This is a genomic window from Burkholderia lata (genome assembly GCF_000012945.1).
Lineage (GTDB): Bacteria > Pseudomonadota > Gammaproteobacteria > Burkholderiales > Burkholderiaceae > Burkholderia > Burkholderia lata.
The window spans coordinates 2,380,896-2,437,490 of the sequence record NC_007510.1; the positions used below are offsets into that span (position 1 = coordinate 2,380,896).

Annotated in this window: 48 protein-coding genes and 7 tRNA genes (2 of these 55 running past the window's edge); 19 read left to right on the forward strand and 36 right to left on the reverse strand. The window is 66.7% G+C overall.

Features of this window, described 5'->3' with window-relative positions:
- On the reverse strand, positions 1-323 hold the start of the coding sequence (gene tsf / locus BCEP18194_RS16710; protein WP_011352460.1) for a translation elongation factor Ts. The gene continues 559 nt to the left of window position 1, outside the view; the window shows 323 of its 882 coding nt (coding positions 1-323); the start codon lies at positions 321-323; its stop codon lies off the left edge, out of view.
- A gap of 162 nt (positions 324-485) precedes the next feature.
- Complete coding sequence (gene rpsB, locus BCEP18194_RS16715) at positions 486-1,226, reverse strand: 30S ribosomal protein S2 (protein WP_011352461.1); 741 nt, start codon at positions 1,224-1,226, stop codon at positions 486-488.
- Positions 1,227-1,605: 379 nt separating this feature from the next.
- Here rpsB and map point away from each other — a divergent pair, with 379 nt between their 5' ends.
- The 3 genes from map to BCEP18194_RS39775 are packed head-to-tail and all read left to right on the forward strand — an operon-like array spanning position 1,606 to position 6,931.
- Positions 1,606-2,421: a type I methionyl aminopeptidase gene (gene map / locus BCEP18194_RS16720; protein WP_011352462.1), complete on the forward strand. Its 816-nt coding sequence runs from the start codon at positions 1,606-1,608 to the stop codon at positions 2,419-2,421.
- A gap of 45 nt (positions 2,422-2,466) precedes the next feature.
- Positions 2,467-5,043, forward strand: a complete 2,577-nt coding sequence (locus BCEP18194_RS16725) for a [protein-PII] uridylyltransferase (RefSeq protein WP_011352463.1) — start codon at positions 2,467-2,469, stop codon at positions 5,041-5,043.
- Positions 5,044-5,059: 16 nt separating this feature from the next.
- Entirely contained in the window at positions 5,060-6,931 is a 1,872-nt protein-coding gene (locus tag BCEP18194_RS39775; protein WP_011352464.1) for a pseudouridine synthase, read from the forward strand.
- 90 nt (positions 6,932-7,021) lie between these two features.
- On the opposite strand, the gene def is transcribed toward BCEP18194_RS39775, so the two are convergent.
- The 5 genes from def to BCEP18194_RS16755 all read right to left on the reverse strand — a co-directional run bounded on the left by def (position 7,022) and on the right by BCEP18194_RS16755 (position 15,757).
- Complete coding sequence (gene def, locus BCEP18194_RS16735) at positions 7,022-7,555, reverse strand: peptide deformylase (RefSeq protein ID WP_011352465.1); 534 nt, start codon at positions 7,553-7,555, stop codon at positions 7,022-7,024.
- Complete coding sequence (gene ligA / locus BCEP18194_RS16740) at positions 7,552-9,627, reverse strand: NAD-dependent DNA ligase LigA (RefSeq protein ID WP_011352466.1); 2,076 nt, start codon at positions 9,625-9,627, stop codon at positions 7,552-7,554. Before ligA ends, def begins: the two co-directional genes overlap by 4 nt.
- A 167-nt stretch (positions 9,628-9,794) precedes the next feature.
- Positions 9,795-11,078, reverse strand: coding sequence for a cell division protein ZipA C-terminal FtsZ-binding domain-containing protein (locus BCEP18194_RS16745; RefSeq protein WP_011352467.1), 1,284 nt, complete (start codon positions 11,076-11,078; stop codon positions 9,795-9,797).
- Between the two features lie 85 nt (positions 11,079-11,163).
- Positions 11,164-14,676, reverse strand: coding sequence for a chromosome segregation protein SMC (gene smc / locus BCEP18194_RS16750; protein ID WP_011352468.1), 3,513 nt, complete (start codon positions 14,674-14,676; stop codon positions 11,164-11,166).
- 139 nt (positions 14,677-14,815) lie between these two features.
- Positions 14,816-15,757: a DMT family transporter gene (locus BCEP18194_RS16755; RefSeq protein ID WP_011352469.1), complete on the reverse strand. Its 942-nt coding sequence runs from the start codon at positions 15,755-15,757 to the stop codon at positions 14,816-14,818.
- Between the two features lie 159 nt (positions 15,758-15,916).
- Between BCEP18194_RS16755 and dapC the strand changes: the two genes are divergently transcribed.
- The 6 genes from dapC (at position 15,917) to cls (ending at position 22,086) form a co-directional block, all read left to right on the forward strand.
- Positions 15,917-17,149, forward strand: a complete 1,233-nt coding sequence (dapC, locus tag BCEP18194_RS16760; protein WP_011352470.1) for a succinyldiaminopimelate transaminase — start codon at positions 15,917-15,919, stop codon at positions 17,147-17,149.
- Between the two features lie 43 nt (positions 17,150-17,192).
- Positions 17,193-18,020: a 2,3,4,5-tetrahydropyridine-2,6-dicarboxylate N-succinyltransferase gene (gene dapD / locus BCEP18194_RS16765; protein WP_006478479.1), complete on the forward strand. Its 828-nt coding sequence runs from the start codon at positions 17,193-17,195 to the stop codon at positions 18,018-18,020.
- Entirely contained in the window at positions 18,020-18,388 is a 369-nt protein-coding gene (locus tag BCEP18194_RS16770; RefSeq protein WP_011352471.1) for an ArsC family reductase, read from the forward strand. Before dapD ends, BCEP18194_RS16770 begins: the two co-directional genes overlap by 1 nt.
- A gap of 90 nt (positions 18,389-18,478) precedes the next feature.
- Positions 18,479-19,618 carry a succinyl-diaminopimelate desuccinylase gene (gene dapE, locus BCEP18194_RS16775; protein ID WP_011352472.1) on the forward strand — a complete coding sequence of 380 codons (1,140 nt, stop codon included), beginning with the start codon at positions 18,479-18,481 and terminating at the stop codon, positions 19,616-19,618.
- A gap of 11 nt (positions 19,619-19,629) precedes the next feature.
- Positions 19,630-20,538, forward strand: coding sequence for a 50S ribosomal protein L3 N(5)-glutamine methyltransferase (gene prmB / locus BCEP18194_RS16780; RefSeq protein ID WP_011352473.1), 909 nt, complete (start codon positions 19,630-19,632; stop codon positions 20,536-20,538).
- A gap of 108 nt (positions 20,539-20,646) precedes the next feature.
- Complete coding sequence (gene cls / locus BCEP18194_RS16785) at positions 20,647-22,086, forward strand: cardiolipin synthase (RefSeq protein WP_011352474.1); 1,440 nt, start codon at positions 20,647-20,649, stop codon at positions 22,084-22,086.
- Positions 22,087-22,149: 63 nt separating this feature from the next.
- Here the strand turns inward: cls and BCEP18194_RS16790 are convergent, their stop codons facing one another.
- Positions 22,150-22,629: a glutathione peroxidase gene (locus BCEP18194_RS16790; protein ID WP_011352475.1), complete on the reverse strand. Its 480-nt coding sequence runs from the start codon at positions 22,627-22,629 to the stop codon at positions 22,150-22,152.
- Between the two features lie 136 nt (positions 22,630-22,765).
- Here BCEP18194_RS16790 and BCEP18194_RS16795 point away from each other — a divergent pair, with 136 nt between their 5' ends.
- Positions 22,766-24,697, forward strand: a complete 1,932-nt coding sequence (locus tag BCEP18194_RS16795) for an ATP-binding cassette domain-containing protein (protein WP_011352476.1) — start codon at positions 22,766-22,768, stop codon at positions 24,695-24,697.
- 211 nt (positions 24,698-24,908) lie between these two features.
- Here the strand turns inward: BCEP18194_RS16795 and BCEP18194_RS16800 are convergent, their stop codons facing one another.
- The 3 genes from BCEP18194_RS16800 to alr all read right to left on the reverse strand — a co-directional run bounded on the left by BCEP18194_RS16800 (position 24,909) and on the right by alr (position 27,780).
- Positions 24,909-25,175, reverse strand: coding sequence for a DUF2866 domain-containing protein (locus tag BCEP18194_RS16800; protein WP_011352477.1), 267 nt, complete (start codon positions 25,173-25,175; stop codon positions 24,909-24,911).
- A gap of 146 nt (positions 25,176-25,321) precedes the next feature.
- Positions 25,322-26,698 (reverse strand): DNA repair protein RadA, encoded by a 1,377-nt coding sequence (gene radA, locus BCEP18194_RS16805; RefSeq protein WP_011352478.1) that lies wholly within the window; start codon positions 26,696-26,698, stop codon positions 25,322-25,324.
- An 11-nt stretch (positions 26,699-26,709) separates the two neighbouring features.
- Positions 26,710-27,780 (reverse strand): alanine racemase, encoded by a 1,071-nt coding sequence (gene alr, locus BCEP18194_RS16810; protein ID WP_011352479.1) that lies wholly within the window; start codon positions 27,778-27,780, stop codon positions 26,710-26,712.
- Positions 27,781-27,998: 218 nt separating this feature from the next.
- On the opposite strand from alr, the gene lplT reads away from it, so the two are divergent.
- Both lplT and thiD read left to right on the forward strand, forming a co-directional pair.
- Positions 27,999-29,306, forward strand: coding sequence for a lysophospholipid transporter LplT (lplT, locus tag BCEP18194_RS16815; RefSeq protein ID WP_011352480.1), 1,308 nt, complete (start codon positions 27,999-28,001; stop codon positions 29,304-29,306).
- 58 nt (positions 29,307-29,364) lie between these two features.
- Positions 29,365-30,174, forward strand: a complete 810-nt coding sequence (gene thiD / locus BCEP18194_RS16820; protein WP_011352481.1) for a bifunctional hydroxymethylpyrimidine kinase/phosphomethylpyrimidine kinase — start codon at positions 29,365-29,367, stop codon at positions 30,172-30,174.
- Between the two features lie 18 nt (positions 30,175-30,192).
- On the opposite strand, the gene BCEP18194_RS16825 is transcribed toward thiD, so the two are convergent.
- From BCEP18194_RS16825 to tsaB, 4 genes are read right to left on the reverse strand one after another with little or no spacing between them, the layout of a single operon-like run.
- A complete protein-coding gene (locus tag BCEP18194_RS16825; RefSeq protein ID WP_011352482.1) occupies positions 30,193-31,158 on the reverse strand; it encodes a DUF1853 family protein in 966 nt (321 codons plus the stop codon).
- On the reverse strand, positions 31,155-32,165 hold the full coding sequence (locus tag BCEP18194_RS16830; RefSeq protein WP_011352483.1) for a uracil-DNA glycosylase: 1,011 nt from the start codon (positions 32,163-32,165) through the stop codon (positions 31,155-31,157). Before BCEP18194_RS16830 ends, BCEP18194_RS16825 begins: the two co-directional genes overlap by 4 nt.
- The gene (rimI, locus tag BCEP18194_RS16835; protein WP_011352484.1) at positions 32,152-32,652 is read right to left on the reverse strand and encodes a ribosomal protein S18-alanine N-acetyltransferase; all 501 of its coding nucleotides are present in this window, start codon (positions 32,650-32,652) and stop codon (positions 32,152-32,154) included. The genes BCEP18194_RS16830 and rimI overlap by 14 nt, the downstream gene beginning before the upstream one ends.
- Entirely contained in the window at positions 32,649-33,416 is a 768-nt protein-coding gene (tsaB, locus tag BCEP18194_RS16840) for a tRNA (adenosine(37)-N6)-threonylcarbamoyltransferase complex dimerization subunit type 1 TsaB (protein ID WP_011352485.1), read from the reverse strand. Before tsaB ends, rimI begins: the two co-directional genes overlap by 4 nt.
- A 148-nt stretch (positions 33,417-33,564) precedes the next feature.
- Between tsaB and BCEP18194_RS16845 the strand changes: the two genes are divergently transcribed.
- The 3 genes from BCEP18194_RS16845 to aceA all read left to right on the forward strand — a co-directional run bounded on the left by BCEP18194_RS16845 (position 33,565) and on the right by aceA (position 37,468).
- Entirely contained in the window at positions 33,565-33,834 is a 270-nt protein-coding gene (locus BCEP18194_RS16845) for an acyl-CoA-binding protein (protein ID WP_011352486.1), read from the forward strand.
- Positions 33,835-34,196: 362 nt separating this feature from the next.
- The gene (locus BCEP18194_RS16850; protein ID WP_011352487.1) at positions 34,197-35,747 is read left to right on the forward strand and encodes a DEAD/DEAH box helicase; all 1,551 of its coding nucleotides are present in this window, start codon (positions 34,197-34,199) and stop codon (positions 35,745-35,747) included.
- A gap of 413 nt (positions 35,748-36,160) precedes the next feature.
- Entirely contained in the window at positions 36,161-37,468 is a 1,308-nt protein-coding gene (aceA, locus tag BCEP18194_RS16855; RefSeq protein ID WP_011352488.1) for an isocitrate lyase, read from the forward strand.
- Between the two features lie 199 nt (positions 37,469-37,667).
- On the opposite strand, the gene BCEP18194_RS16860 is transcribed toward aceA, so the two are convergent.
- Both BCEP18194_RS16860 and BCEP18194_RS16865 read right to left on the reverse strand, forming a co-directional pair.
- Positions 37,668-38,102: a universal stress protein gene (locus tag BCEP18194_RS16860; protein WP_011352489.1), complete on the reverse strand. Its 435-nt coding sequence runs from the start codon at positions 38,100-38,102 to the stop codon at positions 37,668-37,670.
- A 159-nt stretch (positions 38,103-38,261) separates the two neighbouring features.
- On the reverse strand, positions 38,262-39,167 hold the full coding sequence (locus tag BCEP18194_RS16865; RefSeq protein ID WP_041492883.1) for a LysR family transcriptional regulator: 906 nt from the start codon (positions 39,165-39,167) through the stop codon (positions 38,262-38,264).
- Between the two features lie 154 nt (positions 39,168-39,321).
- Here BCEP18194_RS16865 and BCEP18194_RS16870 point away from each other — a divergent pair, with 154 nt between their 5' ends.
- A complete protein-coding gene (locus BCEP18194_RS16870) occupies positions 39,322-40,083 on the forward strand; it encodes a haloacid dehalogenase type II (RefSeq protein WP_011352491.1) in 762 nt (253 codons plus the stop codon).
- Between the two features lie 67 nt (positions 40,084-40,150).
- The gene (aceB, locus tag BCEP18194_RS16875; RefSeq protein WP_011352492.1) at positions 40,151-41,743 is read left to right on the forward strand and encodes a malate synthase A; all 1,593 of its coding nucleotides are present in this window, start codon (positions 40,151-40,153) and stop codon (positions 41,741-41,743) included.
- A 135-nt stretch (positions 41,744-41,878) separates the two neighbouring features.
- Here aceB and BCEP18194_RS16880 read toward each other — a convergent pair whose 3' ends face one another.
- On the reverse strand, positions 41,879-42,292 hold the full coding sequence (locus tag BCEP18194_RS16880) for a gamma-glutamylcyclotransferase family protein (RefSeq protein WP_011352493.1): 414 nt from the start codon (positions 42,290-42,292) through the stop codon (positions 41,879-41,881).
- A gap of 258 nt (positions 42,293-42,550) precedes the next feature.
- On the opposite strand from BCEP18194_RS16880, the gene BCEP18194_RS16885 reads away from it, so the two are divergent.
- Complete coding sequence (locus BCEP18194_RS16885; RefSeq protein ID WP_041493097.1) at positions 42,551-43,426, forward strand: AraC family transcriptional regulator; 876 nt, start codon at positions 42,551-42,553, stop codon at positions 43,424-43,426.
- A gap of 26 nt (positions 43,427-43,452) precedes the next feature.
- On the opposite strand, the gene BCEP18194_RS16890 is transcribed toward BCEP18194_RS16885, so the two are convergent.
- The 9 genes from BCEP18194_RS16890 to gltX form a co-directional block, all read right to left on the reverse strand.
- Positions 43,453-43,917: a GNAT family N-acetyltransferase gene (locus tag BCEP18194_RS16890; protein ID WP_011352495.1), complete on the reverse strand. Its 465-nt coding sequence runs from the start codon at positions 43,915-43,917 to the stop codon at positions 43,453-43,455.
- A gap of 354 nt (positions 43,918-44,271) precedes the next feature.
- A tRNA-Asp gene (locus BCEP18194_RS16895) sits at positions 44,272-44,348 on the reverse strand.
- 73 nt (positions 44,349-44,421) lie between these two features.
- Positions 44,422-44,497 (reverse strand) — tRNA-Glu (locus BCEP18194_RS16900).
- Between the two features lie 66 nt (positions 44,498-44,563).
- A tRNA-Asp gene (locus tag BCEP18194_RS16905) sits at positions 44,564-44,640 on the reverse strand.
- Between the two features lie 78 nt (positions 44,641-44,718).
- Positions 44,719-44,794: transfer RNA gene (locus tag BCEP18194_RS16910), tRNA-Glu, on the reverse strand.
- A gap of 63 nt (positions 44,795-44,857) precedes the next feature.
- A tRNA-Asp gene (locus tag BCEP18194_RS16915) sits at positions 44,858-44,934 on the reverse strand.
- A gap of 79 nt (positions 44,935-45,013) precedes the next feature.
- Positions 45,014-45,089, reverse strand: a tRNA-Glu gene (locus BCEP18194_RS16920).
- 138 nt (positions 45,090-45,227) lie between these two features.
- Positions 45,228-45,303: transfer RNA gene (locus BCEP18194_RS16925), tRNA-Ala, on the reverse strand.
- 128 nt (positions 45,304-45,431) lie between these two features.
- Positions 45,432-46,841 carry a glutamate--tRNA ligase gene (gltX, locus tag BCEP18194_RS16930; protein ID WP_041492884.1) on the reverse strand — a complete coding sequence of 470 codons (1,410 nt, stop codon included), beginning with the start codon at positions 46,839-46,841 and terminating at the stop codon, positions 45,432-45,434.
- 280 nt (positions 46,842-47,121) lie between these two features.
- Between gltX and BCEP18194_RS16935 the strand changes: the two genes are divergently transcribed.
- Positions 47,122-48,048 carry a patatin-like phospholipase family protein gene (locus tag BCEP18194_RS16935; protein ID WP_011352497.1) on the forward strand — a complete coding sequence of 309 codons (927 nt, stop codon included), beginning with the start codon at positions 47,122-47,124 and terminating at the stop codon, positions 48,046-48,048.
- Between the two features lie 148 nt (positions 48,049-48,196).
- Here BCEP18194_RS16935 and BCEP18194_RS16940 read toward each other — a convergent pair whose 3' ends face one another.
- From BCEP18194_RS16940 to cyoB, 9 genes are all read right to left on the reverse strand, one after another.
- Complete coding sequence (locus BCEP18194_RS16940; protein ID WP_011352498.1) at positions 48,197-48,871, reverse strand: C40 family peptidase; 675 nt, start codon at positions 48,869-48,871, stop codon at positions 48,197-48,199.
- Between the two features lie 128 nt (positions 48,872-48,999).
- Entirely contained in the window at positions 49,000-50,622 is a 1,623-nt protein-coding gene (locus BCEP18194_RS16945) for an ABC transporter ATP-binding protein (RefSeq protein WP_011352499.1), read from the reverse strand.
- Entirely contained in the window at positions 50,619-51,716 is a 1,098-nt protein-coding gene (locus tag BCEP18194_RS16950) for an ABC transporter permease (RefSeq protein ID WP_011352500.1), read from the reverse strand. Before BCEP18194_RS16950 ends, BCEP18194_RS16945 begins: the two co-directional genes overlap by 4 nt.
- A 48-nt stretch (positions 51,717-51,764) precedes the next feature.
- Positions 51,765-52,808 (reverse strand): microcin C ABC transporter permease YejB, encoded by a 1,044-nt coding sequence (locus BCEP18194_RS16955; RefSeq protein ID WP_011352501.1) that lies wholly within the window; start codon positions 52,806-52,808, stop codon positions 51,765-51,767.
- A 52-nt stretch (positions 52,809-52,860) separates the two neighbouring features.
- Positions 52,861-54,732, reverse strand: a complete 1,872-nt coding sequence (locus BCEP18194_RS16960; protein ID WP_011352502.1) for an extracellular solute-binding protein — start codon at positions 54,730-54,732, stop codon at positions 52,861-52,863.
- A 139-nt stretch (positions 54,733-54,871) separates the two neighbouring features.
- Positions 54,872-55,240: a hypothetical protein gene (locus BCEP18194_RS16965; RefSeq protein ID WP_011352503.1), complete on the reverse strand. Its 369-nt coding sequence runs from the start codon at positions 55,238-55,240 to the stop codon at positions 54,872-54,874.
- Positions 55,241-55,625: 385 nt separating this feature from the next.
- Entirely contained in the window at positions 55,626-55,958 is a 333-nt protein-coding gene (gene cyoD, locus BCEP18194_RS16970; RefSeq protein ID WP_011352504.1) for a cytochrome o ubiquinol oxidase subunit IV, read from the reverse strand.
- A complete protein-coding gene (gene cyoC, locus BCEP18194_RS16975) occupies positions 55,959-56,567 on the reverse strand; it encodes a cytochrome o ubiquinol oxidase subunit III (protein WP_011352505.1) in 609 nt (202 codons plus the stop codon).
- Positions 56,567-56,595 carry the final stretch of a cytochrome o ubiquinol oxidase subunit I gene (cyoB, locus tag BCEP18194_RS16980; RefSeq protein ID WP_011352506.1) on the reverse strand. 1,978 nt of this gene lie beyond the right edge of the window, so only the last 29 of its 2,007 coding nucleotides appear in the window; its start codon lies beyond the right edge, outside the window — the gene reads right to left on this strand; the stop codon is at positions 56,567-56,569. Before cyoB ends, cyoC begins: the two co-directional genes overlap by 1 nt.

Consider the following 56,595-nt stretch of genomic DNA (forward strand, 5'->3'; position numbering starts at 1 on the left):
ACGTCAGCCGGGTTTTGCGTCGCGACGAGTTCTGCAACCGTCTTCGAGAATGCGAGGAAATCGTCGTTCTTCGCGACGAAGTCGGTTTCGCAGTTCAGTTCGACGAGCGAACCTGCGTTGCCGCCGACGAACGATGCGACGACGCCTTCTGCCGTCACGCGCGATGCCGCCTTGCTCGCCTTGTTGCCGAGCTTGACGCGCAGCAGCTCTTCAGCCTTGGCCAGATCGCCGTCGGCTTCCGTCAGCGCCTTCTTGCACTCCATCATCGGTGCGTCGGTCTTTGCGCGCAGTTCTGCCACCATGCTTGCGGTAATTGCCGCCATCATTCGCTCCTTGAGTCTGTATTCACAACGCCGCCCGCTTGGACGCGAACGGCCGAGATTCGGTTCCGGACCCGCGCCGATTCGGCGCGATCAGGTCCGGCGCACAAGCTTAAAAAAAGGGGGCCTGTTGAGAGCCCCCTTTTTGCGCCGGCTCGGGGCCAGTTACGCGTTTTCCTCGACGTACTCGTCGTCGCCGCGTGCGGCCTGGACCACTTCGTTGACCGCGTTCGCACGGCCTTCGAGGATTGCGTCGGCCACGCCTTCAGCGTACAGCGCGACTGCCTTGCTCGAGTCGTCGTTACCCGGGATCACGTAATCCACACCTTCCGGCGAGTGGTTCGTATCGACCACGGCGATGACCGGCACGCCCAGCTTGTTCGCTTCGGTCACGGCGATCTTGTGGTAGCCGACGTCGACGACGAAGATTGCGTCCGGAATGCCGCCCATGTCCTTCACGCCACCGATCGACTTCTGCAGCTTGGCGATTTCGCGTTCGAACAGCAGCGCTTCCTTCTTGCTCATCTTCTCGGTTTCACCCGATTCGACGGCCGCTTCCATGTCCTTCAGGCGCTTGATCGAAACCTTCAGCGTCTTGAAGTTGGTCATCATGCCGCCGAGCCAGCGTGCGTTGACGTACGGCATGCCTGCGCGCTGCGCTTCCTGGGCGATCGTGTCACGCGATTGACGCTTCGTGCCGACGAACAGGATCGTGCCGCGGTTTGCTGCCAGCTGGCGCACGTACTTCTGTGCGTCCGTGAACATCGGCAGCGTCTTTTCGAGGTTGATGATGTGAATCTTGTTGCGGTGACCGAAAATGAACGGAGCCATCTTCGGGTTCCAGAAGCGCGTCTGGTGACCGAAGTGGACACCCGCTTCCAGCATTTGGCGCATCGTAACTGCCATGTAAATTCTCCACGAGGGTTGGGTCTTAAGCCGGCCGCCGTACCGCCGCGCGATCCCACCCCGAAGGGCGCGAATTCCGCGCGGCCGGCACCCTGGTTGCGCCGGCTTGCGATTCGACACGTGCAAAACGCCCGTGCCGTAAGCCTTCTATCCGCCACACCGCCCCAACATGGGGCAAGTTCGGCAATTGGATATCGACTTAGCCAAAGAGTATAGCACGCCGATTTGTCCGCTCTCAAGTCGCGCACCACTTTCGCTTGCCGCGCGGCAGCCGGCCGGACAATCCGCGAAAACCCGCATTCGCGCCGCCGGCAGGGGCTGCGACGCCTGCCAGAAGGTGCGATAATCCATCAATTCACCGCATTCCAGGCATACCTCGATGGCTATTACGCTCAAAAACGAACACGATATCGCCGAGATGCGCGTCGCCTGCCGTCTCGCGAGCGAAGTGCTCGACTTCATCACGCCGCACGTCGTCGCGGGCGTCACGACCGCCGAACTCGACCGCCTCTGCCACGAGTTCATGCTCAACGAGCAGGGCACGATCCCCGCGCCGCTGAACTACCAGCCGCCCGGCTACCCGCCGTACCCGAAGGCCACCTGCATTTCGGTCAACGACGTGATCTGCCACGGCATTCCCGGCGAGAAGGTGATCAAGAACGGCGATGCGCTGAACATCGACGTCACCGTGATCAAGAACGGTTACTTCGGCGACACGAGCCGCATGTTCATCGTCGGCGAAGGTTCGATCCTCGCGAAGCGCCTCGTGCAGACCACCTACGAATGCATGTGGCTCGGCATCGACCAGGTCAAGCCCGGCGCGCACCTCGGCGACATCGGCTACGCGATCCAGAAGCACGCGGAAGCGCAGGGCTACAGCGTCGTGCGCGAATACTGCGGCCACGGTATCGGCACGGTGTTCCACGAAGATCCGCAGGTCGTCCACTACGGCCGCCCGGGCACCGGCATCGAACTGAAGGCCGGGATGATCTTCACGATCGAGCCGATGATCAACGCCGGCAAGCGCGACATCCGCACGATGCCCGACCAGTGGACGGTCAAGACGCGCGACCGCAGCCTGTCGGCGCAGTGGGAGCACACGGTGCTCGTCACCGAAACCGGCTACGACGTGCTGACCGTGTCCGCCGGCACGCCGGCGCGCCCCGTGTTCGCGCAACCGGCAGCCGCCGTCTGAGCGCCGTCGCGCCAGCCCGCCCCACCCGCACCTGAACGGCCGCCCATGAGCGCTCACGCTGCCCCCTCGCCCGAAGCGCTGTCGCGGCGCGCCGAATTCAAGGCCGCCAAGACGGAGATGCTCGAGCGCTTTCGCCGCGCGGCGAACGTCGCGTCGCTGATGCACGCGCTGTCGAAACTCACCGACGAAGCGCTGAAGCGCGTGTGGGACGACTGCGGGCTGCCCGCGACGCTCGCGCTCGTCGCCGTCGGCGGCTATGGGCGCGGCGAGCTCGCGCCCTATTCCGACGTCGACATCCTCGTGCTGCTGCCCGATGCGCACGACCCGGCGCTCGACGCGCGCATCGAGCGCTTCATCGGCATGGCATGGGATCTCGGCCTCGAGATCGGCAGCAGCGTGCGCACGGTCGCGCAATGCATCGAGGAAGCATCGCAGGACGTCACGGTGCAGACCTCGCTGCTGGAAGCGCGCCGCATCGTCGGCAGCACCGCGCTGTTCGAGCGCTTCACGGTGCACTACCACGAGGCGCTCGACGCCCGCGCGTTCTTCACCGCGAAGGTGCTCGAGATGCGCCAGCGCCACGCGAAATTCCAGGACACGCCGTACAGCCTCGAACCGAACGTGAAGGAAAGCCCGGGCGGGCTGCGCGACCTGCAGACGATCCTCTGGATCGCGCGCGCGGCCGGTTTCGGCAGCAGCTGGCGCGAACTCGACACGCGCGGGCTCATCACCGACCGCGAGGCGCGCGAGCTGCGCCGCAACGAAGGTTTCCTGAAGACGCTGCGCGCGCGGCTGCACGTGATCGCCGGCCGCCGCCAGGACATGCTCGTGTTCGACCTGCAGACGCAAGCGGCCGAGAGCTTCGGTTACGAGCCGACGCAGGCCAAGCGCGCGAGCGAGCAGTTGATGCGCCGCTATTACTGGGCCGCGAAAGCCGTCACGCAGCTCGCGACGATCCTGATCCAGAACATCGAGGCGCAGCTGTTCCCCGCGACGAGCGGCATCACGCGCGTGCTGTCGCCCGACCGCTTCGTCGAGAAGCAGGGCATGCTCGAGATCGTCGACGACGGCGTGTTCGAACGCCACCCCGACGCGATCCTCGAAGCGTTCCTGTTGTACGAGACGACCCGCGGCGTGAAGGGCCTGTCCGCCCGCACGTTGCGCGCGCTGTACAACTCGCGCGAGATCATGAACAACACGTGGCGCCGCGATCCGCAGAACCGCGACACGTTCATGCGGATCCTTCAGCAACCCGAAGGAATCACGCACGCGTTCCGGCTGATGAACCAGACGAGCGTGCTCGGCCGCTACCTGCTGAATTTCCGCCGCATCGTCGGCCAGATGCAGCACGACCTGTACCACGTGTACACGGTCGACCAGCACATCCTGATGGTGTTGCGCAACATCCGCCGCTTCGCGGTGGCCGAGCATGCGCACGAATATCCGTTCTGCAGCCAGTTGATCGGCAACTTCGAGCGCCCTTGGGTGCTGTATGTCGCGGCACTGTTCCACGACATCGCGAAGGGCCGCGGCGGCGATCACTCGACGCTCGGGATGGCCGACGCACGGCGCTTCTGCCGCGAGCACGGTATCGCCAGCGACGACGCGGCGCTGATCGTGTGGCTCGTCCAGCATCACCTGACGATGAGCCAGGTCGCGCAGAAGCAGGACACGAGCGACCCCGAAGTCATCAAGCGCTTTGCCGAAGTCGTCGGCAACGAACGGTACCTCACCGCGCTGTACCTGCTGACCGTCGCCGATATCCGCGGCACGAGCCCGAAGGTGTGGAACACGTGGAAGGGCAAGCTGCTCGAGGACCTGTACCGCATCACGCTCGCGGTGCTCGGCGGGGCCAACCCCGACGCGCATTCGGAGCTGAAGTCGCGGCAGGAGCAGGCGCTCGCGCTGCTGCGCCTCGAGACCGTGCCCGACGACGCGCATCGCACGCTGTGGGATCAGCTCGACGTCGGCTTTTTCCTGCGTCACGACGCGGCCGACATCGCGTGGCAGACACGCGTGCTGTACCGGCATGTGAATGCCGAAACCGCGATCGTCCGCGCGCGGCCGTCGCCGATCGGCGATGCGCTGCAGGTGCTCGTGTACGTGAAGGACCGCCCCGACCTGTTCGCAGGCATCTGTGCGTATTTCGACCGCAACGGGCTGTCGGTGCTCGACGCGCGCGTCAGCACGACGCGGCACGGCTATGCACTCGACAACTTCATCGTCACGCAGACCGAGCGTGACGTGCGGTATCGCGACATCGCGAATCTCGTCGAGCAGCAACTCGCGTCGAGGCTCACCGAAACCGCGCCGCTGCCGGAGCCGTCCAAGGGCCGCCTGTCGAGGCTGTCCCGGACGTTTCCGATCACGCCGCGCGTCGACCTGCGGGCCGACGAGCGCGGCCAGTACTACATCCTGTCCGTGTCGGCCAACGACCGGCCGGGCCTTCTCTATTCGATCGCGCGCGTACTCGCCGAGCATCGGATCGGCGTCCACGCGGCGCGGATCAATACGCTCGGCGAACGCGTCGAGGACATCTTCCTGCTTGCGGGTGCCGGCCTGTCCGACAACCGCCTGCAGATCCAGCTCGAAACCGAATTGCTGCGTGCGATCGCAGTCTGAATGAATTCCAGCGTTTATGCGCACCAAATTAACCGTCAAGAATCCGAAGCCGGCGTCGCCGACCCGCGCCCCTGTCCGCTCCGGCAGCCTCGTCGCACGCAAGGCGGTACGCCCCGCTGCCCCGCCCGCGGGGGACAAGCCGGCCCGCCCGAAGAAGGCGTCCCCGGCCGCCGCCGGCGACCGCCCGTTCAAGCCGCGCGCCGCCGCGGGCGCCGAACGCCCGGGCGCGGATCGCGCCCCGGCCAAGCGTGCGCCGCGTGACGGCGGTGCCGAACGCGGCACGCGTGCCCCTTATCGCGACAACGCGGCCGGTGAAGGCGCGAAGCGCAGCTTCGGCGATCGTCGCACGTCGTCCGATCGCCCGCCGCGTCGCGATGACGATGCACGTCCGCGTCGTGCGGGCTCCAGTGAAGGCGGCGCACGCGCACCTTATCGTGACAACGCATCCGGCGAAGGCGCAAAGCGCAGCTTCGGCGACCGCCGTACGTCGTCCGATCGCCCGCCGCGTCGTGATGACGATGCACGTCCGCGTCGCGCAGGTTCCAGTGAAGGCGGCGCACGCGCACCTTATCGCGACAACGCCGGTGGCGAAGGCGCAAAGCGCAGCTTCGGTGACCGTCGCCCGTCGTCCGATCGCCCGCCGCGTCGCGATGACGACTCACGGCCGCGTCGCGCGGGCAGCGAAGGCGGTGCACGTGCACCGTATCGCGACAACGCAGGCGGTGAAGGTGCAAAACGCAGCTTCGGCGACCGCCGCACGTCGTCGGATCGTCCGCCGCGTCGCGATGACGACTCACGGCCGCGTCGCGCAGGTTCCAGTGAAGGCGGCGCACGCGCACCTTATCGCGACAACGCAGCCGGCGAAGGCGCAAAACGCAGCTTCGGCGACCGCCGCACGTCGTCCGATCGCCCGCCGCGCCGCAACGACGATGACCGACCGCGCCGCGCAGGCGCCGACGACGGCAAGCGCCCGTCGTATCGCGACAAGCCTGCCGGCGAAGGTGCGAAGCGCAGCTTCGGCGACCGCCCGGCCCGCCCCGCACGCGACGGCGAGCGTCGCTCGTTCGGTGCGGTCAAGACCGCGCAACCGGTCAAGCGCGCCTCGGCCGACGTCGACTACGGCGACGAAACGGGCCTGATGCGCCTGTCGAAGCGGATGTCCGAGCTCGGCATGTGCTCGCGCCGCGAAGCTGACGAATGGATCGAAAAGGGCTGGGTGCTTGTCGACGGCGAACGCATCGACACGCTCGGCACCAAGGTCCGCGCCGACCAGAAAATCGAGATCGACGAACGGGCCAGCGCCGCGCAGGCCGCGCAAGTGACGATCCTGCTGCACAAGCCGGTCGGTTACGTGTCGGGCCAGGCGGAAGACGGCTACGAGCCCGCCGCCGTGCTGATCACGCGCGCGAACCGCTGGAGCGGCGACCATTCGCCGGTGCGCTTCTCGCCGCAGCACCTGCACGCACTCGCACCGGCCGGCCGCCTGGACATCGATTCGACCGGCCTGCTCGTGCTGACGCAGAACGGCGTGGTCGCGAAACAGCTGATCGGCGAGCAGTCGGACATCGACAAGGAGTACCTGGTGCGCGTGCGCTTCGGCGAACGGCTGATCGACATCGACCAGCACTTCCCCGCGGAATCGCTCGCGAAGCTGCGTCACGGCCTCGAGCTCGACGGCGTCGCGCTGAAGCCCGCGATGGTGAGCTGGCAGAACGGCGAGCAGTTGCGCTTCGTGCTGCGCGAAGGCAAGAAACGCCAGATCCGCCGCATGTGCGAACTGGTGGGCCTCGACGTGATCGGCCTGAAGCGCGTGCGGATGGGCCGCGTGATGCTCGGCGCGCTGCCGCAGGGACAATGGCGCTATCTGTCGGCCGACGAGACGTTCTGACCGCGAGCGCACACACGTGCGCCACGCAATGAAAAAGCCCGCGCAAGCGGGCTTTTTTGTTTCCTGCGAGAGACCTGGAACGCCGGGCGATCAGTCGTCGGACGCCGGATCGAGCCCCGGGAACAGCACTTCCGTGAAACCGAAGCGCGTGAAGTCGGTGATCCGCATCGGATACAGCTTGCCGATCAGGTGATCGTATTCGTGCTGGACGACGCGCGCGTGAAAACCGTCGGCGACGCGATCGATCTTCTCGCCGTACTGGTCGAAGCCGCTGTAACGCACCTTCGCGTAGCGGCTGACGACGCCGCGCATGCCCGGCACCGACAGGCAGCCCTCCCAGCCCTCTTCCATGTCCGGCGGCATGTACTCGACCTTCGGGTTGATCAGCACGGTCTCCGGTACCGGCGGCGCATCCGGGTAGCGGTTGTTGTTGCCGAAGCCGAAGATGATGAGCTGCAGCCCGATGCCGATCTGCGGCGCGGCCAGCCCGGCGCCGTTCGCATGGTGCATCGTCTCGAACATGTCCGCGACGATCTCGTGCAGTTCGGGGGTATCGAACCGCTCGACCGGCTTGGCGACTTCGAGCAGGCGCGGATCGCCCATCTTCAGGATCTCGCGAATCATGGCGTATTGCCCTCCAGGAGTTGGTGCAGACCGTCTTCGTCCAGCACGGGGATGCCGAGTTCCTCGGCCTTCACGAGCTTGCTGCCGGCTTCGGCGCCCGCGACCACGTAATCCGTCTTCTTCGATACCGAACCGGCGACCTTCGCGCCCGCCGCTTCGAGCATTTCCTTCGCGGCATCGCGCGTGAGCGTCGGCAGCGTGCCCGTCAGCACGACCGTCTTGCCGGCCAGCACGCCCTGCGGCGCCTTCGGCGCAGGCGGCCCTTCCGGCCACGTGACCTTGCCCGGTGCGCGCAACTGCTCGATCACGGTCCGGTTGTGCTCTTCCGCGAAGAACTGATGGAGCGACTCGGCGACAATCGGCCCGACGTCGTTGACTTCGAGCAGTTCTTCGATCGATGCGTCCATGATCGGCGTCAGCGAGCCGAAATGCTTCGCGAGATCCTTCGCGGTCGATTCGCCCACATGACGGATACCCAGCCCGTAGATGAAGCGCGCGAGCGTCGTATGCTTCGCCTTCTCGAGCGAGTCGAGCAGATTCTGTGCCGACTTCTCGGCGAACCGGTCGAGCTCGGCGAGCGTCGCAAAGCCGAGATTGAACAGGTCGGCCGGCGTGCGCACGAGATTCAGCTCGACGAGCTGGTCGATGATCTTCTCGCCGAGCCCGTCGATGTCGAGCGCGCGGCGCTGCGCGAAGTGCCACAGCGCCTGCTTGCGCTGTGCCGGGCAGAACAGGCCGCCCGTGCAGCGCGCGATCGCCTCGTCCGGCAGGCGCTCGATCTTCGAACCGCACACCGGACATTCGGTCGGCATCACGAATTCGGCCGCATCGGCCGGGCGCCGGTCGAGCAGCGCGCCGACCACCTCGGGGATCACGTCGCCCGCGCGGCGCACGATCACGGTATCGCCGATCCGGATGTCCTTGCGTCGTACTTCGTCCTCGTTATGCAGCGTCGCGTTTGTCACGGTCGCACCGCCGACGAACACGGGCTCGAGGCGCGCGACCGGCGTGATCGCGCCCGTGCGGCCGACCTGCACGTCGATCGCGACGAGCTTGGTCAGCGCTTCCTGCGCGGGGAACTTGTGCGCGAGCGCAAAGCGCGGCGCGCGCGACACGAAGCCGAGGCGCTCCTGCTCGTCACGCCGGTTGACCTTGTAGACGACACCGTCGATGTCGTACGGCAGCGATTCGCGCTTCTCGCCAATCTTGCGGAAGAAACCGAGCAAGCCTTCGGCGCCTTGCACGACCTCGCGCTCGCGGTTCACGGGCAGGCCGAGCGACTCGTACCAGTCGAGCAGCGCGCTGTGCGTATCGAGCATCGGCATCCCGTCGAGCACGCCGATCCCGTACGCGAAGAACGACAGCGGACGCTGCGCGGTGATCTTCGAGTCGAGCTGGCGCAAGCTACCGGCCGCCGCGTTGCGCGGGTTCGCGAATTCGCGCTGCTCGGCCGCGCGCTGGCGTTCGTTCAGGCGCGCGAAATCGCGCTTGAACATCAGCACCTCGCCGCGCACGTCGAGTACGGCCGGCACATGCTTACCCTTCAGCTTCAGCGGAATCGAGCGGATCGTGCGCACGTTCTCGGTCACGTCCTCGCCCGTCGTCCCGTCACCGCGCGTCGACGCCTGCACGAATACGCCCTGCTCGTAGCGCAGCGAGATCGCGAGGCCGTCGAACTTCAGCTCGCACGCGTATTCGACAGGCTCCGTCACCGAGCCGGCGAGATCGGTCGTCTTGTCGAGCGCGTCGGCGACACGCTTGTCGAATGCGGCGATGTCCTCGTCGGCGAAGCCGTTGTTCAGCGACAGCATCGGCGCGTCATGGACGACCGGCGTGAAGCCGCCGGCCGCCTCGCCACCGACGCGTTGCGTCGGTGAATCGGGCGTCACGAGTTCGGGATGGTCGGTTTCGAGCTGCTGCAGTTCGCGGAACAACCGGTCGTATTCGGCGTCGGGCAGATCCGGCTGGTCGAGCACGTAGTAGGCGTAGTTCGCCCGCTCGAGTTGATCGCGCAGCCACGCGGCGCGCGCGTCGGGCTGGCTGGCTGGCGGTTCGGCTTGGGTTCGGGCCATGCTGGCGGCAGAGTCGTTCTGAGAAAATCGGATGCCCGATTATCTCAGTTTGCCGCCGCGGCGGGGCGTGCAATGCGCGCCCGATGCGCGTGCTGCAGCGCAAACAGCAACGTGTGCGCTGCAGCGACGAACGGCGGGCGTCGACGCCCGCCGTCCGCGCGTTCGCGTTACTGGCTGAAGAGGCGGCGCGTGACCGGCGAACCGGCCGGGATACCTGCTTCCTCGAGCTTCGCGTACAGCTTCATCAGTTGCTGATCGATCGCGACCAGCGTCGATTCCGGCAGCGGCCGGCGCGAATCGTCGACCACGCGTGCGCCGATCCGTTCGGACAGCGATTTCGCGTAGTCGCACATCAGCCGGAACGGCAGGATGTCCTCTTCGGCGACCGGCACGTCGAGCACCAGCGTGATCATGTTGCCGCCCTTGTACGTGAGATCGTCACGCAGGAAGTTCGTGTCGCCGAACTGCAGCATGAACACCGGGTTCTGCTTCGCGTCGAGCTTCACGAAACGCGTGCCGTCGCGCGACAGCAGCAGCCCGTCCTGCGACGCGACCGCCTGCACGTAGTTCGCCGACCACGGCGCGCCGTCCGACATCACGTTGATCGACAGTTGCGCGTCGCATTGCGCGGCGAACGCGTCGAGCTCGCGCGCCATCGCGACCGTTTCCATCATGTCCGGGAATTCCGGCGCGCCGTCGATCGCGTCGGCGAACTGCTGGACGCCCGTCACGAATTCGGAGAACTCGAGCTCGTTCAGTGCACCGCTGCGGTTCGCGAGCTGCGCGGCCGCACGCAGTTCCTCGTAGCGCACGCCGTTCTGCAGCAACTCCCACTGGCCGCCCTCCGGCTTGCCTTCGATATGCACGGGCTTGCTGCCCGCGCGGCGCAGCCGCTGCGCAGCCGGCAGGATCTTGTCGCCCGGCAGCAACCCGCCGAGGCGGATCGGCACGATGCAGTCGATCCGGCGGTCGACGATCGCCGGCGGTGCCGACGAGATCGTCGTGGCAGCCGGTAGCACGGGTTCGGCCAGCTCCGCCGGTTCAGCATGCGTTTCGTGCGTGGAGGCCGGTGCGGCTTCCTCGCCGGCAACCGGCTCGACCGACTCGGCCGGTGTATCGACACCGGTCGCCTCGGCCTGCAGATCGGCCGGCATGTCGGCCGGCGCTACACCACCGAACGTCGGCTCGACGCGTGCGACTTCGGCCGGCGTGCCGGCTGTGGCGGCCGCCGGAGCCGGCGCCGCGGGCTCGCGCCGCACCGGCTGACGCACCGGCTCGATGAACGGCAATTCTTCTTCGCGTTCGGGGCGATTCATCGCCTCGGCCGCTTCTTCCGGCATCGGGCGCGGCATCCTGCGCCGCACCTTCGCGCCCTGCCATGCGTTGTAAACCACGACGCCGCCCACCACGACGGCGCCCGCGCCGATCAAACCGAGTGTCAACTCGTCCATGCACGCTCCATCAGCAATTCTTGTTCGTCGGAACCGCGAACGGGCGCCCATGCGCCGCGCGAACGCGGTCCGGTTTCGTCAAACGTCAATTCTGGGCAAAACCCGCGGCGGTTTCCATGTCCACCGCGACGATCCGCGACACGCCCTGCTCCTGCATCGTCACGCCGATCAGCTGCTGCGCCATTTCCATCGCGATCTTGTTGTGCGAGATGAACAGGAACTGCGTCTTGTTGGACATCGCGCGCACGAGATTCGCGAAACGCTCGGTGTTCGCGTCGTCGAGCGGCGCGTCGACCTCGTCGAGCAGACAGAACGGCGCAGGGTTCAGCTGGAACATCGCGAACACCAGTGCGGTGGCCGTCAGCGCCTTCTCGCCGCCCGACAGCAGGTGGATCGTCGCGTTCTTCTTGCCCGGCGGCTGCGCCATCACCTGCACGCCGGCATCGAGGATTTCGTCGCCCGTCATGATCAGCTTCGCCTGGCCCCCACCGAAGAGGCGCGGGAACAGGTCGCTGAAGTGGCGGTTGACTTCGTCGAAGGTGCCCTGCAGCAGCGTGCGGGTTTCCTGGTCGATCTTGTGGATCGCGTCCTCGAGCGTCGTGATCGCGTCGATCAGGTCGGCCGACTGCGCGTCGAGGAACACCTTGCGCTCGCTCGCGGCCTTCAGCTCGTCGAGCGCGGCCATGTTCACCGGGCCGAGCGCGTTGATCGCGTTGTTCAGGCGCGTGACTTCGCCCTGCAGGTACGACGGTTTCAGATCCGGCGTGAGCTTCTCGCGCAGCGCTTCCTCGTCGACCTCGGCCGTCGTCAGTTGCTCCGCGAACTGCTCGACCGACAGGCGCGCGGCCTGCTCCTTCAACTGCAATTCGGTGATGCGATCGCGCAGCGGCTGCAGCGAGCGCTCGGCGACGAGCCGCTGCTCGTCCGACGCGCGCAGTTTGGCGGTCAGGTCGTCGAGTTCGATCCGCGCGGCCTGCAGTGCCTCTTCCTTCACCGCGCGAATCTCGAGCGCGTCCTGCAGGCCCGTGTGCGCGGTCTGCTCGTTGATCGTCTCGAGCTCGGCGCGCGCGTCTTCCAGCGATCCGGCGACGCGCTCGCTCTGCTCGTGCGCGACCTGGATGCTGCGCTTGAGCTCGTCGATCCGCGTCACTGCATTGCGTGCTGCGAAGCGCGCGTCGTTCGCGCCGCGCTCCAGGTCACGCGCTTCCTGACGCGCCTGCGTCAGCGATTCGTCGAGCGCCTCGAATGCGAGCTGGTTGTCCTCGAAGCGCGCCTGCAGTTCTGCAAGTTCGCCGTCGAAACGCTCGAAATTCGCTTCCGACTCCGCGCGCATCGCGCGCTGCTCTTCGATCTGCGCGCCGATTTCCTCGAGTTCCTCGCGGATCTGCGTGCTGCGCTGCGTGTAACGTTCGTGCGCCTGCGCGAGCTTCAGCACGTCCATCTGCAGCGCGTGCACGCGCTGCGTCGCCCGCTCGGCCTGTGCACGCACGTCGCCGAGCGCCTGCGTGGCCTGCGTGTGCGCGGCTTCCGCACGCACGGCGGCCGTGCGCGCCTCGTCGGCGAGCAGCGCCTGCGCACGCACCTGGCGCGTCAGGTTTTCGATTTCCTGCTGGCGGGCCAGCATCCCGGCCTGCTCCGAATCGGCGGCATACAGCTGCACGCCGACACGCGTGACGATATGGCCGGCCTTGACGACGAACGAGCCGCCTGCCGGCAGTTGCCTGCGCGTTGCAAGTGCCTGCGCGATGTCGTCGGCGACGTACACGTTGCCGAGCCAGTCGTTCAGCACCGCGCGGATGCCCGCATCGTCGATGCGCACGAGCGACAGCACCGGACGCAGGCCGGCCACGGCCGCCGGCGGTTCGCCGGCCGCGGGCGGCGCGTAGAACGCGAGCTTCGCGGGCGGTGCATCGGTGGCGAATGCCTTCACCCAGTCGAGATTCGACACTTCGAGCGCGGCGAGGCGCTCGCGCAGCACGGCTTCGAGCGCGGCTTCCCAGCCCGCTTCGACATGCAGCTTCTTCCACAGACGCGGCAGCGCACCGAGTTCGTGCTTGTCGAGCCACGGCTGCACCTTGCCTTCGGTCTGCACGTTTTCCTGCAGCTGCTTCAGCGCGGCGAGGCGCGCCTCGAGCTGGTGGATCTGCGCGGCTTCGGCCTGCACGCGCTCCTGCGCGGCACGGCGTTCACCATCGAGGCGCGGCACGGTTTCCTGCGCGTCGGCGAGGCGCGCCTGCGCTTCGGCCAGGATCTCTTCCTGCTCGGCGAGCTGCATGCGCAGCTCCTCGAGCTGCGCTTCATCCGGCGCATCGAGCCCGCCCGCTTCGCTCTTCAGGCGCTCATGGCGCTGCTGAAGCTGCTGGAGCTGCTGGTCGGCGTTACGCTGGTGTGCCGCTTCGAGCTTCAGCGACTGTTCGGTCTGCGCGATCCGCGCGCGCTCGTCGTTGAGCTGCGCCTGTGCATCGCGGAATTTCGCTTCGAGCGCCGGCAGCGCGTCGTGCTTCGCGGCGGCGTTGTCTTCGGCGAGCGCGGCCTTCTCGTCGGCCATCGCGCGCGCTTCTTCGGCCTCTTCGAGCTCGTCCTGCGCCTTCTCGGCCTGCGCGCGCCATTGCTCGCGCTGCGCATTGAGTGCGGCGATCTGCGCCTGCACGCGATTGCGCGATTCGACGATGAACTTGATCTCGGCTTCGAGGCGGCTCACCTCGGCGTTCGCTTCGTAAAGCGAACCCTGTGCGCCCTGCATCGCGTCGCTTGCCGAGTAGTGCGCCACGCGCAGCGTCTCGAGTTGCGCCTCGACCTCGCGCAGCTTTGCCGTCTGCGCCTCCAGGTCGATCTGCGCCTGTTCGATCGCGCGCTGCTGCTTCTGCTGCTCGCCGGCGGCCTCGTTCTTGCGCAGCAGCCACAACAGGCGCTGCTTCTCCTCGCCATCGGCGACGAGTTCCTTGTACTTGGTGGCCACGACGGCCTGCGCCTCGAGCTTCTCGAGGTTCGCGCCGAGTTCGCGGACGATGTCCTCGACGCGCGTCAGGTTCTCGCGCGTGTCGTGCAGGCGGTTCTCGGTTTCGCGGCGGCGTTCCTTGTACTTCGACACGCCCGCGGCTTCCTCGAGGAACACGCGCAGCTCTTCCGGCTTCGCCTCGATGATCCGCGCGATCATGCCCTGCCCGATGATCGCGTACGCACGCGGCCCGAGGCCGGTACCGAGGAAGATGTCCTGGATGTCGCGGCGGCGCGCCGGCAGGTTGTTGATGTAGTAACTCGACGTGCCGTCGCGCGTGAGCACGCGCTTCACGGCGATCTCGCCGTACTGGCCCCACTGGCCGGCCGCGCGGCCGTCGGAGTTGTCGAAGATCAGTTCGACACTGGCCCGGCTGCCGGGCTTGCGGGCGGTCGAGCCGTTGAAGATCACGTCCTGCATCGATTCGCCGCGCAGCTCGGACGCGCGCGACTCGCCGAGCACCCAGCGCACGGCATCGATGATGTTGGACTTGCCGCACCCGTTCGGGCCCACCACGCCGACAAGCTGGCCCGGAACCTGGAAATGCGTGGGATCGACAAAGGATTTGAAGCCAGCGAGTTTGATCGAGCTCAGACGCACGGCGGTATCGGATGTGAAGAAGGTGTGAAACGGACGGAGCCGCACTGCGCGAGGCCGGACGGCCCATGCGCGCGATGCGCCCCGGAATTCAAAAGCGGGGCCGCGCGCATACAGCGTTGGGCCCCGCAAACGGCTTCCATCATACCATCGCGCGTGCGCCGTCCCGACCGTCGCCGGGTTTATCCGGTGCCGGCGCGGCGCGATGGACCCGGCTCGACAGCAGCGTCGCCAGCACGATGCACGCGCCGCCCGCCCACTCGCGCGCGGTCGGCAGCTCGTTCGCGAACACCCACGCCGACAGCGCGGTGATCACGATCTCGAACAGCATGATGATCGACGCACGGTTCGCCGGCACGCGCGCCAGCCCGTACTGCACGAGCAGGTTGTTCGACGCCATCGTCACGCCGATCGCGACGATGATCAGCGCGGCCGTGCCGAGGTGGCCGCCCGCCGGCGCAGCCGGTATCCCCTCGAACAGCGACGCGATCGCGCCGAACACGGCCGCGCCGCCGAACAGCGTCGCGGTGCGCATCTCGGCGCGCATCTCCGGCAGCTCGCGGCTCGCCTTGATCACGAGCACGTTGCTCATCGCGAAACTCAACCCGGCCGCGAGACCGGCCCATTCCGCCGGGCTGGCCGGCAGCGGCAGGCCGAGCTTCGGCGACCACAGCATCAGCATCGCGCCGCCGATCGACAGCGCCGCGAGCCCCGCGCCGGCCCAGGTCAGCCGCTCGCGCAGCAGGAAATGTGCGTAGATCGCGGTCCACGCGGGGGTCAGGTAGAACAGCAGCATCACGCGCAGCACTTCACCGTGGATCGTGCCCCACACGAACCCGAGGTTCGTCACGCCGGCCGTCACCGCGATGCCGGGCAGCACCCAGTGCCAGCGCAGCGTCGCGATCGTGCGGTGTCGCGCGACGATCACGAACAGGAAGGCGACGAGGCTCGTCAGCGCGCTCGCCAGCGTGCCCGTCACGCCGAGCGATGCCAGAATCCGCAGCGGATACCAGATCAGGCCCCATACCGATGCGCCGATCAGGATGGCCAGCGTCGGCAGGCTGCCGCGTACCGCGTTATTCATTTGGTTCAATACCCTTTATTCGACCGGCCCGGCCGCCGTTCCGGCAGGCCGTGACCGCATTCCGTCACGCTATAATCGTCCGTTGCGACCCGCGCGCCATCGGCGCCCGTTCGCAGCCGCGCGGCGCGCCCGCCGCTTCTTTCGCTCCAACCGGCCGCGATGGCCGCTTCGCCCGTGAACCCTCGACTCGACTCGCTCCAGCCCTATCCCTTCGAAAAGCTGCGCGCCCTGTTCAAGGACGTGACGCCCTCCGGCGCCCTCAAACCGATCAGCTTCGGCATCGGCGAGCCCAAACATGCCACCCCGGCGCTGATCCGCGACGCCGTGGTCGCAGCGCTCGACGGTCTCGCGTCGTACCCGGCCACCGCCGGCTCGGACGCGCTGCGCACGTCGATCGCGCACTGGCTCGAGCGCCGCTACGGGCTGCCGGCCATCGATCCGGCCACGCAGGTGCTGCCCGTGTCGGGGTCGCGCGAGGCGCTGTTCTCGCTTGCGCAGACGGTGATCGACGCACGCCCGTCCGAACAGGGCGAGAAGGCGATCGTACTCTGTCCGAATCCTTTCTATCAAATTTACGAAGGCGCCGCGCTGCTGGCCGGTGCCGAACCCTATTTCGCGAACAGCGACCCGGCCCGCAACTTCGCGTGCGACTACGCGTCCGTGCCGGACGCGGTCTGGGCGCGCACGCAACTGCTGTACGTCTGCTCGCCGGGCAACCCGACGGGCGCCGTGCTGACGCTCGACGACTGGCGCGAGTTGTTCGCGCTGTCCGACCGCCACGGTTTCGTGATCGCGTCCGACGAGTGCTATTCGGAAATCTATTTCGACGAAGCGGCGCCGCCGCTCGGCGGCCTCGAGGCCGCGCACCGCCTCGGCCGCGGCTTCGAGCGGCTCGTGATGCTGTCGAGCCTGTCGAAGCGCTCGAACGTGCCGGGCATGCGCTCGGGCTTCGTCGCCGGCGACGCGGCGCTGCTGAAGAAATTCCTGCTGTACCGCACGTACCACGGCGCGGCGCTGTCGCCGGTCTGGCAGCACGCGAGCATCGCCGCGTGGAACGACGAGGCGCACGTGCGCGAGAACCGCGCGCTGTACCTGCAGAAGTTCAATACCGTCACGCCGCTGCTGGCCGACGTGATCGACGTGAAGCTGCCCGACGCGGCGTTCTACCTGTGGGCCAACGTGTCGCGCACCGGGCTGTCGGACACCGAGTTCGCCCGCCGCCTGTACGCCGACTATAATGTGACGGTTCTGCCCGGCTCGTACCTGGCGCGCGACGCGCACGGCACGAATCCGGGCCGCGATTTCATCCGGATCGCGCTCGTCGCGGGCACCCCCGAATGCGTCGAGGGCGCGCAACGCATCGTCGATTTCTGCCGCTCTCTCGCGCGGTAATCGTCCATCCGATCAATTCCATCCATCTCCTGCGAAAACGAACATGTCGCAACAACTTCAGCAAATCATCGATACCGCCTGGGAAAACCGCGCCGAGCTGTCGCCGAAGGCCGCACCGGCCGACGTCCGCGAAGCCGTCGCGCACGCGATCGAGCAGCTCGACAAAGGCGCGCTGCGCGTGGCCGAGAAGATCGACGGCAACTGGACCGTGCACCAGTGGCTGAAGAAGGCCGTGCTGCTGTCGTTCCGCCTGGAGGACAACGCACCGATGCCCGCCGGCGGCTACTCGCAGTTCTACGACAAGGTGCCGTCGAAGTTCGCGAACTACACGGCTGAAGATTTCGCCGCGGGCGGCTTCCGCGTCGTCCCTCCGGCCATCGCGCGCCGCGGCTCGTTCATCGCGAAGAACGTCGTGCTGATGCCGTCGTACACCAACATCGGCGCGTACGTCGACGAAGGCACGATGGTCGACACGTGGGCAACGGTCGGTTCGTGCGCGCAGATCGGCAAGAACGTGCACCTGTCGGGTGGCGTCGGCATCGGCGGCGTGCTCGAGCCGCTGCAGGCGAACCCGGTCATCATCGAAGACAACTGCTTCATCGGCGCGCGCTCGGAAGTCGTCGAAGGCGTGATCGTCGAGGAAAACTCGGTGATCTCGATGGGCGTGTACCTCGGTCAGAGCACCAAGATCTACGATCGCGAGACGGGCGAAGTCAGCTACGGCCGCATCCCGGCCGGCTCGGTCGTGGTCGCCGGCAACCTGCCGTCGAAGGATGGCTCGCACAGCCTGTACTGCGCGGTGATCGTCAAGAAGGTCGACGCGAAGACCCGCGCGAAGGTCGGCCTGAACGAGCTGCTGCGAGGCGACTGATGGCAAAGCCGCACACCGTGGTCGTCTACGGCATTCCGAACTGCGACACCGTGAAGAAGGCCCGCGTGTGGCTCGACGATCACGGCGTCGAATTCGAGTTTCACGACTTCAAGAAGCTCGGTGTCAGCGCACCGCTCGTCGAGGACTGGCTGAAGGACGTGTCGCTCGACGCGCTCGTCAACAAGCGCGGCACGACGTGGCGCGGCCTGGACGACGCGATGAAGGCGGCCGCCGAAACGAAGGCCGGCGCGGTCGCGCTGATGATCCACAAGCCGTCGGTCATCAAGCGCCCCGTGCTGGTGGTCAACGGCCGCGTGAAATCGCTCGGCTTCGCGGCCGATCAATACGCGGCGCTGTTTGCCGCATAGGGCTGCCCGCGCTGCGCCTGTCGGCGCAGCCCGACGTCTTGTCGCTGCCGGCCACCGCGCCGGCATTTTTTATCGAAAGTGGTCCGAACCATGTCCGCCACCCTAGCCCTTACCGAACAGCTGATCGCCCGCGCGTCCGTGACGCCCGACGACCAGCATTGCCAGCAGATCATGACCGAGCGCCTCACCGCGCTCGGCTTCGAATGCGAGACCATCGCGTCGCACGGCGTGACCAACCTGTGGGCCGTCAAGCGCGGCACCGACGGCCGCGACGGCAAGCTGCTCGCGTTCGCGGGCCACACCGACGTCGTGCCGACCGGCCCGCTCGAGCAGTGGAGCTCGCCGCCGTTCATCCCCGCCCATCGTGACGGCAAGCTGTACGGCCGCGGCGCGGCCGACATGAAGACATCGCTCGCGGCATTCGTCGTCGCGTCCGAGGAATTCGTCGCGGCCCATCCCGGCCACCGCGGCACGATCGCGTTCCTGATCACGAGCGACGAGGAAGGCCCCGCCACCGACGGCACCGTGAAGGTCGTCGAGCTGCTCGAAGCGCGCGGCGAACGCATGGACTACTGCATCGTCGGCGAGCCGACGTCGACCACCGAGCTTGGTGATGTCGTGAAGAACGGCCGCCGCGGCTCGATGTCGGGCGAACTGGTCGTCAAGGGCGTGCAGGGCCACATCGCGTATCCGCACCTCGCGAAGAACCCGATCCACCTGCTCGCGCCGGCGCTCGCCGAGCTCGCCGCCGAGCAGTGGGACGAAGGCAACGAATACTTCCCGCCGACCACCTGGCAGGTGTCGAACCTGCACGCCGGTACCGGTGCGTCCAACGTGATTCCCGGCCACGCCGACCTGCTGTTCAACTTCCGCTTCTCGACCGCCAGCACGGTCGAGGGCCTGCAGGCACGCGTGCACGCGATTCTCGACAAGCATGGCCTCGAATACACGCTGAAGTGGTCGGTGAGCGGCCTGCCGTTCCTCACGCCGCGCGGCGAGCTGTCGGGCGCGCTGGAAAACGCGATCCGCACCGAAACCGGCATCACGACCGAACTGTCGACGACGGGCGGCACGTCGGACGGCCGCTTCATCGCGCGCATCTGCCCGCAGGTGATCGAGTTCGGCCCGCCGAACGGCAGCATCCACAAGATCGACGAGCACATCGAAGTGCGCTTCGTCGACCCGCTGAAGAACGTGTACCGCCGCGTGCTCGAACAACTGATCGCCTGATGGAGCCTCGCATGACGACACCTTTTGCCACTGTTCGCGACCTGCTGCGCTACGCGGTCACGCGCTTCTCGAAGGCGAAGCTCGCGTTCGGCCACGGCTCCGACAACGCGTACGACGAAGCAGCCTACCTCGTGCTGCGCACGCTCGACCTGCCGCTCGACACGCTCGAGCCGTTCCTCGACGCGCGGCTGCTGCCCGACGAAATCGCGGCCGTGCTCGCGGTGATCGAACGGCGCGCGACCGACCGCGTGCCGGCCGCGTACCTCACGCATGAAGCGTGGATGCACGGCCACCGCTTCTACGTCGACGAACGCGTGATCGTGCCGCGCTCGTTCATCGGCGAACTGCTCGACGACGGGCTGCAGCCGTACGTCGCCGATCCCGAGCAAGTCGGCGCGGTGCTCGAGCTGTGCACGGGCTCCGGCTGCCTCGCGATCCTCGCGGCGAGTGCGTTCCCGAACGCCGAGATCGATGCGGTCGACCTGTCCGACAAGGCGCTCGAAGTCGCCGAGATCAACGTGCGCGACTACGGCCTCGAAGACCGCGTCGGGCTGCATCGCGGCGACCTCTACGCGCCGCTGCCCGCGTTCCGCACCGACCCGGGCTCGCGCTATGACGTGATCCTGACGAACCCGCCGTACGTGAACGCGTCGTCGATGGCCGCGCTGCCGCCCGAATACCGGCACGAGCCGGAGATGGCGCTTGCCGGTGGCGATGACGGGATGGACATCGTGCGACGCATCGTCGCCGAGGCCCATCGCTGGCTGCACGACGACGGCGTGCTCGTCGTCGAGATCGGCAACGAGCGCGAAAACGTCGAAGCCGCGTTCGGCGGCCTCGAGCTCACGTGGCTGCCCACCAGCGCGGGCGACGACGCCGTATTCCTGATCCAGGCGTCGGATCTGCCCCGCAAGGCCTGAGCGTTCCCGGCTCGCCCACCGTGCGGTGCACCGTTGCGCCGCACGGTTGGGTAAGATGCGCGTAGGCGGCCGCCCGGCCGCGCGACCTCAGGAGTCCGTCACGCGCCCATGACCCTCGACTGGCTACATCTCGGCACCCTGATCCTGACCATCCACGTGCTCGGGATCGTCGCGGCGTGCCACGCGATCATGAACACGCGCACGTCGCAAGGCGCGATCGCGTGGGCCGTCTCGCTCGCGGCCATGCCGTACCTGACGCTCATTCCGTACCTGTTCCTCGGCCGCAGCAAGTTCTCCGGCTACGTCGACGCCCGGCGCCACGAGCTGGAAATGTTGCGCATGCACACACCGCGCTCGCCGTGGCTCAGCACCGATGCGACCGACGGGCCGGCCGCCGATGCAATCGGCCAGGCCGCGGTGCTCGCGCTCACGCGGCTCGGCGGCATGCCGTTCCTCGGCGGCAATTCGGTGCGCACGCTGGTGAACGGCGACGCGACGTTCTCGGCGATCCTGGCGGCCATCGACGCCGCGCGCGACTACGTGGTGGTGCAGTTCTTCATCGTGCGCGACGATGCGCTCGGCCGGATGCTGCGCGACTCGCTGCTCGCGCGTGCGGCAGCCGGCGTGCGCTGCTGCCTGCTGTACGACAGCATCGGCAGCTTCGACCTGCCGCACAGCTACGTCGACACGTTGCGCCGGGGCGGCGTGGAGGTCCACCCGTTCGCGACCAACCGGAAGTTCGTCAACCGCTTCCAGCTCAACTTCCGCAACCACCGCAAGATCGTCGTCGTCGACGGCAATCGCGCGTTCGTCGGCGGCCACAACGTCGGCGTCGAGTATCTCGGCGCGAAGCCGCGCCTGTCGCCGTGGCGCGACACGCACATCGAGATCCGCGGGCCGGTGGTCGCGAGCATCCAGTACGTGTTCGCCGAAGACTGGCACTGGGCGACGCAGAAGCTGCCGCCGCTCGCGTTGCCGCCGCCCGCGCAGCCCGGCGACAACATGCATTGCCTCGCGGTGCCGATGGGGCCGGCCGACAAGCAGGAGACGGGCTCGCTGTTCTTCGTCGAGGCGATCAACGCCGCGCGCGAGCGGGTCTGGATCACCACGCCGTACCTCGTCCCCGACGAAGCCGTGATCTCCGCGTTGAAGCTCGCCGTGATGCGCGGCGTCGACGTGCGCATCCTGATCCCGAGCCGGCGCGATCACTACGTGGTGTTCGAAGCGTCGAAGCTGTACGCACGCGACCTGGTCGATGCGGGCGTCAAGGTGTTCCGCTACCGGCCCGGCTTTCTGCACCAGAAGGTCGTGCTGATCGACCGCATCGCGGCGGCGATCGGCAGCGCGAATCTCGACAACCGCTCGTTCCGCCTCAATTTCGAGATCATGGTGCTGACCGTCGACCGCACGTTCGCCGACGAGGTCGAGAAAATGCTCGACGCAGATTTCGCGCAGGCGTACGAGGTCGATGCGAGCGAATACCGCCGGTCGCCCGCCTGGCGGCGCATCGCGATGCACGTCGCGCGGCTGTTCGCACCGATCCTCTAACGGCCGGGACGGCGGCGGCGGCCGTGCGATCCGCACCGGCGCCGCGAACGCCGCCGGCCGCCGTCACAGCAGCTTGTCGATATCCGCGGCGATTTCGTCCGGCTTGGTCGACGGCGCGTAGCGCTTGACGATGCGCCCTTCGCGATCGACCAGGAATTTCGTGAAATTCCACTTGATCGCCTTGAGGCCGAGAATGCCGGGCGCCTCGTCGGTCAGGTAGCGGTACAGCGGATGCGCATGGTCGCCCTTCACGTCGATCTTCGCGAACATCGGGAACGTGACGCCGTAATTGCGCTCGCAGAACGCGCCGATTTGCGCGGCGTCGCCGGGCTCCTGCTTGCCGAACTGGTTGCACGGGAAGCCGAGCACATAGAAACCGCGCGCCGCGTACTGGTCGTACAGCTTCTGCAGGCCCGCGTACTGCGGCGTGAAACCACACTCGCTCGCGGTGTTGACGATCAGCAGCACCTTGCCGCGATACGCGTCGAGCGAGGCCGGCGCGCCGGCAAGCGTCTCTGCGCTGAACGAATACAGGGTGGACATCGGGCACTCCTTTTACGAAACCGGATCGACGTGGAGTCTAGGCGAAATTGCCCCGTTGCGGCATCCGCCGAACGGCCAATGCCCGGCGCGAGCGGCGCGCAGTCTAGAATAGCGGTTTTGGCCAGTCATTTCCGCCGTGATCCGTTTCAATCAGTTCAGCCTTGCGCGCGGCACCAAGCCGCTGTTCGAGTCGACCTCCTTCGTGCTCAATCCCGGCGAGAAAGCCGGCCTGATCGGCGCAAACGGCGCCGGCAAGTCGACCCTGTTCTCGGTCCTGCGCGGCGAGTTGCACTCGGACGGCGGCGATTTCTCGATGCCGCCGTCGTGGCGGATCGCCCATGTGTCGCAGGAAACGCCCGCGGTCGACCGTTCGGCGCTCGACTACACGCTCGATGGCGACGCCGCGCTGCGCGAGATCGAGGCGCGTATCGCCGCCGCGTCCGCCGCACATGACGGCGCCGCCGAAGCCGACGCGCACGCGGCGTTCGCCGACGCCGACGGCTACACCGCACCTGCCCGCGCCGAGGCGCTGCTGCTCGGCCTCGGCTTCACGCTCGCGCAGACGCGCGAATCCGTCGCCAGCTTCTCCGGCGGCTGGCGCATGCGCCTGAATCTCGCGCAGGCGCTGATGTGCCGTTCCGACCTGCTGCTGCTCGACGAACCGACGAACCACCTCGACCTCGACGCGATCGTCTGGCTCGAAGACTGGCTGCACCGCTACCCCGGCACGCTCGTCGTGATTTCGCACGACCGCGAATTCCTCGATTCGATCTGCAACGTCACGCTGCACCTGGAAAACCGCCAGGTGAAGCGCTATGGCGGCAACTACTCGCAGTTCGAAGTGCTGCGCGCGCAGCAACTGGCGCTGCAGCAAAGCGCCTACGAAAAGCAGCAGAAGACGATCGAGCACCTGCAGAGCTTCGTCGACCGCTTCAAGGCCAAGGCGACCAAGGCCAAGCAGGCGCAGAGCCGGATGAAGGCGCTCGAGAAGATGGAGCTGATCGCGCCCGCGCACATCGCGTCGCCGTTCACGTTCGAATTCCGCATGCCCGATGCCGCGCCGAACCCGATGATGGTGATGGAAGACGTCCGCTGCGGCTACCACGCCGACGGCGGAGCGGAAATCCCGATCGTCGAGCGCGTCGCGCTGTCGATCCAGAACGGCCAGCGCATCGGCCTGCTCGGCGCGAACGGCCAGGGCAAGTCGACGCTGATCAAGACGCTGGCCGGTACGCTCGCGCCGCTGTCGGGGCACGTCCGCGACGGCAAGGGGCTGACGATCGGCTATTTCGCGCAGCACCAGCTCGAAACGCTGCGCGAGGACGATTCGCCGCTCGCGCATCTGGCGCGGCTCGCGCCCGACACGCGCGAGCAGGAGCTGCGCGACTTCCTCGGCGGCTTCAACTTCTCGGGCGACATGGCGACCACCCCGGTCGGGCCGTTTTCGGGCGGTGAAAAGGCTCGCCTCGCGCTCGCGCTGATCATCTGGCAGAAGCCGAACCTGCTGCTGCTCGACGAACCGACCAACCACCTCGACCTCGAAACCCGTCATGCGCTGACGATGGCGCTCGCGCAGTTCGAAGGCACGCTGATCCTCGTCTCGCACGACCGCCACCTGCTGCGCGCGACGACCGACCAGTTCATGCTGGTCGCGAAGCACCGGCTGCAGCCGTTCGACGGCGACCTCGACGACTACCGCGACTGGCTGCTGCAGCACGCGGCCGAGCAGCGCGCCGCCGCGAAGGCCGACAGCGCGGCTTCATCGGGCGCGGGCGCCGCGGCCAATCGCAAGGACCAGAAGCGTCAGGCCGCCGAGGAGCGGCAGCGCCTGTCGGTGTTGAAGAAGCCGCTGCAGACGCGCATCACGAAGCTCGAAAAGGAAATGGAGACGCTGCACGCGGAGAAGGCGCGCCTCGACACATTCGTCGCCGATCCAGCGAGCTACGAAGCCGAGCGCAAGACGGAACTGACCGATGCGATCCGCAAGCTCGGCGACGTCAACACGCGTCTCGAAACGGTCGAGGCCGACTGGCTCGCCGCGCAGGAAGAGCTCGAGCAGATCGGCTGACAGCCGTCGCGGTGCGGCCGGCCGATACCGATGCGCCGGTCAGCCCGGCATCCCGGCTGCCTTGGAGCAGCGGTACCTTGGTATCGCTGCCCCTCGACAGACCATCGGGCCCTTTGCGGGCCCGGATACGACAAGGCCGGGCGCAAGAGCCCGGCCTGTTCATTCATTACCGTCGTCACTCGGTTCCGCGGCAGTTCGCCAAACCACCGGCTCAACGTCGCGGCAACGTGTCGCGCGGCATCTGCTCGTCGTCGCCCATCAGGTGCCGGCGCCCTTCGGTCGGCCGGCGGATCGCCGCGGCGACTTCCGCTTCCGTCACGTCCTCGGACACGACCTTGCGCGCCAGGCGCCCCTCTTCGTCGATCCATTCGACGATCCGGCATCCGCCGCCCCAGGGCTGGCGAATCGGCTCCGACACGCGGCAGCCACGCAGGTTGTAAAGGCTTCCGCTCGGCGCTTCCCCGTACGATTTCAACATAGGATCCCTTCGCATTGCGCGGTTCGACAATCCGGCAAAGGATAGGGAAAAGCGATGTCCGGCGGGTTACAGAACCCTACATCTTCTTTACAACGAATTACGCGACAGATCGCCCGCGCGCTTGGCCCGGGCGCCTGCCGGGCCGGTTACTCGAGATCGCGCACGCGGTCGATCGCCTGTTCGAGCCGATCGACCGCCATCACGTTCAGCCCTTCGATCGGCTGCTTCGGCGCATTCGCCTTCGGGATCAGCGCGGACGTGAAGCCGAGCTTCGCGGCTTCGCGCAGCCGCTCCTGCCCGCGCGGCGACGGCCGGATCTCGCCCGCCAGCCCCACTTCGCCGAACACGATCAGCCCTTTCGGCAACGCCTTGTTGCGCATCGACGAATGGATCGCGAGCAGCACCGCGAGGTCGGCGGCCGGCTCGGTGATCTTCACGCCGCCAACCGCATTGAGGAACACGTCCTGGTCGAAGCACGCGATGCCCGCGTGCCGGTGCAGCACCGCGAGCAGCATCGCAAGCCGGTTCTGCTCGAGGCCGACCGCGAGCCGGCGCGGGTTCGGCACGTGCGCCGTATCGACGAGCGCCTGGACTTCGACGAGCAGCGGGCGCGTGCCTTCCTGCGTGACGAGCACGCACGAGCCGGGCACGACCTGCTCGTGCTGCGACAGGAACAGCGCGGACGGATTCGCGACGCCGCGCAGCCCGCGCTCGGTCATCGCGAACACGCCGAGTTCGTTGACCGCACCGAAGCGGTTCTTGAACGCACGCACGAGCCGGAACGACGAATGCGTGTCGCCTTCGAAGTACAGCACCGTGTCGACGATGTGCTCGAGCACGCGCGGGCCGGCCAGGTTGCCCTCCTTCGTCACGTGCCCGACCATGATGATCGCGGTGCCCGACTGCTTCGCGATGCGCGTGAGCTGCGCCGCGCACTCGCGCACCTGCGCGACCGAGCCCGGCGCCGACGTGAGCGCTTCCGAATAGACGGTCTGGATCGAGTCGATCACGGCGACATCCGGCCGCTCCGCATCGATCGCGGCCTGGATCTTCTCGAGCTGGATCTCGGCGAGCAGCTTCAGTTCATCCGCCACCGCACCGCCGTCGAGCAGCGCCAGCCGTTGCGCGCGCAACGCGATCTGCGCGGCCGATTCCTCACCGCTGATATAGAGCGCGCGCCGCTCGCTCGCGATGTCCGCGAGCGACTGCAGCAGCAGCGTCGACTTGCCGATGCCCGGATCGCCGCCGATCAGCACGACGCCGCCCGGGACCAGCCCGCCGCCGAGCACGCGGTCGAATTCGCCGATGCCGGTCGAGAAGCGCGGCACGTCGGCCGCTTCGATGTCGACGAGACGTTGTACCGGCGCCCGCTTCGCGAGCGACTGGAACCGATGGGCAGCCGGCGCCTCGGCGACCGATTCAACCAGCGTGTTCCAGGCCTGGCACGACGGGCATTGGCCCTGCCACTTCGGGGTCTGTCCGCCGCACTCGCTGCAGACGTATACGGTTTTCTGTTTGGCCACGCGCGACGCCCTTATTCCGCGCGCACGGGCACGCGGCCGGCGACCGCGCACATCAGCTCGTAACCGATCGTGCCGCAATGGCGGGCGACGTCGTCGATCGGCAGCGCGTTGCCCCACAGCTCGACGCGCGCGCCGACACCGGCCTGCGGGCACGGGGACAGGTCGACGGTGATCATGTCCATCGATACGCGACCGACGATCCGCGTGCGGATGCCGTCGACGATCACGGGCGTGCCTTCGGGCGCGACCCGCGGATAGCCGTCCGCGTAACCGCACGCGACCACGCCGATCCGCATCGGCGCCTGCGCGGAGAACGTCGAGCCATAGCCGATGGCCTGGCCCTTCGCGATCGTCTGCACCGCGATCAGCTCGGACGCGAGCGTCATCGCAGGCTTCAGCCCGGTATCGGCGATGTCGGACGACAACCCGGACGGCGACGCGCCGTACAGCACGATCCCCGGGCGCACCCAATCGAAGTGCGTGTCCGGATGCCACAGCACGGCTGCGGAGTTCGCGAGGCTGCGCGCACCGGCAATGTTTTCCGCGCCGCGCTCGAACGTCGCGAGCTGCTCGGCGACGCCGCGCTCGTTGTCCGCATCCGAAAAATGGGTCATCAACGTGATCTGGCCGATGCCGTGGCACGCGCGGGCGCGCTCCCATGCGGCGCGGTATTTTTCCGGCAGGTAGCCGAGCCGGTTCATCCCGCTGTTCATCTTGAGCTGCACGTTGACGGGCTTCGACAGCCGCGCCGTCTCCAGCATCCGCATCTGCTCGTCGTTGTGGACGGTCGTCGTCAGGCTGTAGCGGTCGATCACGTCGATGTCAGTCGAGCGGAAGAACCCTTCGAGCAACAGGATCGGGCCGGCCCAGCCGAGCTCGCGCAGCTTGACGGCCTCGTCTAGGTCGAGCAGGCCGAAGCCGTCGGTGCCGCGCAGGCCAGGAAACGCGCGGGCGAGACCGTGACCGTACGCGTTGGCCTTGACGACCGCCCAGACCTTGGACGGGCCGGCAAAGCGGCGGACGACGGAGAGATTGTTCGCGAGAGCGGCGGTATGGATGGTGGCGGAGATCGGGCGCGGCATGGGAAATTTACGTAAAGACGCTTGCGAATCATCAGCTTACCGCGCCTTTTGAGCACTGAAGCCGACAATTTGCGGAACGATCGGGGAATCTTGCTAGTCCGAATTGGCGTATTTTCATGTTATAAAGCCGTGCGCACAACCCATTTCGAACGGAATAAGCCGATCGCATACCAGGCGGCCTACGCGGCCCTGCCGCAGCGACGAAAGCATCGCATCAGATGAAAAAAGGTTTTTACACCATCATGGCCGCGCAGTTTTTCTCGTCGCTGGCCGACAATGCGCTCCTCATCGCCGCCATCGCCCTGCTGAAAGACCTCCACGCCCCCAACTGGATGACACCGCTGTTGAAGCTGTTCTTCGTGTTGTCCTATGTGGTGCTGGCGGCCTATGTCGGCGCCTTCGCGGATTCGCGCCCGAAGGGCCGCGTGATGTTCATCACCAATTCGATCAAGGTCGTCGGCTGCATGATCATGCTGTTCGGCGCCCACCCGCTGATCGCGTACGGGATCGTCGGTTTCGGCGCGGCGGCCTACTCGCCCGCGAAATACGGCATCCTCACCGAGCTGCTGCCGGCCGACCGGCTGGTCGCCGCGAACGGCTGGATCGAAGGCACGACCGTCAGTTCGATCATTCTCGGCACCGTGCTGGGCGGTGCGCTGATCAGCCCGCACATCGCGTCGCACGTGATCGCGCACACGCCCGCCTGGATCGGCACGCCCGCCGAAGCGGCGATGGCGATCATCATGGCGATCTACGTGATCGCCGCGCTGTTCAACCTGCGCATCCCCGATACCGGCGCCCGCTACCCGAAGCAGGAACGCGGCCCGGTCAAACTCCTCACCGATTTCGCCGACTGCTTCATGGTGCTGTGGCGCGACAAGCTCGGCCAGATCTCGCTGGCAGTCACGACGCTGTTCTGGGGTGCGGGCGCGACGCTGCAGTTCATCGTGCTGAAGTGGGCTGAAGTGTCGCTCGGCATGTCGCTGTCGGAAGGCGCGATCCTGCAGGCCGTGGTCGCCGTCGGCGTCGCGGCAGGCGCAATCGCTGCCGCCGCCCGAATCCCGTTGAAGAAGTCGCTGTCCGTGCTGCCCGTCGGCATCATCATGGGCATCGCGGTGATGCTGATGGCGTTCTACACGCGCGACCTGTTCCCGTCGCACTGGGCCGTGCACATCGGCCACCTGCGGATGCCCGTGTACCTGATCATCGCGTACATCTTCCTGATGTGCGTCGGCGCGCTGTCCGGCTACTTCGTCGTTCCGATGAACGCGCTGCTGCAGCATCGCGGCCACGTGCTGCTGTCGGCCGGCCACTCGATCGCGGTGCAGAACTTCAACGAGAACCTGTCGGTGCTCGTGATGCTGTGCCTGTACGCGGTGCTCGTGTGGCTCGACGTGCCGGTCGGCGTCGTGATCGTGCTGTTCGGCACGTTCGTCTGCCTGACGATGTGGCTCGTGATGCGCCGCCACCAGGCGAACCAGCGTCAGTTCGACTCGGTCGCGCTGATCGGCGAATCGCGGCACTGACGCTACACTTCCCGTTTCCGTCCGCCGGCGCCGGTCCTCGAACCGGCGCGTTGCCCTCATGACGCACCCGATACCCAACATCCTGACGATCGCCGGCTCCGATTCGGGCGGCGGCGCAGGCATCCAGGCCGACCTGAAGACCTTTTCCGCGCTCGGCGCGTACGGCGCGAGCGTGATCACGGCGCTGACCGCCCAGAACACGCGCGGCGTGACTGGCGTGCATGCGCCGGATGCGGCATTCGTGACCGCGCAACTCGACGCGGTGTTCGGCGATATCCGCATCGACGCGGTCAAGATCGGCATGCTCGCGAACGCGGCGATCGTGCACGCGGTCGCCGACGCGCTGCGCCGATACGCGCCGCGCTTCGTCGTGCTCGACACGGTGATGATCTCGAAGAGCTCCCACGCATTGCTCGCACCCGACGCCGTCGACGCGTTGCGCGATGCGCTGCTGCCGCTCGCGACGGTCGTGACGCCGAACCTGCCCGAAGCCGCCGCGCTGCTGAACGATGCGCCCGCAACCACCGAAGACGACATGGTCCGGCAAGGTCAGGCCTTGTTACAGACCGGCGCGCGCGCCGTGCTGATGAAAGGCGGCCACCTGCCCGACGTGTCCGCGAGCCCCGACTGGCTCGTTGAATCGACACGCACCGTGCGGCTCGACGGCGTACGCGTGCCGGTCAGCAACACGCACGGCACCGGCTGCACGCTGTCGTCGGCGATCGCCGCGCTGCTGCCGCAGCAGCCCGACCTCGAAAGCGCGGTGCGCGAAGCCAAGACCTACCTGACCGGCGCGATCGCCGCGAGCGGCCACCTCGACGTCGGCCACGGCGTCGGCCCTGTCCATCACTTCCATCGCTGGTGGTGAGCGCCGGCTGACGCGGCGTCAGTGATCCTGCGCCGCGAACGCCTGGGCGCGTACCGGCCAGTCGTCCGGCACGACGAAGCCGCGCGCCATTTCGCGCCACGTGCCGTCACTGCCCTTTTCATGAATGCCGATCAGCGCGGGCGCCTCACGTGCCGTCAGCACGGACGGCAGTTCCAGAGCGGCCGCCAGCGGCTCGGGTTCGAATCCGCTACCGGCGGCAGCCCGTCGCGGCGCGAGCCACGCCAGCCGCGGCAACACGCCCCATGCGACGCCGGCACGTTGCGCGGCCGCCCAGGCCGGCCACTGCGCATGAGTCAGCCAGAAGCCGTGCGGGTGATCCGGCGCGATTTCCGCGGACACCGACGGCAACGGCACGCCGTGCGGATAGAACAACCAGCCCTTGATGAACATCTGCGCATCGGACGGCGCGCCGTAGCCGAGCCGCGCGAACCCGTCGCGATCGCCGAGCCGCAGCTGGTGCTCGAGTAACCGGCGGCGCTTGCGGTCGAACCGGTCGACGAGATTGGGGCCGACGAAATCGGCGAGCGATGCGCCGGCTTGCACCGGCGCGCACAAATAGCACTTCACCGCGAGTTCCCAGTGCAGGCGCTGCCCGTCCGGTGCATCGACGAGAAAATCGACTTCGCCGAGCGTCTTGCCGTTGCTGCGCAGCGGCAGATTGGCCGCGACGAGCCGCAGCGACGGCCCGTGCGTCAGGAAATACTCGAGCAGGCATTCGGCGTAGCGGCCGAGCCGGGTGGGCCGGAAGCCGTCGAGCGCGCGATGCAGCGGCTCGGGCTGCGCATCGAGCGCGGCGAGCCATGCTTCGACGGCCGCCTGTCCGGCCGCATCCAGCCACGGGCGCGCAAGCGGCGCGTCAGGCACCGCGGTGAGCAGGCTCGGGCTGGCCAGCAGCCAGCCCAGATCCCGAACCGCGACGTCGTGCAGCGTATCGACGAATGCGAACGCCGCGCCGGTCGTCATTGTCCGGCCGGTCCGTTCGCGTCGGCGCCCTCGGCACGCTGGAACGTATCGCGCGCGAGGCACAGGTCGGCCCATGCCTTCGACTTGTCCTGCAGGCTGCGCAGCAGGTACGCCGGGTGGTAGGTCACGATCACCGGCACGCCTTCGTACGCATGCACGCGGCCGCGCAGCGACGCAATGCTCGCGTCCGTCTTCAGCAGCGTCTGCGCGGCGAAGCGGCCGAGCGCGACGATCAGCTTCGGCTTCACGAGCGCGACCTGGCGCTGCAGATAGGGCTCGCAACTCGCGACCTCGTCCGGCTCCGGATTGCGGTTGCCGGGCGGGCGACACTTGATCACGTTCGCGATGTACACGTTATCGCCGCGCTTGAGCGACAGCGACTGCAGCATGTTGTCGAGCAGCTTGCCGGCCTGGCCGACGAACGGCTCGCCCTGCTTGTCCTCGTTCTCGCCCGGCGCTTCGCCGATCAGCATCCAGTCTGCTTCACGGTCGCCGACGCCAAACACGGTGTTGGTCCGCTTCTCGCACAGCCGGCAAAGTGTACAGTCCGACACGCGCGCGGCCAGCGCGTCCCAGTCGAGCGCGGCAACCGGCGTACCGACGGGGCGCGATTCGGCCACCGGCACGGGATCACCCGGCGGCGCCGCATCGAACCACGCGAAATCGTCGGGTCCGGCAGGCGGCATGTCGTCCATTGGCGGCATCGTGTCGGTCGACGCGACCGGTGTGGCCGGTGCTGGCGCGCGATCGCCGTCATCGACGCGGCGCGACGGGGCGGCGGCCGGCTCGCGAGCCGGTGAAGCATCGACGCTTCGCGCCACTGCCGGCGGCGCCTCATCCTGTACCGGTGTACGTGCGATCCGCGCAGGTCGTTCGGCCGTGACGGCCGGTGCGGCGTGCGCTTCGGCTGCCGCGTCCTCGTCCGTGCCCGCCTCCGCGCCTTTCCCGCGCCGCACCCAGATCTGCGCGAGGCCCATTTCCTCGAGCGCCGCTTCAGCCCATGCCATGCGCGTCCCCTTCGTCCTTGTTCAACGTCAGACGCATCACGATTGCGTCCTCCCGGCTGCGATGCTTCGCCGGGTAATAATTCTTGCGCCGGCCGATCGTCAAGAAGCCGAAACGCTCGTACAGATGAATTGCGCGCGGATTGGACGGCCGCACCTCGAGCAGCACGCCGTCGAGCCCTTCCGCGCGAGAAATGCGCACGGCCTCGCGCAGCAGCGCCAGGCCCGCGCCCGCGCACTGCGCGGCCGGCGCGACGCACAGGTTCAGCAGGTGCATCTCGTCGACCACGGGCATCAGCACGCAATAGCCGATCAGCGAACCCGTCACGTGCCGCAGGCACACGCCCTGGTAGCCGTTGCGCAACGAATCCTCGAAATTGCCGCGGCTCCACGGAAATTCGTACGCGACGTGCTCGATCGCGACGACCTCGTCGAGATCGGCATCCGTCATCGGCGCCAGATAGCGATCGCTCAGCAGTACACCCGTCATCCCTTCGCTCCGCCCGTCTGCGCGGCCCGTGCCGCGACGCGCTCGGCGGTGGTCTGCGCAACCTTGTCGCGCACGTACTCCGGCGCGGCCTGATCGGCCGGCACCGTGCGGCCGGCGCGGAACGCGCGCAGGGCGGCGTGGGCGACCGCCAGCGCATGCGGCATTGCGTCGCTGTCGATCACGGCCGCGTGCGCCGCAGCCGGCAACTGCGCGCCGAACGCGGCGGCCGCATTGCCCGCGAGCGTGAACGGCGCATCGGGCACGCCGACGGCGCCCGGCGCATCGAGCGAAGCCGGATGCAGCGTGCGCCAGTCGCCGGTGCTGTCGTCCCACGCGAAATCCGCCCAGTAGGCTTCATCCATCCGCGCATCCAGCGCGGCCAGCACGCGGGTCGTGCCGGGCGCGCGCAGCCGCGCGTGCTCGGCGCACGCGAGCAGCGTGCCGATCGGCACGACCGGCAGCCCGCCCCCGAACGCGAGGCCCTGGGTAATGCCCGTCGCGGTGCGCAGGCCCGTGAACGAACCGGGGCCCGCGCCGAACGCGATCGCGTCGCAATCGGCGAGCGTCAGCCCCGATTCGGCGAAAAGCGCCTGGATGGCCGGCAGCACGCGCGTGCTCGACACGGCGCCCGTCAGCTCGTGGCGGACCCAGGTTTGCGGGGTGGAAACGGCGTCATCGGCGTGGGCCGAGCGCAGCAGCGCGACCGAGCAGTATTCGGTCGACGTATCGATGGCGAGGAGCACTGTTTGCGTCATGGACGACATTGTAATGCGGCGCCCCGCTCCCACGGGCGATCGGGCCCGATCCGTGCGTGCGCGCTTAGCCGGGTGGCGGTTTGGAAGGATCGCTCGACCCCGCGCGGCGGTCCGCTTGTTAAGATCGCCCGACCTGAAACCCTTACGGAGACACCCGATGAGCGAACTCACCGCCCAATTCGACCAGGCCCAGATCGACGTCAAGCAACTGACGGAACGTCCGGGCAACCTGACCCTGCTGCGCCTGTACGCCCTCTTCAAGCAGGCGACCGACGGCGACGCCCACGGCGACAAGCCGGGCTTCACCGACATCGTCGGCAAATACAAGTACGACGCATGGGATGCGCTGAAGGGCACGTCGCAGGATGCGGCAAAGCAGCAGTACATCGAACTCGTCGAATCGCTGAAGAACGGCACGGCTTCCTGACCGAATTGCCCCCTGCCGCAATAGGCAATCAAATCAGTGGCGCGGCGCAGCAAATCTCTTTATAATGCTGGCTGCGTCACCCCCGCGCTCGGCTCGCAAGCCGTTCCGGCCTGACGCCTCGTAGCGTTAAGCTCCAATCCGGTTTAGAACCTGTCCCCTCCTGCTTCGACCTTCGCGGTCGTCACTTATCAGGCTGGCGGCCCCGCTCCTGAAGCGCGCCGCACCCAAAACAGCTTCTAACGCCTCATCCGCCGACGGTTCGGCGGATTGCACCCCCGTTTCCCGATTTGCTCGCTGAATCCGACGACTTGGGTATGCGCGATTGGCGCCGACGTTTCACCCACTGTGTTTCAAGGATTGTTATGACTTCGAGCATCAACTCCAGCCCGCTCAACGCGATCGCCGACCAGGCGCTCGGTCTCGACGACGCCGCCGTACCGGCCGCGGTCGAACCGGCGTCGGACGAGCCGAACTTCGCGTCGCTCGGGTTGTCGCCGGAGATCGTCTCCGCGCTGCAGGCCGCCGGCTATGTGAAGCCGACGCCGGTCCAGCAGCGCGCGATTCCGGCCGGCATCGCCGGCCGTGACCTGCTGGTCTCGAGCCCGACCGGTTCGGGCAAGACTGCTGCATTCATGCTGCCCGCGATCGAACGTTTCGCGCAGCTCCAGAAGACGCAAGCGCAGCAACCGCGCGCGCCGCGTGAACCGAACCAGGGCGACCGCCGTGCGCGCCGCCCGCAACCCGTCGCGCGCCCGGGCCTGCTCGTGCTGACGCCGACCCGTGAACTCGCGATGCAGGTCACCACGGCCGCAACGACCTACGGCAAGCACCTGAAGCGCCTGCGCACGGTCAGCATTCTCGGCGGCGTCGCCTACGGCCAGCAGCTGATGCTGCTCGCGAAGAACCCCGAAATCCTGGTCGCCACACCGGGCCGTCTGCTCGACCACCTCGAGCGTGGCCGCATCGACCTGTCCGAGCTGAAGATGCTCGTGCTGGACGAAGCCGACCGCATGCTCGACATGGGCTTCATCGACGACATCGAAACGATCGTCGCCGCCACGCCCGAGTCGCGCCAGACGATGCTGTTCTCGGCCACGCTCGACGGCAAGATCGGTTCGCTGACGAGCCGCCTGCTGAAGGATCCGGAACGCATCGAGATCCAGCAGCGCCTCGAGTCGCGCGCGAACATCGCGCAGACCGTGCACTACGTCGACGACCGCGACCACAAGGATCGCCTGCTCGATCACCTGCTGCGCGACGACGCGCTCGACCAGGCGATCATCTTCACGGCGACCAAGATCGACGCCGACCAGCTCGCCGGCCGTCTTGCCGATGCAGGCTTCGAATCGGCTGCGCTGCACGGCGACCTGCCGCAGGGCGCGCGTAACCGCACGATCCGTGCGCTGCGCGAGCGCCGTGTGCGCGTGCTGGTGGCCACCGACGTCGCGGCACGCGGCATCGACATCCCGGGCATCACGCACGTGTTCAACTACGACCTGCCGAAGTTCGCGGAAGACTACGTGCACCGTATCGGCCGTACCGGCCGTGCGGGCCGTTCGGGCACGGCAGTGAGCCTCGTGCACCACGCCGAGCAAGGCGCGCTCAAGCGCATCGAGCGCTTCGTGCGCGCGCCGCTGCCGGTCAACGTGATCGAAGGTTTCGAGCCGCGCAAGGCGCCCCCGCGCAACGGCGGCAACGGCGGCCGCGGCCGTCCGGGCGGCGGTAACGGCGGTCGTCGTTTCGGCGGCAAGCCGGGCGGCGGCTATGGTGGCAACGGTAACGGCAACGGCCGCAGCTACGGCGGCGGCAATGGCGGTGGCTGGAGCGGCAAGCCGGGCGGCAGCCGTGACGGCGGCCCGCGTCGCGACGGCCAACGTAGCGGCGGCCCGCGTCGCAGCAATTCCGCGTCGTAAGCACGCACGAGCGGCCACTACGGCCGCTCACGGAGGGCAGACCCGCGGATAACCGCCCCTGCCCGTCCAGCCAACCGGCGCATCTGCGCCGGTTTTTTTTCGCCCCGCCCCACATTTCACGATGCGGAAAATTTTTTTGTGTCGTAAAAAATCATGCTGCGCGGCACAACCCGGACGATTGCGGGATGGGAAAAAGCATTTCTTATCCCGAAATTACAATTTCAAGATATTGATTTAAAACAACTAAAAATTTACCCCACTCCCCGGAAAGCCCCCTGTCCCGCTCCGGTCGATTTGCCTAGACTCTTATACAAGACCTCACGAACCGGAATCCACCGCTCCCGGCTTCGAGAACAGCGTCACCACCGTCAGATTCAATCCATCAGGCATCGCACCGCATCAAGGAGCTCATCATGTCGCGTCAGCAACAGGCACAGGAACTGCAACAGCAATGGGAATCCGATCCGCGCTGGAAAGGCATCAAGCGCAGCTACACAGCTGAGGACGTGGTCCGCCTGCGTGGTTCGATCCCGATCGAGCACACGCTCGCCAAGCGCGGTGCGGAAAAGCTGTGGAGCCTTGTCAACAACGAGCCGTTCGTCAACGCACTCGGTGCACTGACCGGCAACCAGGCGATGCAGCAGGTGAAGGCCGGCCTCAAGGCCATCTACCTGTCCGGCTGGCAAGTGGCCGGCGACGCGAACGTCGCGGGCGAAATGTACCCGGACCAGTCGCTCTACCCGGCAAACTCGGTGCCGCTCGTCGTGAAGCGCATCAACAACACGCTGACGCGCGCCGACCAGATCCAGTGGTCGGAAGGCAAGAACCCGGGCGACGAAGGCTACGTCGATTTCTTCGCACCGATCGTCGCTGACGCGGAAGCCGGTTTCGGCGGCGTGCTGAACGCATTCGAACTGATGAAGGCGATGATCGAATCCGGCGCATCGGGCGTCCACTTCGAGGACCAGCTCGCGTCGGTGAAGAAGTGCGGCCACATGGGCGGCAAGGTGCTCGTGCCGACGCGTGAAGCGGTCGCGAAGCTGTCGGCTGCACGTCTCGCGGCCGACGTGATGGGCACGTCGACCCTGCTGGTCGCCCGCACCGACGCGGAAGCAGCCGACCTGATCACGTCCGACGTCGACGACAACGACAAGCCGTTCCTGACGGGCGAGCGCACGGTCGAAGGCTTCTTCCGCACGAAGCCGGGCATCGAGCAGGCGATCTCGCGCGGTCTCGCGTACGCGCCGTACGCCGACCTCGTCTGGTGCGAAACGGGCAAGCCGGATCTCGAGTACGCGAAGAAATTCGCGGAAGCGATCCACAAGCAGTTCCCGGGCAAGATGCTGTCGTACAACTGCTCGCCGTCGTTCAACTGGAAGAAGAACCTCGACGACGCGACGATCGCGAAGTTCCAGAAGGAACTCGGCGCGATGGGCTACAAGTTCCAGTTCATCACGCTGGCTGGCTTCCATGCGCTGAACTACTCGATGTTCAACCTCGCGCACGGCTATGCCCGCACGCAGATGAGCGCGTTCGTCGAACTGCAGCAGGCCGAATTCGCGGCAGCGGACAAGGGCTTCACGGCCGTCAAGCACCAGCGCGAAGTCGGCACCGGCTACTTCGACGCCGTGACGCAGACGGTCGAGCGCGAAGCATCGACGACCGCGCTGCACGGCTCGACCGAAGATGAGCAGTTCTTCGACGGCAAGAAGGTCGCGTAAGCAGAACAGCACGACGCGCCACGCGTCATGCCGATGCCCGCCCCGCCTCGCGACGGCGCGGCATCGGCCACCGGACAACAATCAGGGAGGAGACGGCAGGCGCGCGATACCGATCGCGCGACCGGCCGCGCGGCCTGCGGGCCGCCAGCAACGACGCGCGCCGGCTCCGTCCGGCGCGCCCTTTTTCCAGGGCGCCGCCCTACCGATAGACGATCACCGGAATTTTCGTATGGGTCAGCACGCGCTGCGTCTCGCTGCCGATCAGCAAGCTGCCGAGCCCGCGGCGTCCGTGGGACGCCATGAAGATCACGTCGCAGCCGCCGCGTTCGGCCGCCTCGATGATGCCGAGATACGGCGACGGATGCACGCTCGTCCAGGTATCGCAATCGACGCCAGCCGCCTTCGCGGCCGATTCGACCTCGTCGAGGTGAGTGCGCGCCTCGCGTTCGCTGCGCGCCCGGAAATCGGCGGGCGGCTCGATGATCACTTCGGAAAACGGCGAGTACGGATACTGCGGCAGGCACGCATAGGCCGTGACCCGCGCGCCGACCGCGCGCGCCAGGTCGATCGCACCGTCAATCGCCTTCTGCGACAGTTCGGAACCGTCGGTTGGAACGAGGATGTGCCGGAACATCGCGCCCTCCTTCGTCAATCGCACTCCGCACGTCGCGATCCCATCCGAGCCGGCCGCGACGCGTCGGACATGCCTCCTACGAGTGTAGTGCGCGAAACCGCCCAACCGGCGCCGGCAGCGGGTTCGCCCTCATATCGGAAACGCGCGGGCATGCACGACTTACTCGCCCCAATATCCGGGCTGTTCGTAGGTGTGCTTCAGGTAATCGAGAAACAGCCGCACGCGCAACGGCAGATGCCGGCGTTGCGGAAACACCGCATGGATGCCGATCGGCGGGGCCGCGAATGCGTCGAGCACGCTGACGAGCCGGCCGGCCGCGATGTCGTCGCCGACCTCCCACCACGAGCGCCATGCGAGCCCGTGGCCGTCGAGGCACCACTCGTGCAGCACCGCGCCGTCCGAGCATTCCATCGTGCCGTTCACGCGGATCGACACGACCTTGTCGTCCTCCTGGAACGCCCAGCCGCGTTGCTGGTTCGCGTTTGCCGCGAGCGCGAGGCAGTTGTGCCTCGCCAGCTCGGCGAGCGTGGCCGGCGTGCCGCGCCGTGCCAGGTACGCGGGAGAAGCGACGCACACGCGGCGATTCTCGCCGAGCTTCAGCGACACGAGCGACGAGTCGGGCAGCTCGCCGAGCCGCACCGCGCAATCGAACCCCTCGTTGACGAGGTCGACCATCCGGTCGGACAGGTCGAGCGTGACCGACACGTCCGGATGGCCGACGCTGAATTCGGGCACGAGCGGTGCAACGTGCCGCCGGCCAAAACCGGCCGGCGCGGAAATGCGCAGGTGGCCGCTCGCCTTGACGCCGCCGGCGGACACGCTCGCCTCCGCGTTCTGCATGTCGTTGATGACGCGCTGGCAATCCTCCAGGAACGCCGAGCCCTCGAACGTCAGCGTGAGCTTGCGCGTCGTGCGCACCAGCAGCTTGACGCCGAGCCGCTCTTCAAGTGCGTCGAGGCGGCGGCCGATGATCGCCGGTGCGACGCCTTCCGCGTGCGCGGCCGCCGACAGGCTGCCCTTCGCCGCGACCGCGGCGAACGTTTCGATCTGCTTGAACCGGTCCATGACTCGCAGGGGCGGCATTGCCGCCCTTCAAATAGCTTAAACCGCTCAAGATTAGGTATATGAAAGTAAAAGATCAAGTGATGTTTAGCGTCTTTTTTAGCACATACGATCACGAATAGAATTCACCTGACCTCTGAAACTGGAGCGCAAGGCTATGTCGGCCACAACGACACTCTCCTCTCCCGACGCAATCCTCTTCGACGCATTCGGCACGTTGTTTGACGTGCGTGCGGTCCTGGCCGCGGCGGAGCAGATGTTTCCCGGTCACGGGGAACGGTTGTCGCAGCTGTGGCGACGCAAGCAAATCGAATACTCGCAGTTGCGCACGCTCGCCGATCCGGCCGGTGCGCGCTATCGCCCGTTCCGGGACATCACGCTCGATGCGCTGCGGTTCGCCGCGCGCCGGCTCGGGCTCGCGCTGAACAGCGCGGCCGAGAAGCGGTTGATGGACGAATACGCATGCTTGTCCACCTATCCCGATACGGTGCCCGCGCTGCGCAAGCTGCGCGCGCTCGACCCGCGCCCGCCGCTCGGCATCCTGTCGAACGGCACGCCGCAGATGCTGGACATCGCGATCAAGAGCGCCGGCATGTCCGGACTGTTCGATCGCGTGCTGTCGGCCGACACCGTGCGCGCGTACAAGCCGAGCCCGGCCGCCTACGCGCTCGGCACCGACGCGTTCGGACCGAACCGGCGCGGCATCGTGTTCGTGTCGTCGAACGCTTGGGACGTCGCCGGCGCCGTCTGGTTCGGCTACACGACGTTCTGGCTCAACCGCACGGGCGCGCCCGCCGAAGAACTCGGCGCGCCGCCCGACGGCACCGGCACCGGCATGGCCGACCTGCTCGCATTCCTCGCCACCCCGGCTCCGTCCGGCAGACCCGCAAACCGCACGCGCCCCAGCCCGGGTGCATGACGTTCGCAGCGCTGCCGCCTTCCCCCTTCACCGAAACCGCAACTGACCGACCAAGGAGATGAGACTCATGAGCACCCCGATCACGCTGCCGCAAGGCATGGCGATCACCGGCGAAATCAAGCCGGGTTACGAAGCAATCCTGACGCCTGAAGCGCTCGAACTCGTCGCAGCGCTGCACCGCACGTTCGAGCCGCGCCGCCAGGCGCTGCTGCAGGCGCGCGTGGAGCGCACGAAACGCCTCGACGCGGGCGAACGCCCCGACTTCCTGGCCGAGACGAAGGCGATCCGCGAAGGCGACTGGAAGGTCGCGCCGCTGCCGGCCGACCTGCAATGCCGTCGTGTCGAGATCACGGGCCCCGTCGAGCGCAAGATGATCATCAACGCGCTGAACTCGGGCGCGGATTCGTACATGACGGACTTCGAGGATTCGAACGCGCCGAGCTGGACGAACCAGATCGACGGCCAGATCAACCTGAAGGACGCGGTGCGCCGCACGATCTCGCTCGAGCAGAACGGCAAGTCGTACCAGCTGAACGACAAGGTCGCGACGCTGATCGTGCGTCCGCGCGGCTGGCACCTCGACGAGAAGCACGTGACGGTCGACGGCCAGCGCGTCTCCGGCGGCATTTTCGATTTCGCGCTGTTCCTGTTCCACAACGCGAAGGAACTGCTCGCGCGCGGCTCGGGCCCGTACTTCTACCTGCCGAAGATGGAGAGCCATCTCGAGGCACGCCTGTGGAACGACATCTTCGTCGCCGCGCAGGAAGGCGTCGGCGTGCCGCGCGGCACGATCCGCGCGACGGTGCTGATCGAGACGATCCTCGCCGCGTTCGAGATGGACGAGATCCTGTACGAACTGCGCGAACACAGCTCGGGCCTGAACGCCGGCCGCTGGGACTACATCTTCTCGGCCATCAAGAAGTTCAAGAACGACCGCGACTTCTGCCTCGCCGAGCGTTCGAAGATCACGATGACCGTGCCGTTCATGCGCGCGTATGCGCTGCTGCTGCTGAAGACCTGCCACAAGCGCAACGCGCCGGCGATCGGCGGGATGAGCGCGCTGATCCCGATCAAGAACGATCCGGAAGCGAACGACAAGGCGATGGGCGGCGTGCGCTCGGACAAGCAGCGCGACGCGACCGACGGCTACGACGGCGGCTGGGTCGCGCACCCGGGCCTCGTGCCGATCGCGATGGAAGAGTTCGTCAAGGTGCTCGGCGACAAGCCGAACCAGATCGCGAAGCAGCGCGACGACGTGCAGGTCGAAGGCAAGAACCTGCTCGACTTCCAGCCCGAAGCGCCGATCACCGAAGCCGGCCTGCGCAACAACATCAACGTCGGCATCCACTACCTCGGCGCATGGCTCGACGGCAACGGCTGCGTGCCGATCCACAACCTGATGGAAGATGCGGCCACGGCCGAAATCTCCCGCTCGCAGGTGTGGCAATGGATCCGCTCGCCGAAGGGTGTGCTCGACGACGGCCGCAAGGTCACCGCCGAACTCGTGCGTGAACTCTCGAAGGCCGAGCTGGACAACGTGAAGCGCTCGGTCGGCGGCAACACGCAGCCGTACGAGCGCGCCGCGGCGATCTTCGAGCAGATGTCGACGTCGGAAGGCTTCACCGAATTCCTGACGCTGCCGCTGTACGAGGAAATCTGACGTCGCTGCCCGCTACGATCGGAGCCGGCCCTGCGTCGGCGCCGGTCGGATGCGATGACGGCATCAAAAAAAGCGCCCCGAGGGGCGCTTTTTCATTTGCGGCAGGATCGGATACCGCGGCTGCCACGCGACCGGTCAGATGGCTTCCCGCTCGCGCCGGTGCTGAACCCAGTCGCCCGACGCAATGCGCGGATGCCCGGCTATCGCGTGCGCGGCGACCGGATAGTAAAGGCACGCGTACTGCCGGCCGCCGAGCTCGACGGTCACGTCTTCCGGCTTGAACAGCGAGTCGACGCCCGGATACACGCGCTCGATCTCGTCGAGCACGGGAACGAGCAGGTCGTCGACTTCGTAGACGTCGCCCCAGACCAGCGACTTGCCGGCCGACCCGGCAATCATTCCCGGATACGTACCGAAATCGTACAGTTCGCCCAGCAACGCGGCGGCGCCGAGCAGCGTCGGCGCGGCGATCCCGTGCCTGGCAGCCGCGTGGCCGATGTCGTTGGCCTCCCCGTTTCTCAGGGTGCCGTAGACGAATACGTAACGCATCGTGGTTCTCCTCTTTGATTCGTATGTTGCCGTGCTCGCGCGCGATTCGTGGCGAAATCGCCCGCGCATCGATAGACCACGATACCGGCCCGATGGTTCGAACCCGCACGCGCGCCCGGCCCCGCGGCGGTCCCGAAATCGCCTGGTGCCCACACAAAGTTCATTTGAACGCGGCATGATCGCCCGACAAACCGCCGCATGCGCTTTCGCGGCGCCTTCTACAATAACGGCATCGCCGCCGCGCTGCCCGAATCGTTCATGAACCCGCCGTTCCAAGCCGACGTACCGAATCCGTACGTCATCGACATTCCGCCCGAATTCGCGCCGACCGCCGTCCATCCGATGCGCGTGCGCGCACGGCAGGTCAATACCGGGTATCGCATCCCGCTGCATACGCATGCGTGGGCGCAGCTCGCGTACGCATCGCGCGGCGTGCTGCGCGTCGCGACCACCGGCACGACCTGGATGGTGCCGCCGTCCCGCGCGATCTGGGTGCCGCCGCGCGTGACGCACGAGGTCGTGATCGTCGAAGAGGCGTATCTGCGCACGCTGTATATCGATGAGTCGATCGTGCCGGAGGGGCTCGACGCGTGCCGCGTCGTCGAAGTGACGGGGCTGCTGCGCGAACTGATCGTCGCACTCGACGCGCGCGACCTGAGTACCCCGCGCGAGCGCCTGCTGTGCGGGCTGGTGCTCGACGAGCTGACCCACGCCGAACCGCTGCCGCTCGCCGTGCCGATGCCCGACGAAAAAAGGCTGCGCATGCTGTGCGAAGCGGTCCTCGCGCACCCGGCGCACGCGGAGTCGCTCGAGCATTGGGCCAGTGAGGTCGGCGCGAGCACACGCACGATTTCGCGGCTCTTCAAGCAGGAACTGGGGGTGAGCTTTTCGCAGTGGCGCCAACAGGCGCTGCTGGCGCGGGCCATTCCGCTGCTGAACCAGGGACGCCCGCTGTCGCATATCGCGCGCGAACTCGGCTACCAGAGCCAGAGCGCCTTTTCGGCGATGTTCCGGCGTGCCTTCGGCGAAAGCCCGCGCGCATTCATGCTGCGCGGCTACGAGCATCGCGGCCCGGAAGGCAGCCTCGCGGACGACGAAACCCCGGACGACGACACGATCGACGCTGTCCGCTGAACGCCCGGCTACGGATCGTCAGGTCATCACACCGGCCGCACCATGTGGCGGATCGAGCCAAGTTGCGCGAGCCGCGACCCGGCAACCTGATAGCCCATGCGCAAGTAGAGACGCGCGGCAGGATTGTCGACGAACACGCGCAGTTGCAGTTCATGCAGCCCGCGCGCACGCGCCCAGCGGTGCGACATGTCGAGCATGTAGGTGCCGGCGCCGTGCCCGCGATGGCCGGCCGCGATCTGGACGTCGCGGATGTGCAGCGAGTCGCCCTCTTCGGTCACACGCAGCACGCCGATGCGCTCACCGTCGGCCTCGAGGATGAAGTTCTCGGATTCGCGCCAACTGGCGTAAAACAGGTCGCTGCGCCACACGAGCCCATGGCGCTTGTAATAGCCGCCCATGTTGCCGTGCGTCAGCGCTTCGGCAAACGGAAAATCGCCGGCTTCCGCGGGCCGGAGCTGATACAGGAGTCGCAGGTCGGTCGGATCGAGCATCACGCAGGGGTCAAGAACGCATCCCGCCACGATAGCGCAGTCGCGTGCGGATGCAATCGCGGATTTCTCGTAGCGGCTCGACGCCGGATGACCGGCGGTTACGCGCCCGCCGGCGAGCGCAACCGGAAATACAAATGAAAAAGCCCGCGCAAGGCGGGCTTCTTCATTTTCTGGCGGAGCGGACGGGACTCGCCTACATCCCGCAGGCCGCGGCTGCGCTTGCAAGCGCAGCCCTTCGAGTCCCGCCGGAAGCCGCGCAGGCGGCTTCCTCCACTCCGCAGTCACGCGCCCGCAAGCGGGCGCAACGAACGATACAAATGAAAAAGCCCGCACAAGGCGGGCTTCTTCATTTTCTGGCGGAGCGGACGGGACTCGAACCCGCGACCCCCGGCGTGACAGGCCGGTATTCTAACCGACTGAACTACCGCTCCAGTCTTGCTTCTTGCCTGGCAGGCGTCGGTTACTTCCTGCCGGCGCATCGTTTGTTCGAACGACGCCGAAATCTGGCGTCCCCTAGGGGATTCGAACCCCTGTACTCACCGTGAAAGGGTGATGTCCTAGGCCTCTAGACGAAGGGGACAACGTACTGCTTACATCCTTAATGCAAAAGCCCGTTCAAAAATCGTTCTTTGAACGGGCTTCGTTCTGGCGGAGCGGACGGGGCTCGAACCCGCGACCCCCGGCGTGACAGGCCGGTATTCTAACCAACTGAACTACCGCTCCAGCTTTCTTACTTCCACCTGCAGGACACCGTCACGTTCCTGCACGTGTTGCGACACTTCTACGAAACGCCGCTGAATCTGGCGTCCCCTAGGGGATTCGAACCCCTGTACTCACCGTGAAAGGGTGATGTCCTAGGCCTCTAGACGAAGGGGACAACGTACTGCCTACATCTTTAATACAAAAGCCCGCTCAAAAACGTCTTGAACGGGCTTCGTTCTGGCGGAGCGGACGGGACTCGAACCCGCGACCCCCGGCGTGACAGGCCGGTATTCTAACCGACTGAACTACCGCTCCAGCTTTCTTACCCCCACCTGCAGGACGTCGGTTACGTTCCTGCAAGCGTTGCGACATTTCTACGAAACGCCGCTGAATCTGGCGTCCCCTAGGGGATTCGAACCCCTGTACTCACCGTGAAAGGGTGATGTCCTAGGCCTCTAGACGAAGGGGACAAAATCTTTTCAGATCTGTCTGACTTTCGCTATTCACTTTTCAATCAACAGCGAAGGCCGAAATTCTAACTGCTTTGAATCATTTTGTGAAGCATTTATTACTACCGCTGCTTCGCAAATCAACTCAGCTTGTTCTGATGGTGGAGGTAAGCGGGATCGAACCGCTGACCTCTTGCATGCCATGCAAGCGCTCTCCCAGCTGAGCTATACCCCCTTGCAGAACAGAAATGAGATTATATGGAGCTACTTTGAACTTGTAAATACCCTTTTTGCGATTCGAGCGAAATTTTTTGCGAAGCTGCCGCGATGTCACGCACAGGCAGCTTCGCTCGCCCTCGAACCTCAGGCCAGCGCGGCCTCGATGCGCGACACCACGACATCGCGACCGAACAGCACGAGCACCGCATCGATCGACGGCGTGTGCGTCGTACCGGCCACCAGCAGGCGCACCGGCATCGCGAGTTGCGGCATCTTCAGCTTGTGCGTGCCGAGCGTCGCCTTCAGCGCGGCGGACACGGCCTCCTTGGTCCAGTCGGCCGCCTTCAGCGCAGCGACGAGATCGGCCAGCGCCGGACGCACCACATCGGTCACGTGCTGTGCAAGCGCATCGGCTTCCGGTGCCGGCACACGATAGAACATCGTGGCGCCTTCCGCGATCTCCTTGACCGTCGTCGCGCGATCCTTCATCAGCCCGACCACCGCTTCGAGCGCAGGGCCCGTCGCGATCGCCGCATCGTCGATGCCGAGGGCGGCGAGGAACGGCTTCGCCAGCTCGGCGAGGCGCGCGTTGTCCGCTTCCTTGATGTAATGCGCGTTCAGCCAGCTCAGCTTGCTGTGGTCGTACTGCGCGGGCGACTTGCCGAGATGCTCGAGATCGAACCATTCGACGAACTGCTCGCGCGAGAAGATCTCGGCGTCGCCGTGCGACCAGCCGAGGCGCGCGAGATAGTTGACGACGGCTTCAGGCAGGAAGCCCGCGTCGCGGTACGCCATCACGCTCATCGCGCCATGGCGCTTGCTCATCTTCTCGCCCTGCTCGTTCAGCACGGTCGGCAGGTGCGCGTAGACGGGCGGCTCGCCGCCGAGCGCATTCAGGATGTTGATCTGGCGCGGCGTGTTGTTCACGTGGTCATCGCCACGGATCACGTGCGTTATGCCCATGTCCATGTCGTCCACCACCACGCAGAAGTTGTAGATCGGCGTGCCGTCCGGGCGCGCGATCACGAGGTCGTCGAGCTCTTCATTCGAGATCTCGACACGCCCCTTCACGGCGTCGTCCCACACGACCGTGCCGGTCAGCGGATTGCGGAAGCGCAGCACCGGCTTCACGCCGGCCGGCGGCTCCGGCAGCACCTTGCCGGGCTCCGGACGCCACGTGCCGTCATAGCGCGGCTTCAGGCCGGCCTCGCGCTGGCGTTCGCGCAGCGCGTCGAGTTCCTCGGCCGACATGTAGCACGGGTACGCGAGGCCCTTTTCGAGCATCTGCGCGATCACCTCGCGATAGCGGTCCATCCGCTGCATCTGATAGATCGGGCCTTCGTCGAAATCCAGGCCGAGCCACTGCATCCCATCGAGGATCGCGTCGACTGCTTCCTGCGACGAGCGCTCGACGTCGGTATCCTCGATGCGCAGCACGAACGTGCCCTTCATCTTGCGGGCGAACGCCCACGGATAGAGTGCGGAGCGGATGTTGCCGAGGTGGATGAAGCCGGTGGGGCTCGGCGCGAAGCGGGTACGGACAGGACGGGTCATAAACGGTAACTCGAACGCCTGGGGCGCATGAATGATTCGACGCGGGATCGACGGCGGCAGCCCGGACAGCAACGGGGCCGGCGACGCCCGGAACGGGAAAGAAGCCGGAATTATACTCGCGCCGGACATCGCGCCAAGCGCGCCGCTTGCTTTATGATGTGCGCGCCGCGGCCGCCAGCCGGCGCGGCGCCGGCCATACGGAACCTGCCGTACGGTCGCTCGGAACCTATCGCCGCCGCGGGCCGTGTAACCCGCCGCCAAGCCGCCGGAGAACCATTCGATGTCGTCCCCTCGCCTGTCGCGCCGCCACTTCACGATCGCCGCCGCGTCCGCCAGCCTCGCCGCCTGCACGTCGTTCGGCGACAAATCCCGCCCGGACAATGCGTCCGGCGCCACGCAGCCGCACGAAAAGCCCGTGAAGATCGGCATCGCGCTCGGCGGCGGCGCCGCGCGCGGCTTCTCGCACATCGGCGTGCTGAAGGCGCTCGAGGCGCGCGGCATCCCGGTCGAAATCGTCGCAGGCACGAGCGCGGGCTCGGTGGTCGGCGCACTCTATGCGTCGGGCATGAGCGCACTGCAGATCAACAAGATCGCGCTCGACATGGATCAGGCGGCGATCAGCGACTGGGCGCTGCCGTTCCGCTCGCGCGGGCTGCTGCAAGGCGTCGCGCTGCAGAACTTCCTGAACAAGACACTCAACAACCGGCCGATCGAGAAGATGGCGAAGCCGCTCGGCATCGTCGCGACCGATCTGCAGAACGGCCAGCCGATCCTGTTCCAGCAGGGCAATACGGGGCTCGCGGTGCGCGCGTCGTGCAGCGTGCCGTCGGTGTTCGAGCCGGTGAAGATCGGCAACCGCGAGTATGTCGACGGCGGCCTCGTGAGCCCGGTACCCGCGTCGTACGCGCGCAAGATGGGCGCGAGCTTCGTGATCGCGGTCGACATCTCGGCCCGGCCGGACGGCGCGGCAACCAACAACCCGATCGAGATGCTGCTGCAGACCTTCACGATCATGGGCCAGACGATCAAGACCTACGAGCTCGACAAATATGCGGACGTCGTGATCCGCCCGAACCTCAACGCGATGGGCGGCAGCGACTTCAACCAGCGCAACGCGGCGATTCTCGCGGGCGAGGAAGCCGTCGCGCGCATCATGCCGGAACTGCAGCGCAAGCTGGCGGCAGCACGTGGCGTGACTGCCGCGTAAGCATGCGATGGCGCAGGCCGGCGCGTGCCGCCGGCCCGCAAACGGCGGAGCAACGGTCAACTCCCCGTTTGCACCGCCCCAAAACAAAAAACCCTGCCGCCTTTCGGTGACAGGGTTTTTTCGATCCGGCCGGACTGGCCGTCGAACGTCAGTTGTTGCCGTTCGCCGAATCGTCGCCGATCGTCGCGCGCACGCGCTGACGCAGGTCTTCCGGCTTCATCGGGAACTCCGATTCCAGCCGGCGCGCGCCGGTGAAACGCTTTTCCCAGTAGCCGCTGTCGAGATCGTCGACGCGGATGGTGCTGCCCGTCGACGGCGAGTGCACGAACTTGTTGTCGCCGATGTAGATGCCGACGTGCGAGAACGTACGGCGCATCGTGTTGAAGAACACGAGGTCGCCCGGCTTCAGGTTGCTCATGCTCACCTTCTCGCCGACGCGGCTCATCTCTTCCGCACGGCGCGGCAGCGACATGCCGAGCGTGTCCTGGAACACGTAGCGCACGAAGCCGCTGCAGTCGAGGCCCGAATCCGGCGAGTTGCCGCCCCAGCGATAGCGCACGCCGATCATGTTCAGCGCGCCGACGACCACGTCGCCTGCCTTGCCGGCCATGCCCGCGAGGAACGACTTCGCGCCGCCGCTCGACGGCTGCGCGCTGGTCTGCTGGAGGGAGGAATTCGACGCGTTCTGCGTCGAATTCGTGACATTTTGGTTAAAACTGCTGACTTCGTCGGCGAACGCGCCGGGAGCTGCTGCAAACAGGGCGCCGATGAACAGCCCGGCGATGGTGCGCGCGCATGCCTGGGTCAGGGATCGATGCTGCATTGGTCGATGGAATTTGCTTAAAAATCAGCTGATTGGCGGAAAATTTCGGTCGATACTAGCCAGCGCGTAATCGTTTGTCAAAACAAATTAATAAATACAATCGAGATGGTCAGACCATTGGCGGCCTATCACGCTTTCCAGACCGCTTTCAACAGCTTTTGTGTGTAAGGATGTGACGGTCTTGTGAAGATGTCGGCCACCTCCCCCGACTCGACGACGGCCCCGTCCTGCATCACCGCGACGCGGTGCGCCATCGCCCCGATCACCTCCAGGTCATGGCTGATGAAGACATAGCCGAGGTTGTATTTCTGTTGCAAATTCGCGAGCAGTTTCAGCACCTGCTGCTGGATCGACACGTCGAGCGCGGACGTCGGCTCGTCGAGGATCAGGATGCGCGGCTCCAGCACCAGCGCGCGCGCGATCGCGATCCGCTGGCGCTGCCCGCCCGAGAATTCGTGTGGATAACGGTGCAGCACCGTGCGGTCGAGGCCGACTTCGCGCAGCACCGCGAGCGACTTCGTACGGCGCGCATCGGGCGTCATGTCCGGGCGATGCAGCTCGAGCCCCTCGCCGACGATCCGCTCGATCGTGTGACGCGGCGAAAGCGAACTGAACGGATCCTGAAAGACAACCTGCATGTTCGAACGCAGCGCAGTTTGTTCGCGTCCGCGATAGGTCGACAGTGCGCGCCCCTGGAATTCGATCGTGCCGCCGGCCGTCTTCTGCAGGCCGAGCAGCGCCATCGCGAGCGTCGACTTGCCCGACCCCGATTCGCCGACGATGCCGAGCGTCTCGCCCTGCCGCACCGACACCGACACGTCCGCGACGGCCGTCACCGGCACCGAGCCGAACCAGCCCGCGATGCCCGGCCGCTTGCGCGCGAACTGCACGCTCACGTGGTGCGCATCGAGCACGACGGGCGCGATCGGCATCACCGGCGTGACCGCACGTTGCGGCCGGCTGTTCAGCAGCCGCTGCGTGTACGGATGCTCAGGTTCCGCGAAGATCCGCTCGACGGGCCCGCTCTCGACGAGCCGGCCATGCTCCATCACCGCGACGCGATCCGCGAAGTGCCGCACGAGATTCAGGTCGTGCGTGATCAGCAGGATCGCCATCCCGCGCTTTTCCGCTTCCTCGCGCTGCAGTTCCAGCAGCAGATCGACGATCTGCGCGCGGATCGTCACGTCGAGCGCGGTGGTCGGCTCGTCGGCCAGCAGCAGGCGCGGCCGGCAGGCGAGTGCCATCGCGATCATCGCGCGCTGGCGCTGACCGCCCGACAACTGGTGCGGATAGCTGTCGACCCGCTTCTCCGGCTCCGCGATGCCCGTGCGCGCCAGCAACGCGATCGCGCGCTTGCGCGCCTCGACCGCCGATACGCCGTCGTGCAGCACGATCGTCTCGCCGATCTGCACGCCGATCGTATACAGCGGGTTGAGCGCGGTCATCGGCTCCTGGAAGATCATCGCGATGTCCGAGCCGCGCAGCCCGCGCATCTCGCGCTCGCTCTTCGCCACCAGGTCCTGCCCCGCGAAGCGGATCGTGCCGCTCACGTCGGCATCGCGCAGCAGCCGCAGGATCGACAGCGCGGTCACGCTCTTGCCCGAACCCGACTCGCCGACCAGCGCGACACGCTCGCCGCGGCCGATCGCGAGCGTCACGTCGTCCACCGCGACCGTGTCGCCGAAGCGCACATGCAGATGCTCGAGCGCCAGCAGCGGCTCCTGCTGCGTCGATACAACCGGTTCGCTCATCGCTGGCCTCCCGCCGCACGTACCGAATCGGCGATCCGCGTGTCGAGCGCATTGCGCAGCGCATCGCCCATGAAGGTCAGCAGCAGCAGCGTCGCGACCAGCACGCCGAACGTCGACAGCGAGATCCACCAGGCGTCGAGGTTGCCCTTGCCCTGCGCAAGCAGCTCGCCGAGGCTCGGGGTCGGCGGCGGCACGCCGAGCCCGAGGAAATCGAGGCTCGTGAGCGCGAGGATCGAGCCGCTCATCCGGAACGGCAGGAACGTGATGACCGGCGTGAGACTGTTCGGCAGCACATGCCGCCAGATGATCTGCCAGTTCGTGAGCCCCATCGCGCGCGCCGCACGCACGTAGTCCTGCGTGCGGTTGCGCAGGAATTCCGCGCGCACGTAGTCGGCGAGCCCGATCCAGCCGAACAGCGACAGCAGCACGATCAGCAGCAGGAAGCTCGGCTCGAAGATCGACGCGAAGATGATCAGCAGGTACAGCTCGGGCAGCGAGCTCCAGATCTCGATCAGCCGCTGCCCGACGATGTCGATGCGCCCGCCGAAGAAGCCCTGCACGGCGCCCGCGGCAATCCCGAGCAGCGTACCGATCACGGTCAGGATCAGCCCGAACTCGACCGACACGCGGAACCCGTACACGAGCCGCGCCAGCAGGTCGCGCCCCTGCGCGTCGGTGCCGAGCCAGTTCGCGCGCGACGGCGGCGCGGGGTTCGGCACGTTCGAGAAGTAGTTCAGCGTGTCGTAGTAGTAACGATTCGGCGGGTAGACGACGAAGTTGCCGGGCGCCTCGAGCCGCTTGCGCACGTACGGGTCGAGGTAGTCGGCCGGCGTCGGGAAGTCACCGCCGAAGGTCGTCTCCGGATACGCATGGAACAGCGGGAAATAGTACTGGCCGTCGTAACGCACGACGAGCGGCTTGTCGTTCGACCACAGCGGCGCGGCCACGCTCGCGGCGAAGGCCACGAAAAAGATCACGAAGCTCCAGTAGCCGAGGCGCTGTTGCCTGAAGCGCTGCCACACGCGGCGCGCGGGCGACGGCGACACGCGGGCGCGCGCCGCATCGATGCGGGATGACACGACGGCCCGGTTCATCGCGCACCTCGCCCGGTGACGCCGGGCATGCAGACGGACGGTTTCATGTCAGCGCTCCAGGGTGTCGAATTGAATGCGCGGATCGACCCACACATAGCAGAGATCGGAGACCAGCTTGGTCGCGAGCCCGATCAGCGTGAACAGGTACAGCGTGCCGAGCACGACCGGATAGTCGCGCCGCACGACCGATTCATACGACAGCAGCCCGAGGCCGTCGAGCGAGAACAGCGTCTCGATCAGCAGGCTGCCCGTGAAGAACGCGCCGATGAACGCAGCCGGGAAGCCGACGATCAGCGGCAGCATCGCGTTGCGGAACACGTGCTTCCACAGCACGCTGCGCTCGGAGAGCCCCTTCGCGCGCGCGGTCAGCACGTATTGCCGGCGGATCTGGTCGAGGAACGCATTCTTCGTCAGCATCGTGATGACCGCGAAGCTGCCGACCACCGACGCCGTGATCGGCAGTGCGATATGCCACAGGTAGTCGAGCACCTTGCCGACGAGCGACAGCTGCGCGAAGTTGTCCGACGTGAGCCCGCGCAGCGGGAACAGCTGCCAGAACGAGCCGCCGCCGAACAGCACGAGCAGCAGCACACCGAGCACGAAGCCCGGAATCGCATAGCCGATGAGCACGACGAGGCTCGTCGCGACATCGAACGGCGAGCCGTTGCGCACCGCCTTCGCGATGCCGAGCGGCACCGATATCAGGTACGTGAGGAAGAACGTCCACAGCCCGATGCTGATCGACACGGGCAGCTTCTGCACGACCAGCGACCACACGCTCTGGTGGCGGAAGTAACTGTCGCCGAGATCGAAGCGCGCGAAGCGCTTCAGCATCAGCCAGTAGCGTTCGAGCGGCGGTTTGTCGAAACCGTACAGCGCCTTGAGCTGCGCGAGCTGCTGCGCGTCGACGCCGGTGTGCGCACGCATCCCGAACGGCACCGCGCCCTGCTCCGTCGCGCCCTTGCGCAATTCCTGCACGGCCTGTTCGACGGGGCCGCCCGGCACGAACTGGATCACCGCGAACGTGAGGGTCAGCACGCCGATGAGCGTCGGGATCATCAGCAGCAGGCGTTTGAGGATGTAGCTCCACATAGGGCGTCGACTCGCGTTCGGTAGGCGGGGTTGGACGTAGGGGCGGCGTGGCTCAGTGATCGGGCTTCGCCCACCAGGTCGACACGACCCAGCCCTCGGCCGAATAGTACAGCGGCAGCGTCTGCGGATAGGCAAGCGTGCGCTTGTACGCGACCCGGTGCGTCGTGCTGTACCACTGCGGGACTGCGTAGTAGCCGTGCATCAGCACGCGGTCGAGCGCGTGCGTCGCATCGAGCAGGTCGTCGCGCGTCTGCGCGGTGCCGAGTGCGTGCAGCAATGCGTCGACGGCCGGCGACTTCAGTCCGATGAAGTTGTCGGAGCCCGGCTCGTCGGCGAACTTGCTCGCATAACGCGAGTATTGCTCGGCACCCGGCACCTGCACGCCCGGCAAACGGATCGTCGTCATGTCGTAGTCGAACGCGTCGAGACGCTTTTGCAGGAGCGCGTAATCGGCCGTGCGAAAACGTGCGTCGATGCCGAGCTTCGCCAGATTGCGCTGGTACGCAGCCACGATCCCTTCCATCGCCGCGCCCGAATCGTCGAGGATCTCGAACGTAAACGGCTCGCCCTTCTCATTGCGCAGCGCGCCGTCGCGATAGGTCCAGCCGGCCTGCGCGAGCAGTGCGCGCGCCTTCAGCAGGTTCGCGCGCAGCGAGCCCGGCGGGTTCGTGTTCGGCTGCGTGACCATCGGGCCGAACACGGCCGGGTCGAGCTGCGCGCGCAGCGGCTCCAGCAGCTTCAGCTCGCCGGGGCCGGGCGTGCCGGTCGCCTGCAGGTCGGTGTCGGCGAAGTAGCTGTCCATGCGCGTGTAGGCGCTGTAGAACAGCTGGCGGTTCAGCCATTCGAAGTCGAATGCGAGGTCGAGCGCCTGACGCACGCGCACGTCGCGAAACAGCGGCCGGCGCAGGTTCATGAAGAAGCCCTGCATGCCGGCGCCGTTGTGCTGGCGGAATTCGCGCTTGACGAGCTCGCCGTTGTCGAAACGCTTGCCGACGTCGCGGCGTGTCCAGTTGCGCGCGATGTACTCGACGAGCACGTCGTATTCGCCGGCTTTGAACGCCTCGAGCCGCGCGACGCCGTCGCCATACAGCTTGTAGACGATCCGCTCGAAGTTGTTGGTGCCCACCCGCACCGGCAGGTCGGCGCCCCAGTACGCCGGGTTACGCCGGTAAGTGATCGTCCGGCCGTTGTCGTAATGGTCGATCAGGTACGGGCCGCTGCCGATCGGCTGCTCGAACGCGAGCTGGTCGAACGGGATGCGCGAGCCGTCCGCGCGCAATCCCCACTTGCGGGAAAACACCGGCACGCCGCCGGCGATCAGCGGCAGTTCGCGGTTCGCGCTGCGGAACTCGAAGCGCACGGTGGCCGGGTCGACGACCACGGCCTTCGCGAGCTCCGCGAAATACGCGCCGAACTGCGGCGCGGCCTGCTTGCTCTTCAGCGTGTCGAACGAGAACTTGACGTCGTCGGCGGTGACGCGGTCGCCATTCGAGAAGCGCGCGCGCGGATTCAGGTGGAACGTGACCGAGCGGCGGTCCGGCGCGATGTCGATGTCGTCGGCAAGCAGCCCGTATGCGGATGCCGGCTCGTCCGAACTGCCGGTCGCGAGGCTCTCGAACAGCATGTCGATGCCCGGCGCGGGATTGCCGCGCATCGTGAACGGGTTGAACTTGTCGAACGACGTCAGCCGGTTCGGGTTCGCGAGCACCAGCGTGCCGCCCTTCGGCGCGTCGGGGTTGACGTAGTCGAAATGCTTGAAGCCCGGCGGATACTTCGGCTCGCCGTACTGCGCAATGGCGTAGACCGCATGCGCAGCGGTCGCGGCCAGCACCGCCTGCAGCACGAACACTGCTGCCGTGCGGCCGGCGGCCCGTACGGCACGGCGGACACGCGTGCCGGCGGCCCGGGGCGAACCCTTCGTCATAGAGGCCTTGTCGGTCGAATGAGGGTAGTAACGAGGGACGATTCTACCCACTCAAGCCGGCGAGCCAAAAGAAAACCGCCACGCGGGCGGTTTCTTCACGAGCGGATCGGGGGCGCGCATCAGGGGGGCGCCCTGCCGATCAGTGCCAGCCGTTGTGGCGGCCGTTGTCCCAGTGGCCACGATCGCCACGATCGCCGCCCCAGCCGCGGCCGTGATGGCGGTACCACTCGTCACGGCCCCAGTAGCGACGGCCGTCCCAGTAGCGATCGCCATGCCAGCCGATCACGATGGTCGGTCCCGGTGCGTAGACAGGGGCCGGCGCGTAGACCGGCGCAGGCTGATAGACGACCGGCGGCGGAGGCGGCGGCGCATACACGGGTGCGGGCGCGACGTATACCGGCGCCGGAACGCCGAGATTGATCCCGACATTGACTCCCGCCATTGCTGCGCCCGACACGAGCAAGGCCGTCATACCGGTCAAGAGCGAGGCAACACGCAAGGTCTTCATGGATTCCTCTTCTGGTTGTGTCATGTGTGATTCGACTATAACGGCAAGCGCCGGTCCCGCATATTTCCACTTTGTAAGAACTGATGCGCGGCATCGCAACGGGAAGCTTGCGCTAACGTCTTGTAACAATCGACGGCCTGAATGCGGCATGCCGGCATCTTTCTGCCCACGCCTGCGCCCTTACCCATCGTCCGCATCCGGAACGGCGACATGCACCAAGCGCCGAATCATACTGCGTGTGTAGCACCCCATCCCCCTTTCGCTCGCCGGTATTCCCCCCCGCCTGCGTGCGCCGCGCGCCCTGACCGTGCCCGTCCTGCGGACGAAAAAAAAAGCGGCACTCGCGTGCCGCTTTTCCGGTTGGCGCTCCGCGCCGCAATGCCGCTCAGCGCGACATCATGTTCATGCTGACGTTGTGCATCACCCACAGCGTGCCGACGATCAGGATCGCCGCGGTCAGCACCGTGTAGCTGAACGCCATCACGTTCCAGCGCTGGCCCGACGAGCCGTTCATGTGCAGGAAGTACACGAGGTGCACGACGATCTGCACGAACGCGAGCACGGCAAGCGCAATCAGCGACGCATGCGGCGACAGCACGCCGCCCATCACGAGGCCGAACGACGCGGCTGTGAGCAGCACCGACAGGATGAAACCGGCGACGTAGCCGCCGACACTGCCGTGCCCTTCTTCGAGTTGAGACGAATGCGAATGGGCCATTTAGATCACGCTCGCGAGATAGACAAAGGAAAACACGCAGATCCACACGATGTCGAGGAAGTGCCAGAAGAGGCTCAGGCACGTCAGGCGTCGCAGGTCGCGATCGGTCAGGTCGCCGCCGCGGAACACGATCTGCCCGGCGAGCACGATCATCCACAGCAGCCCGGCCGTCACGTGCAGCCCGTGCGTGCCGACCAGCGTGAAGAACGCCGACAGGAACGCGCTGCGCTGCGGGCCTGCGCCCTCCGCGATCAGGTGCGAGAACTCGCGCAGTTCCATCACGAGAAACGCCGCGCCGAGCACGAACGTCACCGCGAGCCACGCGAGCAGCGCGCCGCGCCGCTGCTTGTACGCAGCGAGCATCGCGAAACCGTACGTGATGCTCGACAGCAGCAGCGCGGCGGTTTCCACCGCGACGCCCGGAATGTCGAACAGGTCTTTCGCGGTCGGCCCGCCCGCATGCTGCTGGCCGAGCACCGCGAACGTCGCGAACAGCGCCGCAAAGATCACGCAGTCGGTCATCAGGTACAGCCAGAACCCGAACACCGAATGCGACGGCGGATGGTCGTCGTGCTCGAGCAGGGTTGCGCTCAAGGTTTTCTGCAACATCAGTTGGCCTCCAGTTCCACGTCGTCGA

Bases quoted from the DNA above. Each gene is read 5' to 3' on its own strand.
- rpsB (WP_011352461.1), bottom strand. From the start codon at position 1,226: ATGGCAGTTACGATGCGCCAAATGCTGGAAGCGGGTGTCCACTTCGGT.
- map (WP_011352462.1), top strand. From the start codon at position 1,606: ATGGCTATTACGCTCAAAAACGAACACGATATCGCCGAGATGCGCGTC.
- BCEP18194_RS16725 (WP_011352463.1), top strand. From the start codon at position 2,467: ATGAGCGCTCACGCTGCCCCCTCGCCCGAAGCGCTGTCGCGGCGCGCC.
- BCEP18194_RS39775 (WP_011352464.1), top strand. From the start codon at position 5,060: ATGCGCACCAAATTAACCGTCAAGAATCCGAAGCCGGCGTCGCCGACC.
- def (WP_011352465.1), bottom strand. From the start codon at position 7,555: ATGATTCGCGAGATCCTGAAGATGGGCGATCCGCGCCTGCTCGAAGTC.
- ligA (WP_011352466.1), bottom strand. From the start codon at position 9,627: ATGGCCCGAACCCAAGCCGAACCGCCAGCCAGCCAGCCCGACGCGCGC.
- BCEP18194_RS16745 (WP_011352467.1), bottom strand. From the start codon at position 11,078: ATGGACGAGTTGACACTCGGTTTGATCGGCGCGGGCGCCGTCGTGGTG.
- BCEP18194_RS16755 (WP_011352469.1), bottom strand. From the start codon at position 15,757: ATGAATAACGCGGTACGCGGCAGCCTGCCGACGCTGGCCATCCTGATC.
- dapC (WP_011352470.1), top strand. From the start codon at position 15,917: ATGGCCGCTTCGCCCGTGAACCCTCGACTCGACTCGCTCCAGCCCTAT.
- dapD (WP_006478479.1), top strand. From the start codon at position 17,193: ATGTCGCAACAACTTCAGCAAATCATCGATACCGCCTGGGAAAACCGC.
- BCEP18194_RS16770 (WP_011352471.1), top strand. From the start codon at position 18,020: ATGGCAAAGCCGCACACCGTGGTCGTCTACGGCATTCCGAACTGCGAC.
- dapE (WP_011352472.1), top strand. From the start codon at position 18,479: ATGTCCGCCACCCTAGCCCTTACCGAACAGCTGATCGCCCGCGCGTCC.
- prmB (WP_011352473.1), top strand. From the start codon at position 19,630: ATGACGACACCTTTTGCCACTGTTCGCGACCTGCTGCGCTACGCGGTC.
- cls (WP_011352474.1), top strand. From the start codon at position 20,647: ATGACCCTCGACTGGCTACATCTCGGCACCCTGATCCTGACCATCCAC.
- BCEP18194_RS16790 (WP_011352475.1), bottom strand. From the start codon at position 22,629: ATGTCCACCCTGTATTCGTTCAGCGCAGAGACGCTTGCCGGCGCGCCG.
- BCEP18194_RS16800 (WP_011352477.1), bottom strand. From the start codon at position 25,175: ATGTTGAAATCGTACGGGGAAGCGCCGAGCGGAAGCCTTTACAACCTG.
- alr (WP_011352479.1), bottom strand. From the start codon at position 27,780: ATGCCGCGCCCGATCTCCGCCACCATCCATACCGCCGCTCTCGCGAAC.
- lplT (WP_011352480.1), top strand. From the start codon at position 27,999: ATGAAAAAAGGTTTTTACACCATCATGGCCGCGCAGTTTTTCTCGTCG.
- thiD (WP_011352481.1), top strand. From the start codon at position 29,365: ATGACGCACCCGATACCCAACATCCTGACGATCGCCGGCTCCGATTCG.
- BCEP18194_RS16825 (WP_011352482.1), bottom strand. From the start codon at position 31,158: ATGACGACCGGCGCGGCGTTCGCATTCGTCGATACGCTGCACGACGTC.
- BCEP18194_RS16830 (WP_011352483.1), bottom strand. From the start codon at position 32,165: ATGGCATGGGCTGAAGCGGCGCTCGAGGAAATGGGCCTCGCGCAGATC.
- rimI (WP_011352484.1), bottom strand. From the start codon at position 32,652: ATGACGGGTGTACTGCTGAGCGATCGCTATCTGGCGCCGATGACGGAT.
- tsaB (WP_011352485.1), bottom strand. From the start codon at position 33,416: ATGTCGTCCATGACGCAAACAGTGCTCCTCGCCATCGATACGTCGACC.
- BCEP18194_RS16845 (WP_011352486.1), top strand. From the start codon at position 33,565: ATGAGCGAACTCACCGCCCAATTCGACCAGGCCCAGATCGACGTCAAG.
- BCEP18194_RS16850 (WP_011352487.1), top strand. From the start codon at position 34,197: ATGACTTCGAGCATCAACTCCAGCCCGCTCAACGCGATCGCCGACCAG.
- aceA (WP_011352488.1), top strand. From the start codon at position 36,161: ATGTCGCGTCAGCAACAGGCACAGGAACTGCAACAGCAATGGGAATCC.
- BCEP18194_RS16860 (WP_011352489.1), bottom strand. From the start codon at position 38,102: ATGTTCCGGCACATCCTCGTTCCAACCGACGGTTCCGAACTGTCGCAG.
- BCEP18194_RS16865 (WP_041492883.1), bottom strand. From the start codon at position 39,167: ATGGACCGGTTCAAGCAGATCGAAACGTTCGCCGCGGTCGCGGCGAAG.
- BCEP18194_RS16870 (WP_011352491.1), top strand. From the start codon at position 39,322: ATGTCGGCCACAACGACACTCTCCTCTCCCGACGCAATCCTCTTCGAC.
- aceB (WP_011352492.1), top strand. From the start codon at position 40,151: ATGAGCACCCCGATCACGCTGCCGCAAGGCATGGCGATCACCGGCGAA.
- BCEP18194_RS16880 (WP_011352493.1), bottom strand. From the start codon at position 42,292: ATGCGTTACGTATTCGTCTACGGCACCCTGAGAAACGGGGAGGCCAAC.
- BCEP18194_RS16885 (WP_041493097.1), top strand. From the start codon at position 42,551: ATGAACCCGCCGTTCCAAGCCGACGTACCGAATCCGTACGTCATCGAC.
- BCEP18194_RS16890 (WP_011352495.1), bottom strand. From the start codon at position 43,917: ATGCTCGATCCGACCGACCTGCGACTCCTGTATCAGCTCCGGCCCGCG.
- gltX (WP_041492884.1), bottom strand. From the start codon at position 46,841: ATGACCCGTCCTGTCCGTACCCGCTTCGCGCCGAGCCCCACCGGCTTC.
- BCEP18194_RS16935 (WP_011352497.1), top strand. From the start codon at position 47,122: ATGTCGTCCCCTCGCCTGTCGCGCCGCCACTTCACGATCGCCGCCGCG.
- BCEP18194_RS16940 (WP_011352498.1), bottom strand. From the start codon at position 48,871: ATGCAGCATCGATCCCTGACCCAGGCATGCGCGCGCACCATCGCCGGG.
- BCEP18194_RS16945 (WP_011352499.1), bottom strand. From the start codon at position 50,622: ATGAGCGAACCGGTTGTATCGACGCAGCAGGAGCCGCTGCTGGCGCTC.
- BCEP18194_RS16950 (WP_011352500.1), bottom strand. From the start codon at position 51,716: ATGAACCGGGCCGTCGTGTCATCCCGCATCGATGCGGCGCGCGCCCGC.
- BCEP18194_RS16955 (WP_011352501.1), bottom strand. From the start codon at position 52,808: ATGTGGAGCTACATCCTCAAACGCCTGCTGCTGATGATCCCGACGCTC.
- BCEP18194_RS16960 (WP_011352502.1), bottom strand. From the start codon at position 54,732: ATGACGAAGGGTTCGCCCCGGGCCGCCGGCACGCGTGTCCGCCGTGCC.
- BCEP18194_RS16965 (WP_011352503.1), bottom strand. From the start codon at position 55,240: ATGAAGACCTTGCGTGTTGCCTCGCTCTTGACCGGTATGACGGCCTTG.
- cyoD (WP_011352504.1), bottom strand. From the start codon at position 55,958: ATGGCCCATTCGCATTCGTCTCAACTCGAAGAAGGGCACGGCAGTGTC.
- cyoC (WP_011352505.1), bottom strand. From the start codon at position 56,567: ATGTTGCAGAAAACCTTGAGCGCAACCCTGCTCGAGCACGACGACCAT.